Origin of the sequence: Streptomyces sp. NPDC052773, from assembly GCF_044547145.1 — a bacterium.
Classification (GTDB): domain Bacteria; phylum Actinomycetota; class Actinomycetes; order Streptomycetales; family Streptomycetaceae; genus Streptomyces.
In genome coordinates, this window is sequence record NZ_JBITZX010000015.1 from 57,672 (window position 1) to 115,342 (window position 57,671).

Genomic DNA, 57,671 nt, shown 5'->3' on the forward strand with positions numbered 1-57,671 from the left:
CGCGGCACGGTCGAGTCGGTGGAGATCGACGGCGAGCCCGCCCCGTACGCCACGGCCGGCGAGGACCTGGTGATCACGCCCGAGGACCCGCTGCCCGCCGGCCAGTGGCTGCGGATCGTCGTACGGCACACCAGCGAGCCCATGGCCCAGGCGGGCCGGGAGGGCGGCTGGGTGCGCACCGCGGACGGCCTCGTCATGGCGAACCAGGCCGACGCCGCGCACCTGGTGTTCCCGTGCAACGACCACCCGTCGGACAAGGCCCTGTTCACCTTCCGGGTGACCGCGCCCGAGGGCTACACGGCCGTCGCGAGCGGCCTCCCGGCCGACGTGGAGCGGGCCGACTCCGCGACCACCTGGACGTACCGCACCCACCACCCCATGGCCACCGAACTCGCCCAGGTCTCCATCGGCCGCTCCACGGTGCTGCACCGCACCGGCCCGCGCGGGCTGCCGGTACGGGACGTCGTCCCCACCGCGCACCGCGAGCAGCTCGAACCGTGGCTGGCGAAGACGCCCGACCAGATCGCCTGGATGGAGCGCAAGGTCGGGCCGTACCCGTTCGAGACGTACGGCGTGCTCATGGCCGACGCGTCCACCGGCTTCGCGCTGGAGACGCAGACGCTCTCCCTCTTCGAGAGGGAGCTGTTCACCAACCCCGCGTTCCCCGCGTGGTACGTCGAGGCGATCATGGTGCACGAGCTGGCCCACCAGTGGTTCGGCGACAGCGTCACCCCGCGCAACTGGTCCGACCTGTGGCTCAACGAGGGGCACGCGACCTGGTACGAGGCGGTGTACGCGGAGGAGAAGGCGAAGCGGCCCCTGGAGGACCGTATGAAGGCCGCCTACCGCGCCTCCGACCGCTGGCGTGCGGCCGGCGGGCCGCCCGCCGCGCCCAAGACGCCGCCGCCCGGCAGCCGCCTCGGCATCTTCCGCCCCAACGTCTACGACGGCGCCGCACTGATCCTCTACGCCCTGCGCCAGGAGATCGGCCGACCCGCCTTCGAGCGGCTGGAGCGGGCGTGGGTGAGCCGCCACAAGGACTCCACGGCCGGTACGGCCGACTTCGTCCGGCTCGCCTCGGAGATCTCCGGCCGCGACCTCACCGGCTTCTTCCAGGGCTGGCTCTACGGCGAGAAGACCCCGCCGATGCCGGGGCACGCGGACTGGACGTCGGATGCTCCGACGCAGGCGGGTGAGAAGCAGGGCCCCGGTGAGAAGCAGGGCGCGGGTGGGAAGTGAGGCGCGGGTGGGAAGTAAAGGCCGGCCGCGAAGGTAAGGGCTCGCCCGGGCGGGGAACAATCGTCTGAGCAGCCGGGAAATAACACGGTGACGAGACGGGGCGTTCCGTGCGACCATCTTCTGGCAGCCACGGCACGGGACACGGGAATCTCCCGGGGTACTCGTGCGTTGAAGGCGGTGACGGACCAGCTCCGCCCGCACCGGAAATCCCCAACGACGTAAGGACCCAATGACCTCCTCTTCATCCCCTTCCCAGGACACCCAGCGCAAGCGCCTCGCGCGCGACTACCCCGAGGGTCTTCGGGCCGATGCCCTGATGGAAGAGGACGTCGCCTGGAGCCACGAGATCGACGGAGAGCGGGACGGCGACCAGTTCGACCGCTCCGAGCGCGCGGCTCTGCGCCGCGTCGCGGGCCTCTCCACCGAGCTCGAGGACGTCACCGAGGTCGAGTACCGGCAGCTCCGCCTGGAGCGGGTCGTGCTCGTCGGCGTCTGGACCTCGGGGACCGTGCAGGACGCGGAGAACTCCCTCGCGGAGCTGGCCGCCCTCGCGGAGACCGCGGGCGCGCTCGTGCTCGACGGCGTCATCCAGCGCCGTGACAAGCCCGACGCGGCCACCTACATCGGCTCCGGCAAGGCCGAGGAACTGCGCGAGATCGTGCTCGAGACCGGCGCGGACACCGTGATCTGCGACGGTGAGCTGAGCCCGGGCCAGCTGATCCACCTCGAAGACGTCGTCAAGGTCAAGGTCATCGACCGTACGGCCCTGATCCTCGACATCTTCGCCCAGCACGCCAAGTCCCGAGAGGGCAAGGCGCAGGTCGCGCTCGCGCAGATGCAGTACATGCTGCCGCGGCTGCGAGGCTGGGGTCAGTCGCTGTCCCGGCAGATGGGCGGCGGCAAGGGCGGCGGCCTCGCCACCCGTGGTCCCGGTGAGACCAAGATCGAGACGGACCGGCGGCGGATCCGCGAGAAGATGGCGAAGATGCGCCGGGAGATCGCGGAGATGAAGACCGGGCGCGACGTCAAGCGTCAGGAGCGCCGTCGCCACAAGGTGCCCTCCGTCGCGATCGCGGGCTACACCAACGCGGGCAAGTCCTCGCTGCTCAACCGCCTCACCGGCGCCGGCGTCCTGGTCGAGAACGCGCTGTTCGCGACCCTGGACCCGACCGTGCGCCGGGCCGAGACCCCGAGCGGCCGGCTGTACACGCTGGCCGACACCGTCGGCTTCGTCCGGCACCTGCCGCACCACCTGGTCGAGGCGTTCCGCTCCACGATGGAGGAGGTCGGCGACTCCGACCTGATCCTGCACGTGGTGGACGGTTCGCACCCGAACCCGGAGGAGCAGCTGGCCGCCGTGCGCGAGGTGATCCGGGACGTCGGCGCCACCGACATCCCCGAGATCGTCGTGATCAACAAGGCCGACGCGGCGGACCCGCTGACGCTCCAGCGGCTGCTGCGCGTCGAGAAGCACTCCATCGCCGTCTCGGCCCGCACCGGCCAGGGCATCAAGGAGCTGCTGGCGCTGATCGACGCGGAGCTGCCGCGCCCCGCGGTCGAGATCGAGGCGCTGGTGCCGTACACGCACGGCAAGCTGGTCGCCCGCGCCCACGACGAGGGCGAGGTGATCTCCGAGGAGCACACCGCGGAGGGCACCCTGCTCAAGGTCCGGGTGCACGAGGAACTGGCGGCGGAACTGATGCCGTACGCTCCGGCTCCGGCGCTCTGAGGCACCACCCGCGCCGCCCGACCGGCGCACCGTGACGGCCCGAAGGCCCGCCCCCGCGTACAGCGGGGAGCGGGCCTTCGGTATGTATGCGGTTGTCGCCGGCCGGTGTCAGCGGCCGCCGTAGGTCTCGCTCATGTTCTCGTACAGCGCGCGGGCGTCCTCGCCGAGCTGCGGACCCGCCAGCCAGGTGTTGTCGGCCGGGCCGATCGAGGTGTTGGAGACCAGCCGGGTCTCGCCGTCCACCACCCGGAACCAGCCGCCGCCGGACGAGCCGCCGGTCATGGTGCAGCCGATGCGGTACATCGTCGGCAGCGACGGGCTCAGCGAGAGCCGGCCCGGCTGGTCGACGCACTTGAACATCTTCAGCCCGTTGTACGGCGGCGCCGCCGGGTAGCCCCAGGCGCCCATGCTCCCGGCCTCGGCCGCGGCCGGCGCGGAGAAGTCCACGTCCAGCGCCGCGCCGACGGTCTCCTCCAGCGACTTCGAGCCCTGCTCCGGCTTCACGTGCAGCACGGCGTAGTCGTACGCGGCACCCGCGCCACCCGTCTCCGAGCCGCCCTCGATCCAGCCGTTCGAGGTGGACGCCCAGTCCGCCCACCAGTTGCCGTACGGCGCGATCTCGACGGGGTCGGCGTTGTTCAGCTGCGCCTCGGACTTGCCGAGGTCGTTGAAGGCAGGGACGAAGACGATGTTCCGGTACCAGCCGCCGTTCTGGCCCGCGTGCACGCAGTGGCCGGCCGTCCAGACCAGGTTGGACTTGCCCGGGTGGTTCACGTCCTTGATCACCGTGCCGGAGCAGACCATCGAGCCCTCGGGGGAGTCGAAGAAGATCTTGCCGACCGGGGCGGCGTTCTTGTGGTACGGCGTCTTCTCGGCCGAGGCCTGGACCGGCGCGGGCTCAGGGTCGCTGACGCCCTGCCCGGCGGACGTGTCCTTCGTCGTGACCGTCTTGTCCGCCTCCTTCGCCGACCGCATCCGCTCCGGCTTCCAGAGCCCCTCGATCACGGGGTTGACGAAGTCCTTGGCCTCACTGAGCCACTTGTCCTTGTCCCAGTTCTTCCAGCCGCCGTTCTTCCAGTCGTCGACGTCGATGCCGTGCTTCTTGAGCCGGTCGGTGATGTCGGACGGGATGCCGGCCTTGCCGTCACCGCCGTCACCGGCGCCGTCCGCGGCACTGTCGGCGGCCTGCGAGGTGGTGGCGCCCGGCCGGCCGGCCGCCTCGTCCTCGCCCGAGCCGTCGCAGGCGGTCGCGGTGAGCGCCAGGGCGGCGACGAGGCCGGTGGCGGCGAGCGCGGTGCGCCGGTGTCGGTGCGTGGTGGCGGGCGTGCGTATGGAACGCATGGTGCGATGACCCCCGTAGAAACGCGTGATATCAGGTGCTTGTTATGTCATGTGCTCGTCATGCGCGCGCATCGAGAGGTCCGGGACGGAAACGATCTCGGATGCGACACCCCACTATGCCCGTGGGGTTGAGGGCGAACGGCGGCGGGACGGTGAAGGTTTCCCCATGACCACCCCCGCCGCCGCGTCCGGTTGCCCGGCCGTCACCGGCCGGTGGATTGCCCGGCCGTCACCGGTCGGTGAAGTGCCAGGTGGAGTGCCCGGCCGTCAGCGGCCGGGCAGCTGCCAGGCGAAGTGGCCGGCCGTCACTGGCCGGCGAACTTGCCGCTCACCTCGTCGAAGACGGCCTTGGCCTCCTTGCCGAGCCGCGGGCCCGCCAGCCAGCCCGCCGTGATCGGACCGATCGAGGTGTTGGACACCAGCGCCGGCTTGCCGTCCGAGCCCGTCGCCACCCAGCCACCGCCGGACGAACCGCCGGTCATGGTGCAGCCGATGCGGTACATCGTCGGGTCCGTGGTGTTCAGCGACAGCCGGCCCGGCTTGTCCTGGCACTGGTACATCTTCTGGCCGTCGTACGGCGGCGCCGCCGGGTACCCGGTCGCCGTCATGCTGTCGATCTCCGGTACGGCCGGGGCGTTGAAGTCCACCGGCAGCGCCGAACCGACCATCTCCTCCAGCGACTTGCCGCCGCTGCCCTCCTCCGGCGTCACATGAATGACGGCGAAGTCGTACGGGGCGCCGTCACCGCCGGTCGCGCCGCCCTGCTCGATCCACTGGTCCGAGGTCTGCACCCAGTCGCCCCACCAGACGCCGTACGGAGCGACCTCCTCCTGCGTGGCGTCCTGGAGCTCCGCGGCCGACTTGCCCGCGTCGTTGTACGACGGCACGAAGGCGATGTTGCGGTACCAGCCGCCGTTCTTGCCGGCGTGCACACAGTGGCCCGCCGTCCACACCAGGTTGGACTTGCCGGGGTGCGCCGGGTCCTTCACGACCGTCGCCGAGCAGACCATCGTGCCCTCGGGGGCGTCGAAGAACACCTTGCCCGCCTCGGGGGTGTTGGCGTGGTACGAGGCCGGCACGGGCTCCGCCTCCACCGGAGCGGGCTCCGGGTCGGTCACGCCCTGGTCACCGGAGATGTCGCTGTCGTCGACCTCCTGGTCCGGCTCCTCGGCCTCGCGCATCCGGTCCGGGTCCCACAGGTCCTCGATGATCGGGTTGACGAAGTCCTCGGCCTCGCGCAGCCAGTCGTCCTTGTCCCAGTTCTTCCAGGCGCCGTCCCGCCACTTGTCGAGATCGATCCCGTGCTCCTTGAGCCGGTCCTTGATGTCGTCTGGGATCGTGATCTTGCCGTCCCCCGCCGCGGCGGAGGCCGTCGCCCCACCGCCCGCCTCGGCGTCGCCCGACTCACAGGCGGTGGCGGTGAGCGCGAGCACCGAGGCCAGGGCCACGGCGGTCAGTACGGGGGAGGTTCTGCGGCGCCCGCTCCTCTCCCGGCGAGCGGTGAACGACGGACGTGTGGATCGCATGGTGTTACTCCCCCTGGGACGGACTCATACGGAACTCAGGTCGCTCTCACGGCCTTCTGGGAATGGCACCCCACACTAAGGGCTCGCGGCGGGCGACTTCCGACGGAACGGCAACGGTTCCGCTACAGGCTGATCGAGCGGGCAACCTGGCAATTCGTGCTGAAGCGGGTCTGGTTGCCGGGGGTGTGCCACCCGGGTCCGGGCCCGTCCAGGCGGCCGGCCGGGTGGGTGGTCGGGGGGTGGTCGGGTGGGTGACCGCGTGGGCGGCCGGGCCTGCGGTCGGGTCGGTGGCTGTGCCGGCGGTTGGGGCAGCGGTCGGGGCGGCGGTTGGGCGGCGACCGTGTCGTAAACGGTCATTCGCGGCTGATAAACGATCGTTGAGCGAAGCCGTGGCGGCCCGTAGAGTGCGACTGCGCAAGAGACCGTCAACCTTCGGAAGCCCAGGGAGCGCATCGGTGGCGGTGTCTCGTCAACTGGCGGAGACCCTGAGGCGATTGGACGCGCTCATCCGGGAGCAGGGCCTGGACCGGGCCGTACTCCTCGATGCGCGCGAACTCGCGGCCGGCACCGCCCTGCCCGAGCCCGTCGTCCGCGCGCTGCTCGCGGGAGAGCCGCCGCCCGACGACACCGTGCCCGAGCGGTTTTCGGCGCGCATCCGGGTGCTGGCCCAAGCCGACCTGCGGCGTACCGGCAGGAAGATGGCGGCACTCGCGGCCGAGGTGGGCGCGTCCCTGAACGTCTCCGACGTCTGGGCCCGCCTGATTCTCGAGGGCAAGAAGACGCCCAACATCGAGCACCTGCACAAACTCGCGGAGTTCTTCGGCCTGGAGGCCGGCGAGGCGTTCTTCACCGCCCCCGCCGACAAGGCGCTCAACCGCGCCCTGACGCCGGTCCTGGCCCGGCTGGAGAACCCGGAGACGGACCCCGTCGAGGCGCTGCTCAGAAAGTACGGAGTACGGACGGCGGACCTGCGCCGGCACGGCTCCATGACGCCCGAGGCGCTGGACCGGCTCCTCGAGGGAGTGATCCGTTCGGTGCTGCCCGGGAAGGAGGACACCGACCAGTGAGCACGAGAGCGATGAAATCGCTCCTTGCCGACCTCGGCAGGGAAGCGTCCAGGATCATCCAGCGCCCTGCCGACCCCTCGACCGTCATGCACGGCTTCTGCCAGGCGATGAGCGTCCGCCGCGGCCGGCCCATCCAACTGGCGCTCCGTGCCTTCCCCGACGACATCCCGGTCTCGGGGATGCGCCTGGACTGCGGTGACCGCTCCATCATCGTCGTCGAGGAACGCGCCGTCCCCGAGGCCCAGCTCGTCATCCTCGGCCACGAGTTATGGCACGAGGAGCAGGGGGAGTGCGGCAGCCACATCCCCGGCCTGCCCGCCGCCGCCCGCGCACTCGCCTCCGACCAGCCGCCCGAGGTCCTGCGGCGAGCGGCCGAGGAGATCCTCGCCGCCCAGCAGGTCCCGCGTCAGGCACTGCTCACCATCGCCGGCCGCGCCGTGTCCGAGGACGACCACGAGGCGGACGCCGAGACCTTCGGACTGCTCTTCGGCCGTGAGGTCCGCGCCTGGATGACCGGTCCGCACGCCAGGGGCCCGGTCAGCCCCGCGACGGTGGAGGGCCGTATCGACCTCTCCCTCAGCCACCGCGGCGGGCAGATACTCGGATGAACCTCGCCGATCTCCACCTGCCCTACGCCCTCCCCACCGTGCTGCTGCTGGCCGGGCTGGCCGCCAAGTTCCCGACGTTCCTGCGGTCCTGGCGGGATCCCGACGCGCGAGGGACGTGGGTGGTACTGCTGTGGGCCCTGTGCGTCTTCGTCTCCGTGACGCCCGCGACCATCCACAGGATCAACACGGTGACGGGCGTACCGAACATCGCCGCTCCGTGGAGCTACTCGCTGCTCACCGGCTTCTCGGGCGCCTGCCTCGCCATGATCATCACCTGGCGGGAGGAGCCGTCCCCCCGGCGCCGCCGCCGCGTCCGCGCCGTCTGGCTGATCCACGCCGGCACCATCACCGCCCTGTGGGTCACCTTCCTCCTGGCCGACGTGCCCGAGGAACGCATCTACGACCTGGACACCTACTACGCCACCACACCCTGGATGCGCGAGCACATCCTGCTCTACCTCCTCGAGTTCCTCATCTCCACGCTCGTCGCCGCCTCCATGATCCGGTCCTGGATCCCCCAGGTCAGCGCCCGCTGGCTGAAGACGGGCCTGCGCTTCCTCCAGACCGGATACGCCTTCGGAGTCCTCTACGCCCTGGCGAAGCTGACCGCGATGGGAGCGCGCTGGGCGGGAACCGACTGGGACGGCCTGAGCACCCACGCCGCCCCGCCCTGCGCCATCCTCGGCGCCACCCTGATGGCCATCGGCTTCCTCCTCCCCGTCATCGGGCCCTTCCTGCAGAAATGGCCACGGGAACAGCTCGCCCACTGGCGGCTGCGGCCCCTCGCCCGGGTCATCGACGACGTGGTCCCGGCGACCGCCCGGGCCCGCGTCAGCAGGTTCGCCCCGCTCGACCTGCGCCTGCTCCAGCGGAGGCAGCACATCCACGACGGACTGCTGCGCCTGGCTCCGCACTTCGACCACGACCTCCACCGGCGGGCCTACCGGGTGGCCTCCGCCACGCACGACGACGCGAACGCCCGCGGCCTCGCCGGTGCCGTCGCGATCCAGGCGGCGCTCGACTCGTACAGCAGCGGCACCCGGCGCGAGACGAGCGGACAGCCCGCCCACATCGGCAGCGGCGTCACAGACCACCTCGAGGCCATCTCCCGGAGCCTCACCCGGCCCCGCGTCCTGGCGGACATCCGCGTGCGGGCACTGACGACCGAGCCTGCGGCGACTGAACCTTCGGCGACCGAGCCTGCGGCGACTGGGCCGCTGGCGACGGGGCCTTCGGCGCCTGAACCTCCGGCAACTGGGCCGCTGGTGACCGGGCCTTCGGTGCCCGAGCCTCCGGCGACTGGGCCGCTGGTGACCGGGCCTTCGGCGACTGGGCCGCTGGGGACCGGGCCTTCGGGGGCCCAGCTTCCGGGGACCGGGTCTCCGGGGGGCCAGCCTCTGCCGACCGGGTCTCCTGGGGGCCAGTCCCTCGGGGCCGTTGGCCGCCGCGCCCCAGGCCCGCACAGTAGTCACCATCCGCCTGCGGGTGGCCGTACAGAAAGCATGAACACAGATGACTGACAGATCCGCCACCCGCCGCCCCACCGCGGTCGTCATAGGGGCGAGCGCCGCGGGACTCTTCGCCGCGGCGGCCCTCGCCGACTCCGCCGACGTCACCGTCGTCGAGCGCGACGCCCTGCCGACCTCCCCCGAGCCCCGCCGTGGCGTCCCTCAGTCCCGCCACGCCCACCTGATCTGGAGCGGGGGCGTCCAGGCCTTCGAGGACCTGCTCCCCGGCGTCGTCGACGAGGCCGTGGCCGACGGCGCACGCCTCGTGCACATCATGGGCGACATGGTCTCGCGCGCCCCCAACGAGGTCTGGTTCCGGCGCTTCACCGCCACCCACCACCGCAATCTGGTCTGCTCCCGTCCTCTCCTCGACGCACGGCTCGGCACCCGCGTCCTCAGCGACGAGCGGATCAGCCTCCTGCCCGAGGCCACCGCTCTCGAACTGCTCGGCGACGCCTCCCGCGTGACCGGCGTCCGCGTTCGCGTCGACGGCGAGGAGCGCGCCCTGTCCGCCGACCTCGTCGTGGACGCCACCGGCCGAGGCTCCCGCGCGCCCGGCTGGCTGACCGCGCTCGGACTCCCGCCGGTCACCGAACGCGAGGTCAACGCCGGCGTCGCCTACGCCAGCCGCCTCTACCACGCCCCCGGCTCCACCGCGGACTCCGCCTTCCCGCTCGTCAACGTGCAGGCCAACCCGGCCAAGGCGCCCGGCCGGGGCGGCATCATCCTGCCCATCGAGAACGGCCGGTGGATCGTCACCCTCTCCGGCAGCCGCGGCGGCGAACCCACCGGCGACCCGGACGCGTTCGTCGACTTCGCCCTCGGACTGGGCGACCCCGTCATCGGCGAACTCCTCAAGAACGCCGAACCGGTCGGCGGCGTCGCCACCACCCGCAGCACCGCCAACCACCGCCGCTACTACGAGAAGATGGCCCGCTGGCCCGACGGCTTCACCGTCCTGGGCGACGCCATCGCCAGTTACAACCCCGTCTACGGCCATGGCCTCACCGTCGCCGCGCAGTGCGCCCTCGCCGTGCGCGACGTCCTGCGCACCACCGACATCACGGCCCCCGGAACGGCCCGCCGGCTCCAGCGCGCCGCCGCTCGCCCCGTGGCCGCGGCCTGGGACCTCGCCGTCGGCCAGGACGCCTTCTACCCCGGCGCCACGGACACCGCGCCCACCCTCGTCGAACGGTTCCTCGCCCGCTACGTCGACCGCTGCGTCGCAACCGGCGCGAGCAACCCCCGGGCCATGGGCGCCCTCCTGGACGTGATGAGCCTGGAGAAGCCCGCCACCCGCCTGTTCTCGCCCGACATGCTGGTTCCCATGTTCCTTGGCCCGCGGAAACCCCTCCTCCAGGGCCCGCCTCTGACCGAACGGGAACGCGACGCGGCTCTCGGGTGACGGGACGTGGCTCCCGGCCGACAGGACGCGGCTCTCGACTGACAGGACGCCGCTCCCGATCGACAGGACGCGGCTCCCGGCCGGCAGGACGCGGCTCCGGATCGACCGGGGCGGCACCCAGCACGTGGATCGAGCCGCACCGATCTCGCGGCAACCCGTAACCCGCTGCTTGCTGCGCGGTTGGTAGCGGTGGGGTCTGCCCGGTCGGGCCCGGGATGAGGAAGTCCGGGCTCCGGACCGGGTGGACGGGTCGATGTGAGCCGGTGTCGAGGAAGCGGCGGCGCGGCGGGCGAGGGGCGGACGAGCCGGCGCGAGCGGCCGACTCCTCGGCGAACAGCGGAAGGACGAGGGGCCGTGGCCGTGACAGAGGAGATCCTGCGACGCCCGCCGGCACGCGAGCCGGCGGCCCGCACTTATCCGCAAGCGCTGCCCATCGTTCCGGTACGGGCCCGCGGACTGACCATCGAAGGCGCCGACGGCCGCCGCTACCTGGACTGCCTCTCCGGCGCGGGCACCCTCGCCCTCGGCCACAACCACCCGGTCGTTCTCGAAGCGATCCACAAGGTCCTCGACTCCGGCGCCCCACTGACCGTGCCCGACCTCACCACCCCCGTCGAGGAAGCCTTCGTCACGGAACTCCTGCGCACCCTGCCGGCCGGACTGCGCGACCGTGCCCGCGTACGGTTCTGCGGACCCGCTCCCACCGACGCGGTGGCCGCCGCCCACACGCTGGTACGAGCCGCGACCGGCGGCACCGAGATTCTCGGCTTCGCGGGCAGCGGGTGTGTCATCGGCGCCGATGTCACCGAGGCCCCGGATCCCCAGGAGGCCTGCGGCACCGACCGTCTCACCGGTCTCCCCGACCTCACAGACCGCCCCCTGCTCTACCCGCAGGACTACCGCTGCCCCTTCGGCGTGGGCGGCCCCCACGGTGCCGAACTCGCGGCCCGCTGGGCGGAAGCGGCACTGGACGGTGGCGGCGCGGACGCGCCATCGCCGGCCGGGATGATCCTCGAACCCGTCCACGACGCGGGAGGAGTGATTCCGGCGCCCGACACGTGGATGCGCCGGATGCGGCAGATCACGGCTGCCCGATCCATCCCGCTGATCGTCGACGAGTCGCAGACCGGCGTGGGCAGAACCGGCGCCTTCTGGGCCGTCGAACACAGCGGGGTCACGCCCGACGTCATGATCCTGTCCAAGGCCATCGGCGGCAGCCTCCCCCTGGCCGTCGTCGTCCACCGTGACGACCTGCTCGATCCGGACGAACCCGCCTCCGCCACCGGCCTGTTCCGCGGCAACCAACTGGCCATGGCCGCCGGCGCGGCCACCCTCGCCCACGTACGCCAACACCGCCTCGCCGAACGGGCGGCCACCCTCGGCTACCGGCTCCTCGGCCAACTGCGCGAGCTGGCGGGCGAGTTCCCGTGTGTCGGGGAGGTTCGCGGCCGGGGACTGATGATCGGCGTCGAACTCGTCGACCCGGCGGCGGATTCCGACCGGCTCCCGGACGAGCCCGGGTCCGGGCCGGCCCAGGGGAGTGGCGCGGCCGGCCTTCTCCTGCCGCACGGCCCCGGCCGAGACGTCACGCGAACGACGACCGGGCCGTACACCGCCCGGCCACCCCGCCCGCCCGCACCCCGACTCGCCACAGCGGTTCAGCGTGAATGCCTGCGACGGGGCCTGATCGTCGGAGCCGGCGGCGGCCACCCGAGCGTCGTACGGCTGCTGCCCCCGCTGACGATCAGCGACGAGCAGGCCGACGCGGTACTGGACCGACTCGCCGACGCGCTCACGGCGGTGGCCCGCGACCACTGCGGCCCGCACATCCCGCGCCCTCCGCACCCTCCGCGCCCACGACGACATCGCCCGGACCACCCCGACGATCCGGCGCGGTAACGAGCCGACCGTCGCGTACACGCCCTCCCCGCCCGGTGGACGTGCCGATCCCCGGCCCGCCCAGCCGTCCGGCCTCTCAGCCTCCCTGGAGCCCACCCATGCCCCTGACCTCATACCGATTACCTCCCGCCGATCCGCTCATCGCCCACACTCGTCCCCTCCGCGCCTGCCCCTGTCCCTGCGGCAGCGTTGCCCGGCTCGTCGCCCAAGAGCCGCATGACCCTCCAAGGAACCGCCTTGACCATCACCCCCACCGCCAACAGCCACCCCCACCCACCAGAGCCGGCCCTGCCGGGACCGCCCCTCCCACCCGAGCCGCAGCTCTCACCCGAGCCGCAGCTCCCACCCGGACCGGACGCCGCCCAGGACCTCCTCCAGCACCCCGACCCCCGCGTCGCCGCCGAGTCCGCCGCGGTCGAGAACCTGCTGCGCTGCTGGGTCCGCGAGACCGGCATCCCCGTCCCCGCCCACGGCACACTCCGCATCCCCCTCCCCGCCAGCGGCACCGCCCTCCTCGCCCCGGTGCACTACAGGTCCGCCACCGGCTGGCACCGCTTCGGACTCCCGTATCTGGCCGACGCCCCACACCCATCCCGACCGGCCGACGCGGTCACCGTCGCTGCCCTGCTCGCCCGAGAGGCGACCGGCCAACGCCGTACCGCCGAGGGACCGACCGCCGTACCTCGCGCCAGGACCCCCGAGCCGAACGACCCACCCTTCACCGCCACCCCCTGCCACCGCCCGGACCTGCCAGCCCACGCCGCGGACCCGATCGCCCCCGCCCCCAACTTCGTGGCCTCCACCCCCGACCTCGTCGCCCGCGTCGCCGACTCGGTCCGCAGGGTCGCCACCTTCCTCCGTGAGCGTCGGAACGCCCCCGGTGACGCCACCGACCTCTTCCTCGCCGCCGAACAGACGCTCGTGCACGGCCACCCCCTGCATCCGACCCCCAAGAGCCGCGAGGGCATCACCGAGGCCGAAGCACGGCACTACTCACCCGAACTGCGTGGCTCCTTCCCCCTGCACTGGCTGGCTGTCGCACCCTCCCTCCTCGCCACCGACTCCGCCTGGACCGAACGCGGCCGTCCGGTCCCGGCGACCCACCTCACCCACCGCCTCGCCGGACCCGGACTGCCCCTCCCGGAGGGCCATGCCGCACTGCCTCTGCATCCCTGGCAGTTCCGCGAGATCCGGCACAGTCCCGAGGTCGCGGCTCTCCTGGACGCGGGGCTGCTGCGCGACCTCGGTGCGCACGGCTCGCCCTGGCATCCCACCTCCTCCGTGCGCACCGTCTACCGGTCCGGAGCCCCGGCCATGCTCAAGCTCTCCCTGGGCCTGTGCATCACCAACTCCCGTCGGGAGAACCTCCGCAAGGAACTGCACCGGGGCGTGGAGGTCCACCGTCTGCTGCGCACCGGGCTGACCCGGCAGTGGCTGGCCGCGCACCCGGCTTTCGACATCGTCCGCGACCCGGCCTGGCTCGCCGTCGACGGGCTCGACGGCAGTCCCGTCACCGGGCTGGACGTGATGATCCGGCACAACCCGTTCGCCCCGTCCGACGACGTGTTCTGCGTCGCGGGACTCGTGGCCCCCCGGGCAGCGGTACAGGCGGACCGGCCGGCGGCGTCCCGGCTGGACGAGCTGGTGACGGGTCTGGCCGCCCGGACCGGCCGACCGCGCGAAACCGTCGCCGCCGAGTGGTTCCTGCGCTACCTCGAACACGTCGTACGGCCCGTGCTGTGGCTGGACGGCGAGGCGGGCGTCGCCCTGGAGGCCCACCAGCAGAACACCCTGCTCCTGCTGGACTCCCACGGATGGCCCGCGGGCGGCCGCTACCGTGACAACCAGGGCTACTACTTCCGCGAATCCCGGCGCGCGGAACTCGACGCCCGGCTTCCCGGCATCGGCGAGCACAGCGACACCTTCGTCTCCGACGAGGTCACGGACGAGCGCTTCGCCTACTACCTGGCGATCAACAACGTGTGCGGCCTCATCGGAGCCTTCGGATCCCAACGCCTCGCCGACGAGCGGCTGCTGCTCGCCGCCTTCCGCCGCTTCCTCACCCGCGCCGCCGCCGGTCCGCACCGGCTGCGCAGCGCCCTGCCCTCCCGCCTGCTCGACTCACCCGCCCTGCGCTGCAAGGCCAACCTCCTGACCCGGCTGCACGGCCTCGATGAACTCGTCGGACCCGTCGACACCCAGTCCGTCTACGTCACCATCGCCAACCCCCTCCATGCCTGACATCCGCCCAGTCCCACCGCCTCCAGGACCTAGGCCCATCCCGCACCCCGAGAGGAGCCCCGTCGTGTCTCCCACCGGCGCGAGCCCCGGCACCGGCGCCGCCACGACCACCGACACCGACGACTTGCTCGACCGCGTCGGCGAGTGGGGCCCCACGGCCACCCGCGCCGGCACCTTCCAGCTCGTCCCCGTACAGGTCGAGCGGGACCTCACCCTGATCAGCCGCTGGATGAACGACGCCGCCGTGGCCGCGTACTGGCACCTCGCGGGCCCTCCGGACGTCACCGAGCGGCACCTGCGCGCCCAGCTCGCCGACGGCGGACGCAGCGTTCCGTGCCTCGGCGTACTCGGCGGCACGCCGATCGGTTACTGGGAGATCTACCGGGCCGACCTCGACCCGCTGGCCCGCCACTATCCCGCCCGGCCTCACGACACCGGAATCCACCTCCTCATCGGCGATGCCGCCGACCGCGGGCGAGGTCTCGGCCGCACCCTGCTGAGAGCCGTCGCCGACCTCGTCCTCGACAAGCGGCCCGCCTGCACCCGCGTCATCGCTGAACCCGACCTTCGCAACACACCCTCCCTGTCCGCCTTCCTACGCGCCGGATTCCACCTCTCCGCCGAGGTCGAGCTGCCCGACAAGCGGGCCGCCCTCCTGGTCCGAGAACGGTCCGGCGCGACCGGCCTTAGCGTCACGTGACGATGTCGTCACTCTTTGTAACGCCCTTGCTCGCGATCCAGTTCCCACCGCCCGAGAACAAATCCGGCCCCCGCTCAAGAACCAGACCGAGGACGAAACCGTCTTGATCCAATCCGTCTCCCCGGCCGCGACCCGCCGTTTGTCAGTGCTGGGTCGTAGGGTGGTCGCGCTATGACGAAGCCCTCACTCCCCGAACTCCTGCATGCCGCCGTCACCGCTGTCGGCGGCACGGAGCGCCCCGGCCAGGTGGCCATGGCCGAAGCCGTCGCCGAGGCGATCGACGACGGCTCGCATCTGCTCGTCCAGGCCGGCACCGGCACCGGAAAGTCGCTCGGCTATCTCGTGCCCGCACTCGCCCACGGGGAGCGAGTGGTCGTGGCGACCGCGACGCTGGCCCTCCAGCGCCAGCTGGTGGAGCGGGACCTTCCGCGCACGGTCGACGCGCTGCACCCGCTGCTGCGCCGCCGCCCGGAGTTCGCGATGCTGAAGGGCCGGTCGAACTACCTCTGCCTGCACCGTCTCCACGAGGGCGTCCCGCAGGACGAGGAGGAGGGCCTGTTCGACCAGTTCGAGGCGGCCGCCCCCACCAGCAAGCTGGGCCAGGACCTGCTGCGCGTCCGCGACTGGGCGGACGAGACGGAGACCGGCGACCGTGACGACCTCACGCCCGGCGTCTCCGACCGCGCCTGGGCCCAGGTCTCGGTGTCCTCCCGGGAGTGCCTGGGCGCGACGAAGTGCGCGTACGGCGCGGAGTGCTTCGCCGAGATGGCCCGTGAGCGGGCCAAGCTCTCCGAGGTCATCGTCACCAACCACGCCCTGCTCGCGATCGACGCCATCGAGGGCGCCCCGGTCCTGCCGCAGCACGAGGTGCTGATCGTCGACGAGGCCCACGAGCTGGTGTCCCGGGTCACCGGTGTCGCCACCGGCGAGCTGACCCCCGGCCAGGTCAACCGCGCGGTGCGCCGAGCGGCGAAACTCGTCAACGAGAAGGCCGCCGACCAGCTCCAGACCGCCGCGGAGGGCTTCGAGCGGCTGATGGAGCTGGCACTCCCCGGCCGCCTGGAGGAGATTCCGGAAGACCTCGACTACGCCCTGATGGCGCTGCGGGACGCGTGCCGCACGGTGATCTCCGCGATCGGCGCGACCCGCGACAAGTCCGTCCAGGACGAGGACGCGGTCCGCAAGCAGGCACTGGCCTCCGTGGAGACGATCCACGACGTGGCGGAGCGAATCACCAACGGCTCCGAATGGGACGTCGTCTGGTACGAGCGGCACGACCGCTTCGGCGCCTCCCTGCGCGTCGCCCCCATGTCCGTCTCGGGCCTGCTGCGCGAAAAGCTGTTCGCGGACCGGTCCGTGATCCTCACCTCAGCGACGCTGAAGCTGGGCGGCGACTTCAACGGCGTCGGCGCGTCCCTGGGGCTCGGCCCGGAGGGCATGGAGGGCGACGACCTTCCGCAGTGGAAGGGCGTCGACGTCGGCTCGCCGTTCGACTACCGCAAGCAGGGCATCCTCTACGTCGCCAAGCACCTGTCGCGCCCCGCGCGGGACGGCGACCGCGCGGACATGCTGGACGAGCTGACGGAGCTGATCCAGGCGGCCGGCGGCCGCACCCTGGGCCTGTTCTCCTCCATGCGGGCCGCCCAGCTCGCCGCGGAGGAGCTGCGCTCCCGCATCCCCGAGTTCCCGATCCTGCTCCAGGGCGAGGAGACCCTGGGCGAGCTGATCAAGAACTTCGCGGCCGACCCCGAGACCTGCCTGTTCGGCACGCTCTCGCTCTGGCAGGGCGTCGACGTGCCCGGCCCCAGCTGCCAGCTGGTCGTCATGGACAAGATCCCGTTCCCGCGTCCCGACGATCCGCTGATGAGCGCCCGCCAGAAGGCGGTGGAGGAGGCCGGGGGCAACGGCTTCATGGCCGTCGCCGCGACCCACGCGGCGCTGCTGATGGCTCAGGGTGCCGGTCGCCTGGTCCGCGCGACCGGAGACCGCGGCGTGGTCGCCGTACTCGACCCGCGGCTGGCGACCGCCCGCTACGGTGGCTTCCTGAAGGCGTCACTGCCGGACTTCTGGTACACCACGGACCGTAACCAGGTCCGGAAGTCGCTCGCGGCGATCAACGCCATGGCGAAGCAGGCGGAAACGCAGTGACCGTGGGGCCTGTCCGGAAGCGGACAGGCCCCACGACGTGCTCACCCGTGAAGAAGACCGGCACAGCACAGGGCCCCGGAACCGGCGCAGGGGTTCCGGGGCCCGGTCAGAGGGGCGGCTGCGAACAGCCCGCCCGGGGCGGGCGTCATACGCGCCGCAGTACGGCCACCACCTTGCCCAGGATGGTCGCGTCGTCACCCGGAATGGGCTCGTACGCCGAGTTGTGCGGGAGGAGCCAGACGTGGCCGTCCTCGCGCTTGAAGCGCTTGACGGTGGCCTCGCCGTCGAGCATCGCGGCCACGATGTCACCGTTCTCGGCTACCGGCTGGCGGCGGACCGTGACCCAGTCGCCGTCGCAGATGGCGGCCTCGATCATGGAGTCGCCGACGACCTTGAGGACGAACAGCTCACCGTCACCGACCAGCTGCCGGGGCAGCGGGAAGACGTCCTCGACGGACTCCTCGGCGAGGATCGGGCCACCGGCGGCGATCCGGCCGACCAGCGGGACGTACGACGCGGCGGGCTTGCCGGCGGTGTCGGTGGGCGTCACCGAGGCGGCCTGGTCGGAGCCGCGGACCTCGTAGGCGCGCGGGCGGTGCGGGTCGCGGCGCAGGAAGCCCTTGCGCTCCAGTGCCATCAGCTGGTGCGCCACCGAGGACGTGCTGGACAGGCCGACCGCCTGGCCGATCTCCCGCATCGACGGCGGGTAGCCGCGCCGCTGGACGGAGTCCCTGATGACCTCGATCACACGGCGTTGGCGGTCCGTGAGCCCCGAGCTGTCCGCCCGGATGCCTGGAGGTCGGCCCGGCAGGGAGCGCTTGTGCCCCTCGGGATTCGTGGCTTCGTTCATCGCATGCACCGGCTCGAGTCGGCCCTGGGAGCGGTCCTGGGCAGTGATGGTGGCACTGTCTGCGGTGGTGGTCACGTCGGCCCCTCTCGATGGTCTCCCTGCTGCACAACGGTAGTTGCTTTCGAAAGGTTGCGCCAAACACACGTTCGAGTGAAAATCCGCGTTTCACCTGTCGTGATCACGGATCTGGGTGTATGGCTAACGCGGTGCCGCGCGGACAAAAGCGCCCATTGTTGTACTCTTCACCGCCGGGGAATCGCCCTTGTGGGGTGAGCCCACAGTCTGCCATCCAGGGGCCCGTCAACCGGGCACCGGCCCCCGTTCGCGCACGAGTCCTCCGTCTTCCCCGACGCCTTCTCCGCGCGGCGGCCACGCCGTCTCCTCATGCGCCGTCGCTTCCCTGGCCGCGCCCCCGCGCTCCGTACGGCCGACACGCGGCTTGTGCTGGATGTACAAGCCGATCCCCACATCTAGTGGTTGGATTGCGACAGTGGCCCAGAAGTTGTGGTCCCCCGGGTCAACGAGCCCGCTGCGATCGCCTATGCTTGTGGCTGCTTCGAGGGGCCCGTGAGGCCTGACGAGGCTATTGAGTCTGCTGTGAGGAGGGTTGGAGTCCATGCACTGCCCCTTCTGCAGGCACCCCGACAGCCGGGTCGTCGACAGTCGTACGACCGACGACGGCACGTCGATCCGCAGGCGCCGCCAGTGCCCCGACTGCTCCCGTCGTTTCACGACGGTGGAGACGTGCTCGCTCATGGTGGTGAAGCGGTCCGGAGTCACCGAGCCATTCAGCCGTACCAAGGTCATCAACGGCGTGCGCAAGGCATGCCAGGGACGGCCTGTCACCGAGGACGCGCTCGCCCAGCTCGGCCAGCGGGTCGAGGAGGCGGTGCGGGCCACCGGCAGCGCCGAGCTGACCACCCACGACGTGGGTCTGGCCATACTCGGCCCGTTGCAGGAGCTGGACCTCGTCGCCTATCTGCGCTTCGCGTCCGTCTACCGGGCGTTCGAGTCGCTCGAGGACTTCGAGGCGGCGATCGCCGAACTCAGGGAGCAGACGGGACGGCACGCGGCGGGCGACCAGGACGCCGGCGCGGGGAGCCGGGAAGACGACTGCGGGTCGGGAGAGACCGTGGAGGTCCCCGAGCCCGCGGGTGCCGCCGACTGACCGAGGGGCCGGGCCGGACATCGCGTCCGGACCGGCAGGTCGGCGGCGAATCGAAGACCTGTTGCGGGCGGCAGTGAGAGGTGCCCGCAACATCAGACAGAACACCGTGCTCCGGGAACATCGGGGCACTTCAGGGCGTTTTCGCCCGTACCAGGGAGGCGGCATGACAGAGACGGCGAGCGGTCCGGCACGAGGTTCCCGAGCAAAGGGTGCCAAGAGCGGCAAGGGGCTGCGTATCGAGCGCATCCACACCACCCCCGGCGTGCACCCGTACGACGAGGTGACCTGGGAGCGCCGTGACGTCGTCATGACCAACTGGCGCGACGGCTCGGTCAACTTCGAGCAGCGTGGCGTCGAGTTCCCCGACTTCTGGTCGGTGAACGCGGTCAACATCGTCACCAGCAAGTACTTCCGCGGTGCCGTCGGCACCCCGCAGCGCGAGACCAGCCTCAAGCAGCTGATCGACCGCATCGTGAAGACGTACCGGAAGGCCGGTGAGGACTACAAGTACTTCGCCTCGCCCGCCGACGCCGAGATCTTCGAGCACGAGCTGGCGTACGCCCTCCTGCACCAGATCTTCAGCTTCAACAGCCCCGTCTGGTTCAACGTCGGCACCCCGCAGCCCCAGCAGGTCTCCGCCTGCTTCATCCTGTCCGTCGACGACTCCATGGAGTCGATCCTCGACTGGTACAAGGAAGAGGGCATGATCTTCAAGGGCGGCTCCGGCGCCGGCCTGAACCTCTCCCGCATCCGCTCCTCCAAGGAGCTGCTGTCCTCCGGCGGCAACGCCTCCGGCCCCGTCTCCTTCATGCGCGGCGCCGACGCCTCCGCCGGAACGATCAAGTCCGGTGGCGCCACCCGCCGCGCGGCCAAGATGGTCATCCTCGACGTCGACCACCCCGACATCGAGGACTTCATCGAGACCAAGGTCAAGGAAGAGGAGAAGATCCGCGCCCTGCGCGACGCGGGCTTCGACATGGACCTGGGCGGCGACGACATCACGTCCGTCCAGTACCAGAACGCCAACAACTCGGTCCGCGTGAACGACGAGTTCATGAAGGCCGTCGAGAACGGCGAGAAGTTCGGCCTGCGCGCCCGCCTGACCGGCGAGGTCATCGAGGAGGTCGACGCCAAGGCCCTGTTCCGCAAGATGGCCGAGGCCGCCTGGGCCTGCGCCGACCCGGGCATCCAGTACGACGACACGATCAACCACTGGCACACCTGCCCGGAGTCCGGCCGGATCAACGGCTCGAACCCCTGCAGCGAGTACATGCACCTGGACAACACGTCCTGCAACCTGGCCTCGCTGAACCTGATGAAGTTCCTGAAGGACGACGGCAAGGGCAACCAGTCCTTCGAGGCCGAGCGGTTCCAGAAGGTCGTCGAGCTGGTCATCACCGCGATGGACATCTCGATCTGCTTCGCGGACTTCCCGACCCAGAAGATCGGCGAGAACACCCGCGCCTTCCGCCAGCTCGGCATCGGCTACGCCAACCTCGGCGCCCTGCTGATGGCCACCGGTCACGCGTACGACTCCGACGGCGGCCGCGCCCTCGCCGGTGCCGTCACCTCCCTGATGACCGGTACCGCCTACCGCCGCTCCGCGGAGCTCGCCGCGGTCGTCGGCCCGTACGACGGCTACGCCCGCAACGCCGACGCCCACAACCGCGTCATGAAGCAGCACGCCGACGCCAATGCCAAGGCCGTCCGCATGGACGACCTGGACACCCCGGTCTGGGCCGCCGCCACGGAGGCCTGGCAGGACGTCCTCCGCCTCGGCGAGAAGAACGGTTTCCGTAACTCCCAGGCGTCCGTCATCGCCCCGACCGGCACCATCGGTCTGGCGATGTCCTGCGACACCACCGGCCTCGAGCCCGACCTCGCCCTGGTCAAGTTCAAGAAGCTGGTCGGCGGCGGTTCGATGCAGATCGTCAACGGCACCGTCCCGCAGGCCCTGCGCCGCCTGGGCTACCAGGAGGAGCAGATCGAGGCGATCGTCGCCCACATCGCCGAGCACGGCAACGTGATCGACGCCCCCGGCCTCAAGCACGAGCACTACGAGGTGTTCGACTGCGCCATGGGCGAGCGCGCCATCTCCCCGATGGGCCACGTCCGCATGATGGCCGCCATCCAGCCGTGGATCTCCGGCGCCCTGTCCAAGACGGTCAACATGCCGGAGACGGCGACCGTCGAGGAGGTCGAGGAGATCTACTTCGAGGCCTGGAAGATGGGCATCAAGGCCCTCGCCATCTACCGCGACAACTGCAAGGTCGGCCAGCCGCTGTCGGCCAAGAAGAAGGACGACGACAAGAAGCCCGAGGCCAAGGCCGAGGAGGCCCCCGCCAAGGTCGAGAAGGTCGTCGAGTACCGCCCGGTCCGCAAGCGCCTCCCGAAGGGACGTCCCGGCATCACCACGTCCTTCACCGTCGGCGGCGCCGAGGGCTACATGACCGCCAACTCCTACCCGGACGACGGTCTCGGCGAGGTCTTCCTGAAGATGTCCAAGCAGGGCTCGACCCTCGCGGGCATGATGGACGCCTTCTCCATCGCGGTCTCCGTCGGCCTCCAGTACGGCGTGCCGCTGGAGACGTACGTCTCGAAGTTCACGAACATGCGCTTCGAGCCGGCCGGTATGACGGACGACCCGGACGTGCGGATGGCACAGTCGATCGTCGACTACATCTTCCGCCGCCTGGCGCTGGACTTCCTGCCGTTCGAGACCCGCTCCGCGCTCGGCATCCACTCCGCCGAGGAGCGTCAGCGTCACCTGGAGACCGGCTCCTACGAGCCGCTGGACGACGAGGACGTCGACGTCGAGGGCCTGGCCCAGTCGGCGCCGCGCGCCCAGGAGCTCAAGGCCGTCGCCACCCCGAAAGCCGACGTCGAGGCGGCCAAGCCCGCCCCGCGGCAGGCCCACACCAGCGCCGAGCTGGTGGAGATGCAGCTGGGCATCCAGGCCGACGCCCCGCTGTGCTTCTCCTGCGGCACCAAGATGCAGCGGGCCGGTTCCTGCTACATCTGCGAGGGCTGCGGCTCGACCAGCGGCTGCAGCTGACCGCTGAGATGTGAGTGAGGGGCGCCGGCATCCCGCCGGCGCCCCTCTTCGCGTATGCGAACCGGATGCGGAGATCAGGGTCGGCGCAGTGTGCCCATGACCTGCGCGAAGTCCGTGGGGTCGTCCTCATAGCCGGTCACCCCGGGGTGGAACTCCCACACGCCCGACTCGTCGCGCCGGAACTCCGCGACGGCCGCCGCGGTGGCGCCGAGGACACCGCCGAAGTCGTCCAGGGCGAGATCGGTGTACTCCTCGCGGATGCGCAGCGCCGGGTTGACCACGCTGACGAACGTGCGCCGCGCGGGACGTTGCTGCAGGGCGACACCGACCACCACGCGCGCGTAGCGGGGATCGAGCCGGTACAGCTCCACGGTCAGCACCTCGTCCCAGCCGAAGCCCTTGCCGTCCTTGCTGTCCCGGTTGAGGTAGATGGTGCCGTCGGGGGAGCGGCTGTCGAAGTGCACGACGTACGCGGGATCGCCGTGCGGCTCGCTCGCCAGGTAGGTCGCGGCCACTATGTCGAGATCGGTCGGTGGCTGCCCCGCCGGGCTCGGGTCCCACTTCAGCGCGATCTCCACCTTGCGGATGCCCTTGCTGATGCCGTTCACGAACGTCCCCCTTCCCCGATGGCCCGCAGCCCGAACTGCCGGGCGGTCACAGCAGGTTGCCCATCCTGCCACGCACGCCGGGGCGCTCGCGCCCGTCCGGTCCGCCCGAGGACGACCGCCGCCACACTCCGTGGCCTTACCATGGCGCGGTGCTGGTCAAGTGGACTCGCTGCACCGTGGTGGACCGCCGGGGGTTCGAACGGGGACAGCGAAAGTGGGCGGGGCTGCTGGGTGAGCCGGGTTTCCGGGGGCAGGGCGGGGGCTGGAGCCGTAGCCGGCCCTCGGTGGCCCATGTCTTCGCCTTCTGGGAAAGCCGGGCCTTCTACGACTCCTTCATGGCCCGCTCCCACGACCGGCTGGCGGCGACCCAGTCGGGCACCTTCAAGGACGCGCATGCCAGGCTGTTCGACCACCGGTTCGACGTGAAGACCGGCTTCGAGCCCCGCTTCACGGACGCCGACCTCCTCAGGGTGGCGCTCTGCCGGGTCCACGAGGACCGGGTCGAGAACTTCACCCTCATGCAGGAGAAGGTCTGGAACCCGGCGATGGCCGGTTCACCGGGCATGATCCGCGGCCTGTTCGCCGAGGCGCCCGGCAACGAGTTCATGATCCTCTCCATGTGGCGCTCGGCCGCCGAGCACGGCAAGTACCGCACCGAGCGTGTGGAACGGCTCGCCCTGCGCGCCCAGACCGAAGCGGACGTCGCCGCGCTCACGGGTGACATCGTCGACCTGGAGCCGGCCTGGACGGTCTGACGACCGGCCCCGGGGACCGGTGAACCGTGGCTCCTGTGTGGTGCCCCGTTCCGGAAATGTGTGACCTACGCCGTATGGGGCTCGTACGAGTGCTCGATCGGCCGTCACCCGATCTAGGGTTTTGGCATGGCACGACCACGGCGCATCGTCCTTGTCCGGCACGGCGAGTCAACGGGCAATGTTGATGACTCCGTGTACGAACGCGAACCCGATCACGCCCTGGCCCTGACCGAGCGGGGCTGGCGCCAGGCCGAGGAGACCGGCAAACGGCTGCGGGAGCTGTTCGGGCGGGAACGGGTCAGCGTCTACGTCTCCCCCTACCGCCGTACGCACGAGACCCTGCGCGCCTTCCAGCTCGACCCCGAGCTCATACGAGTGCGCGAGGAACCCCGGCTGCGCGAGCAGGACTGGGGAAACTGGCAGGACCGCGACGACGTACGGCTGCAGAAGGCCTACCGCGACGCGTACGGCCACTTCTTCTACCGCTTCGCCCAGGGGGAGAGCGGCGCCGACGTGTACGACCGGGTGGGCAACTTCCTGGAGAGCCTCTTCCGCAGCTTCGAGGACCCCGACCATCCGCCGAACGTCCTCCTGGTGACCCACGGCCTGGCCATGCGGCTGTTCTGCATGCGCTGGTTCCACTGGACGGTCGCCGAGTTCGAGTCGCTGGCGAACCCGGGGAACGGCGATATGCGCATGCTCGTTCTGGGTGAGAACGGCAAGTACAGGCTGGACCGGCCGTTTGAACGCTGGCGAGATCCGGAGCCCTACGGGATCACCGGATAGAGTGGCAGGGCGATGACCGCTGACTCCTCTTCTCACGGGCGCCTGGAGCGTGCCCTGGCCAGCCTGCGCGGACTGGCGGTGGGAGACGCGCTGGGCTCGCAGTTCTTCGTTCCGGTGAACTATCCCCTGCTGAAACGACGCGAGCTGCCGCCCGGCCCCTGGCAGTGGACCGACGACACGGAGATGGCCTGCTCCATCGTCGCCGTCCTTGCCGCCCACCACCGCATCGACCAGGACGCCCTGGCCCACTCCTTCGCCCACCACCACGACTTCGACCGCGGCTACGGCCCCGCCGTGAACCGCCTGCTCCGCCTCGTCCGCGAGGGCGGCGACTGGCGCGAGCTGGCCGCCGGGCTCTTCAACGGACAGGGCTCCTGGGGCAACGGCGCCGCGATGCGCATTGCGCCCCTGGGCGCGTGGTACGCGGACGACCCCGAGCAGGCGACCCACCAGGCGGAGATCTCCGCCTATCCCACGCACCAGCACCGCGAGGCCGTCGTCGGCGCCATGGCCGTGGCCGCGGCCGCCTCGCTGGCCGCCGACCCCGCCGGGCCGCCGACCGCGGAGGTGCTCCTCGACGGCGTCATCGCCCTCGTCCCGAAGAGCGCCGTCGGAGCCGGCCTGCGCCGCGCCCGCGACATGCTCGACTACGGCGACGCGGCCACGGTCGCGGCGGTACTGGGCTGCGGACGGCGTACGACGGCCCATGACACCGTGCCCTTCGCCCTCTGGTCCGCCGCGCGCTCGCTCGGCGATTACGAGCAGGCGTTCTGGACGACAGCGCAGGCCGGAGGTGATGTCGACACCACCTGCGCCATCGTGGGCGGGGTGATCGCCTCCACTGCGGCGGGGGCGCCGCCCGCGGAGTGGGTGGCGCGGACGGAGGCGCTGCCGGAGTGGGTTTCGGCGGGGGTCTGACTGCTCGGGCGGGGCTGGGGGCCGACCGTCCGTAGGTTCGGCGTCCGGTGGTGCGAGGCTCGCCTCCGAAGCAGGTGACGAAAACTCTCTGTGCATGCCGGGAACTCTCCGTGACCGGCCGTGCGTTGGCGTGGTGTCGGCGGTGCGCAGGCCCTGTCCTGCGGGACCGTCGAGGCATCGTGCCGGGGCATCGCAGGGGGTGAGTGGTCATGGGAGGGGTCGGGGTGCTGTCAGCGCTGCTCGCCGTGGCCCTGGCCGTGGCTGTGACGCTGGAGGTGGCCGCGGTGGCCGCGATGGTCGCGGCGGTCGGGGCGGTCGCGGCGGTCGGGGCGGTCGTGGCCTGGGAAGTGCGGATGGGCGGACGCGTGTCCTGGTCGCCGGTTTCCCGTTCGCGGACCCGCCCTCTGGAGCCGTTCGCGGACCGGGCGGCGGCCGGCCGCGGGCATACCCCCGTCATGCCCTTCGGCCGGCCGCCGCGTCCGGTCCGCGAAGCCCCTCGGTCAGCCGACCATCGGCCCCGCGCCGCCGGACAGAGCGTCCAGATCGCTCTTGCGGACGCGGATCACCAGCCAGGCCGTGACCAGCGCGAGCAGGGCCATCGCGGCGGCCGGGACGAACGCCGTCGAGATGCCCTCGGCGAGCACTTCATGGCCCCACGGCGCGGGCAGCTGATGGGTCTGGGCGAACTCGGCCTTCTGCTCGGGCGAGCTCTCGGCCATGAAGCTCGGCAGCTGCTTCTCCGCCTCGTCCTTGCTGGCCGTGCCGAACACGGTGGTGAGGATGGAGAGCCCCAGCGAACCGCCGACCTGCTGGGTGGCGTTGAGAAGCCCGGAGGCCGCGCCGGCCTCGTGCGAGGCGACACCGGAGACGGCGGTGACCGTGGCCGTCACGAAGTTCAGGCCCATACCGAAGCCGAAGACCAGCATAGGGCCGAGGACGCCGCCGGCGTACGAGCTGTCGGGGCTGATGAAGGTCTGCCAGATCAGTCCGACGACCACGAGCGCCGAGCCGGCCAGCATGAACGGCTTGGGGCCGAGCACCGGCAGGAACCGCTGGGACAGACCCGCGCCGATCACGATCGCGACCGTGACGGGCAGGAAGGCCAGCCCCGCCTTGATCGGGCTGTAGCCCAGCACGTTCTGCACGAACAGCACGATGTAGAAGAACATGCCGAACATCGCCGCGGCCAGGCTCAGCATGATCACGTAGGTGCCCGCGCGGTTGCGGTCGGTGAACATCTTCAGCGGGGTGATCGGCTCCTTGGCCCGCATCTCGGTGAGCACGAAGGCGACCAGCAGGACCACGGCGACACCGAAGGACGTGAGCGTCAGGCTGTCCCGCCAGCCCTCCTCCGCCGCGCGGATGAAGCCGTACACCAGGGAGGCCATGCCGACCGTCGAGGTCAGTGCGCCCGCGACGTCGAAGCGGCCCGGGTGCCGTTCGGACTCGTTGATGTAGAGCGGCGTGAGAACGGCGATCAGCACACCGATCGGGACGTTGACGAAGAGCACCCAGCGCCAGTCCAGCCACTCGGTGAGCATGCCGCCCGCGAGCAGACCGATGGCGCCCCCGCCCGCGGAGACCGCGGCGAAGACACCGAACGCGCGGTTGCGCTCCGGGCCCTCGGCGAACGTGGTGGTGATGAGGGCCAGCGAGGTCGGCGACGCGATCGCGCCACCCACGCCCTGCAGGGCGCGCGCGGCCAGCAACTGCCAGGGTTCCTGGGCGAGTCCGCCCAGCAGCGACGCGAAGGTGAACAGCAGGATGCCGGCCATGAAGACCCGGCGGCGGCCGAGAATGTCGCCGGTCCGGGCGCCGAGGAGCAGGAGACCGCCGAAGGTCAGGGTGTACGCGCTGACCACCCAGGTGAGATCGGTGGTGCTGAACTCGAGCGCTTCTTGAATGTGCGGGAGCGCGATATTCACAATCGTCGCGTCGAGGACCACCATGAGCTGGCAGGCCGCGATGACGGTGAGCGCGATGCCGGGGCGTCCCTGCCGACGGGCGGCACCCGCTTTCTGATTCGGTATCAACTGAGAGGTCGTCACGATGGGTCCCCCACAAGAGCTTTAGTGAACGCTCGCGTTCACTGTCGCGTCCACGGTAGTAAGTCCCCGCTAGTGAACGCAAGCGTTCACTTATGTCGTCGCCGTGTGCTGCGCGCTCGGCCGCTGCCGGGCGGAACGTCCCCTTTTCCCCCGGATCCCGATTCTGTTGTTCGCTGGAGACACTCGGATGGTTACTTCGCGCTGGTCGGCCGCCCCCGCTCAGGCGGCCTCTCCCCGTCGGCGCGGCGCCGTGCTCGAACGTGCGATTCTCGATGCCGCGCTGGAACAGCTCAGTACGGTCGGCTGGAGCGGTCTCACCATGGAAGGCGTCGCCGCCGGCGCCCAGACCGGCAAGGCGGCGGTCTACCGCCGCTGGCCGTCCAAGGAGGACCTGGTCGCGGACGCGCTGCAGGCCGGTCTGCCGCGGCTGGACGCGGCGGCCGATCTCGGGAGCGTGCGCGAGGATCTGCTGGCGCTGGTCCGGCAGGCCCGCGACGCGATGTACTCACGGCCCGGTTTCGCCCTGCGTTCCGTCATTCACGAATGCGACACCGTGCAGGCGGAACGCTTTCACTCCGTGATCGTCGAGGGGGTCGTGGAGCCGACCATAAGGCTGCTGCGGGAGGTCATCGACCGCGGAATCCAGCGCGGTGAGGTCCGGGCGGACGCCGCCAACGCGTACGTCTTCGATGCCGTCCCGGCGATGATGATGTACCGGTCGAAAATGTGCGGGTGCGAATGGACCGACCGCGAGATCGAGGAGATGATCGACCAGCTGATGATGCCGCTGCTCCGGCCCGCCGGGGTCTGAGTGCGGGCGGCGGAGGCTGTGATGCGGTCGGTGCAAACCGGGGTGTCGCGGCGGGATCGTGGCGGCGTACGCTAAGGGCGCCATGCCGTACGAACCACCTACTCACACCGTCGAGCGCTCACTCCGCGCCACGACCGGAGCGAAGATCATTGCCGGTGTCGACGAGGTGGGGCGCGGCGCCTGGGCCGGCCCCGTCACCGTCTGCGCGGCGATCACCGGACTGCGCCGGCCTCCCGAGGGTCTGACCGACTCCAAGCTGCTCACCGTCAAGCGGCGCACCGCGCTCGCCGAGGAACTCCAGAAGTGGGTGACGTCGTACGCCCTGGGGCACGCGTCCCCGGAGGAGATCGACGACCTCGGCATGACGGCGGCCCTGCGGCTCGCGGCGGTGCGCGCCCTGGAAGGCCTGCCGGTCCGTCCCGACGCCGTGATCCTCGACGGCAAGCACGACTATCTCGGTGCGCCCTGGAAGGTCCGGACCGTGATCAAGGGTGACCGGTCGTGCGTGGCGGTGGCGGCGGCGTCGGTGATCGCCAAGGTTCAGCGCGACAAAATGATGGCCGAACTGGGTGTCGAACATGCAGACTTCGGTTTTGCGGACAATGCCGGGTATCCGTCGCCCGTGCACAAGGCCGCACTGGAGGTGCGGGGCCCCACTCCGTACCACCGGTTGTCGTGGGCGTATCTTGATGCGCTGCCCCAGTGGCGGCACCTCAAGAAGGTCCGCAGTTGGGCGGACGGAGGCGTTCCGGAAATCGCGGGTCAGCTCGGCTTCGATTTCTGACGCCTTTCATCGCACGTATGTGCAACCCACCCATGCGTGCCGCACCAACGTTTGATAAACATCAGGTCATGCCTCTCATCCCCGAGGAGCCTCAGATTCACGAGAGTGCCCAGGGTCCCCGCGCCACTCCGGCCAGCGGCCGCACCGCGCCGACCCCCCGCCCCGTACCCGGCCCCCGCCCCGCGGCTCCGCCGCGTCCTGGTCGTCCCGGCCCTCTCCGGCCCGCGCCTCCGGTGCAGCGGACGCCGCGTGACGTGGCTGCGCCCAAGCCCGGGCCGGCTGCCCCCGCCGCCCCCGCCCCGGCTCCGGCGACCCCGCAGATCCAGCTGATCCCGGCCTCGGCCGAGGGAGCCCTCGACGCCGCCGAGGAGGCCGTGGACCTCCTGCTGGAGTCGGGCCGGACCCCCGGTGACGTGCTGGTGATCACCACCGGCGAGCCGCACCCGTGGGCCGCCCACGAGCTGTCGTTCGGCGAGGCCGCCTACTGGGCCCAGCACGACGCGCGCGACGACGTGTTCTACGCCGACGCCGCCGTCGCCGGACGTGCCGCCTCCCGCCCGGTGGTCGTCGTCGCCGTCAACGGCGGCTCCGACTCCGTCGTCGCCACCGCACTGCCGCTGGCCCTCAGCCGCGCCGGTGCCCTGCTGATCGTCTGCGGTGACCCGCAGCAGATCAACTCGGTGCTGGGCGTCGGCGTCTGATCCGGACCGATCAGGTCTGAGCAGGCTCGGGGGCCCGGGTCCCAGGGCGGGCGAGGGTGCGTGGGCGGACCGGCTGCGCGGGCGGTCCGTGAGGACGCCGTCGTGATGGCACTCGTACGACGCGACGGCTTCGACGCGCCCGGACGGCCGGGATGTACGGCTGCCCGGCTGCCCGCCGACGTGGGCTCGGGCGTGGTGAGGAGCGCTGAGGCGCGGTGCCGCGCCGGGAGGCGAACGCCGGTCAAGGGTGCTGTCGTTACCGGCCGCTGCGTCAGCGTGCCGCCGCGCGGCGCAGTACCTCCGAGGCGGCGCCGCCGGTGCGCGGCGGTGGGGGCGGTGCCTCGGATATGGCGAAGGGTTCGGGGGCGGAACCCGCGCTCGGGCGGCGTCCGCCGCGTCCCTCGCCGAGGACCCGCCAGCCGTCCCGGGTCAGGGTGATGTACGCCCCGCAGCGCAGGCCGTGCAGGGTGCAGGCGTCGCGCAGGCCCCACATCCAGGCTCCGTCCTCCTCAGTCCAACGCGCGTCGCCCTCACGGCAGTAGAGCAGCACGGCCGTGCGCACGGGTGTGCGGCGGCGCAGGTCGTGCGGGATCACCCGGCGCAGCTGGGCGAGGAGCGCGTTGCGGAACATCCAGCCGTCGGCCGGGGCTGGACGGCGGGTGAACGAGGCGCTGGCGCGCAGCCGTTCGTCCGGGTCGAGCACGGCCACGATCGCGGTGGCCGGCTGGGGACGGTGCCGCGCGTGCAGCCCGCTGACCACCTCGCGCGGGTTGCGCAGAAGGGGGATGCCCGCGGCGGCCCACTCCGCGGGTTCGAGCATGCGGGCCACGGGGCTGGCGGATGCGGCGGACAGGTCGGCGGACGTCGACGTGGATGCCGCGGACGGAGCGAATCCGAAGGTCACGATCCTCCCTTCGGCTACGCGCCCACACTGCGGGCGGGGTTGGATTCGGGGGAGCGCACACCGCAGCGGAGCCCTGCCTGATCACGGATGAGCCGTGCGGGGAGCGGACTTCAATTCTTCCTGTCGAACCTGGAAGCGGCAACGAGCAATTGGGGCCACCAACCCTTATCGGGCGGTGCGTGGCTTATATCCCTACCCACCGGTGTACCGGGTGACGCCAGAGGCCGTCGGTGCCCCGCTCCCAGGCGCATCCACAGCCGCTCCGACCAGGTCACACGGGTGGTCCGGCGGGGCGGACAATCCGCGGCCCGGTGCAGCCGAGGCGGGGCCGGCGTCGCCTCCGCCCCCCGCGGGGCCGTGCCCGGCGTCAGCCCTGGACCGCCAGGACCAAGGGCAACACCCCCTGCGCACCCGCCTGTCGGAGCATGCGTGCCACGACCGCGAGGGTCCAGCCCGTCTCCGTGAAGTCGTCCACGAGCAGCACGGGCCCGCGGGACTCGGCCAGCGCGGCGGCGAGCGCGGGCGGCACCGTCAGCGCTCCGTCGAGCACCTTGAGCCGCTGCGCGCTGTTGCTCCGGGGGACCGGGCCGCTGTCCGCGGTGTACTCGACCGAGCCCAGCAGCGGCAGCCGGCCGACCCGCGCGATGTGCTCGCCCAGGGAACCGATCAGCCGCGGCCGGGTACGGGAGGCGACGGTGACGACCCCGACCGGGCGCGGCTGCGCGTCCGGTACTCCCGGCGCCCAGCCGCCGGGGCCCTTGGCCCAGTCCGCCAGCACGCTCACGACGGCCTTCGCCACGTCGTCCGGAACGGGACCGTCCGGCGCCTGGGGCGCGAACATCGGCCGCAGCCGGTTGCCCCAGCCGATGTCCGACAGCCTTCCCAACGCCCGCCCGGGCAAGGCCTGTTCACCGGCCGGGATACGGCCCTTGAGGTCGACGCCGATCGCCGGCAGGCCGGTCGGCCACATACGGCGCGGCTCCACCTCGACTCCCGCCCGCCCGAGGTCCACGCGCGCGGCGTCCACCGCGGTCGCGGACGTGTCCGCGCTGAACCGCGGACCGGCGCAGTTGTCGCAGCGGCCGCAGGGCTTGGCACCCTCGTCGTCCAGCTGCCGCTGCAGGAACTCCATACGGCAGCCGCTGGTCGAGGCGTACTCGCGCATCGCCTGCTGTTCGGCCTTCCGCTGCCGGGCCACCCAGTCGTACCGCTCGGTGTCGTACGTCCAGGGCCGGCCCGTCGCGATCCAGCCGCCCTTGACCCGTCGTACCGCGCCGTCCACGTCCAGCACCTTGAGCATCGTCTCCAGACGGGAGCGGCGCAGCTCCACCAAGGGCTCGAGGGCGGGAAGGGACACGGGGCCGTCCGCGCGCGTGAGGACGTCGAGAGTGCGGCGCACCAGGTCCTCCGGCGGGAAGGCGAGGGAGGCGAAGTACTCCCAGATCGCCTCGTCCTCCTGGCCCGGCAGGAGCAGGACCTCGGCGTGCTCGACGCCGCGTCCTGCGCGGCCGACCTGCTGGTAGTAGGCGATGGGGGAGGAGGGGGAGCCGAGGTGCACCACGAATCCGAGATCCGGCTTGTCGAACCCCATGCCGAGGGCGGAGGTGGCGACCAGGGCCTTCACCTTGTTGGCGAGCAGATCCTCCTCCGCCTGCTGCCGCTCGGCGTTCTCCGTCTTGCCCGTGTACGAGGCGACCGTGTGCCCCCGGTGCCGGAGGAAGGCGGTGACCTCCTCGGCGGCGGCCACGGTCAGCGTGTACACGATCCCCGAGCCCGGCAGCTCGTCGAGGTGGTCGGCGAGCCAGGCCATCCGGTGGGCGGCGTCCGACAGCCGCAGCACGCTCAGACTCAGGCTCTCGCGGTCCAGGGGGCCGCGCAGCACCAGGGCGTCCGAGGAGCCGCCGGTGCCCAGCTGGTCGGCGACGTCCGCGGTAACGCGCGCGTTGGCCGTGGCGGTGGTCGCGAGGACCGGTACGCCCGGGGGAAGGTCGGCGAGCATGGTCCGCAGGCGCCGGTAGTCCGGGCGGAAGTCGTGGCCCCAGTCGGAGATGCAGTGCGCCTCGTCGACGACGAGCAGCCCCGTCGCCGCTGCCAGCCGGGGCAGCACCTGGTCGCGGAAGTCGGGGTTGTTCAGCCGCTCGGGGCTGACCAGCAGGACGTCGACCGCGCCGGTGGTGATCTCCTGCTGGATGGCGTCCCACTCCTCCGTGTTCGAGGAGTTGATCGTGCGGGCGTGAATGCCCGCCCGCGCCGCGGACTCGACCTGGTTGCGCATGAGCGCGAGCAGCGGGGAGACGATGACGGTGGGGCCGCTGCCGCGGGCGCGCAGCAGCGAGGTCGCCACGAAGTACACGGCGGACTTGCCCCATCCCGTGCGCTGCACGACCAGGGCCCGGCGCCGCTCGGCGACCAGTGCCTCGATCGCCCGCCATTGGTCCTCGCGCAGCCGTGCCGCGCCCGTGGCGTCACCGACGAGGCGGGCGAGGACCGTGTCGGCCTCCGCTCGCAGATCCGCGTTGCTCGTGTGCTCCATGCCTTCCATCCAACAGGACGGCACTGACAAACGGACTTCGGCGAGTGGGGAGCGGCCGGTCCGTGGGGCTGGCGGCTCGCAGGAAAGCGCTGGTGACGTGTCCCTGATCGGAGTTATCCACAGGCCAAAGCGGAGGCTCGCAATCCGCGAGATCGTCTCCGCATGACGCATCACGGCGAAAACACCGGTTCCTTCGACAACGACGACATCACGGGACGGGAGGGACGGCGCGGCCCCGACACCGGCCGCACCCCCGACGCGATTCCGCAGCTCACGGCGGCGTCCAGCGACGCCGACGTCCTCACAGGACAGCTCGACACCCACCAGGTCACCCTGCGCACCCCGGCCGAACTGGCGGACGCCCTGCCGTATCTGCTCGGCTACCGCCCCGAGGACAGCGTCGTGCTCGTCGCCCTGCACGACTGGGGCGGGCGTGGCAGGTTCGGCGGCCGGGCCCGGCTCGGCATCCCGGCGAACCCCGACGACTGGAAATCGGTCGCGAGGGAGCTGACGCGCGGGCTGGTGACCGGAAGCGCCCGGCGCCGCGGCCGGCCGGAGCGGACGGTGGCCTACCTCTGCCAGGAACCGGGCGACGGCGAGACGGGCCGGCAGGTGATGGAACGGCTCAAGCCACTGGCTGACGAGCTGCAGAAGCAGTGCAGCTCCGCCGGCGCGCCGGTCGTCGAGGCACTGTGCATCTCCGGCGGACGCTTCTGGTCGTACTGCTGCGACAAGGGATGCTGCCCGCCCGAGGGAGAGCCGATGGGGCTGCCCGGCACCTCGGTCCTGGCGGCAGCCGCCACCTACGCCGGGATCCAGGTGCGCGGCAGCCTTCGGGAACTGCGCGCTCGCCTCCTGCCCTGGGAGACCGCCGCCGCACTCGCACAGGAGGTCGCGCTGGACACCGCCAGCATGGCCCTCGTCCCCAGGATCCTCGACGACACCGGTCGCGCCGAAGTGGCGGAGGAGACGCTCGCGCTGGCCGAGCGGCTCATCGCGCGCCTGGCCACGGCCCGTCCGGTGACCGGACCCCTCATGGCGGACCTCCGCGACGACGAGCTGATCGACCACGACGAAGCCGCCACGCTGATCCTCGGCCTGCAGGACCGCACCACCCGTGACCGCGCGGCGGAATGGATGGAAGGGGACGAGGCCGGGCAGGCCCTGCGGCTGTGGCGGTCACTGGCCCGTCGCTGCGTCGGACCCTACGGCGAACACGCCGCTGCACCCCTCACCCTCGCCGGCTGGGTCGCCTGGTCGACCGGCGACGAACTGGAGGCCCGCGAGGCCCTGGCCATGGCCCTGGGCGCGGACCCCGACTATCTCTTCGCCCGCCTGCTCCACCAAGCCATCAACGAGGGACTGGACCCCGAGTCGGTCCGCCGCTGCCTGCGGGCGGAGCGGGACAGCCGTACGACCCGCGCGGATGACGACCAACAGGTGATGGAAGCGCTCGACGCCACCCGGGACGACAGCGATGACATGGCGTCCCCCGACGCCGGCGAGCCCCCGCTCGCACCGACGCCGGGAACGCCCTCTCGCCGCCGAGGAGCGTTCCGCGAACTCCCGTCGGGGACGAAGACGACGCGCGACACGGCCAAGAGGGTGCCGAGGCCGCGGCGGGCGGCAGCCGGCACACACCCGGGCGCGGGACGGATTGGCGGCACCCGACCCCGCCCCGCGAAAGGCCCTGCCAAAGGCCCCGGGCGGCGGCGCGGCGCCTGCGCGGGAGACCCGCAGCCCGGCACGGGCACCGGCACGAACACCGGAAGCGGCACCGACGGTACGAAGGAGGACAAGTGAGCGCACAGCGGTGGCGCTGGTGCCGACGGCTTGCGCGGGCCGTCCGCGGACGGCCGACACGTCCACCACGGGTGACCAAGGCAGCGGCCCGCCCATCTCACCGCCACTCGGTGGTGTCGGCCGATCACGGCCGTGACCCCGACGAGCCCCGCTCCGTTCACCTGAGTGGCGGAACGCCTGGACGGGCTGTGCCGCCGCACCGCCCCTGTCCTGCCGGAAACCCTCAACCGGCGCCGGCCTCACCCGAGGCGTACAGCGCGCAGAGGAAGTCGCTCGCGATGCACCAGCCGACTCCGCCCCGGCCCGACGTTCCGCGTGAGCCTTCGGCACGGGGCGACGCTCACCGCGACCGCGCGGCGCGCAGGGACGCCCATCGGATCGCTTCGCCTGGTGAATCCCCTGGTGGATGGAGGGAACGGATGGTGCCGACATCGACGCAAGGTCGGGTGCGAAGTGGTGCCGTGAAACCACGCGGGCCGTCCGAGTTGGAGCGGACGGACCGGGGGACGGGTTCGCGCGGTACCGCCGGGATGGACGAGGCGGGTTCTCCCCGTACCGACAGGACAGGTACGGCGGCCGTCCCTGTCGGGCAGACCCGCCGGACCGCTACCGCCACCGGCGCCCCCCCAACACCGCCGCAGCCACGTCGCACCGGGGAGCTGCCCCCCACCCACACCGCCCTGATCTGCGTCGCCCTGCCGGGCCTCGCCGTCTCCACGGAACAGGGGCAGCTCACCGGCCGCGGCCTGGAAGGGATCTACCGCGCGGGTCGGCGCCTGCTCTCCCGCTGCCAGGTCCGGGTGGCCGGACGGGAGCCCCATGCAGTGCAGGCCCGGATGACGGGGGCCGACCAGGTCCGGTTCGTGGGCACCCTGCGCGTGTCCCCGCACGCCGGGCCGGACCCGGACGTCGTCGTCGAGCGCATCCGCCACGCGGACGGCACAGAGCGGATCACCCTCCGCAGCGCGGCTCCCCGGCCCCTGCGCCTGCCCGTCGAGGTGGCACTGGGCACCGACCTGGCCGCGCTCGGCGCGATCGCCTCGGGACACACCGGTCCGGAGGTGCCCGCCAGCGTCCACGACTCCGGTCTGCGCTGGGTCGGCCCCAACGGGTCGTCGTCGGTCTCGGCCGATCCGCCGCCCGCCGACGCGCTGGCCTCCGCCGGGCTTCTGCGCTGGGAGTTCGAGCTGCCGCCCGGAGGCAGCGCCGGCGTGGAACTACGGGTACGCCTGGACGGCGCGGCGCCCGTACGGGCGGTGGGCCGTCCGGCCACCAGCCCCCTCTCTCTCGCCACCGCGACAGGCGACGACCCGCGGGTCACGGCCCTGCTGCGGACCAGCGTGGAAGACCTCCAGGCCCTGCTGCTGCGCGACCCCGACCACCCCGCCGACACCTACGCCGCCGCCGGGGCGCCCTGGCGCTGCGGACCGGCCCCCGCCGAAGCCCTCGCGGCGGCCCGGATGGCGCTCCCTCTCGGCGCCCGGCTCGCGGCCGGCACGCTGCGCATCCTGGCCCGCACCCAGCTCGGCGGCCCCGCTCCGCAGGCCGGGCTGATCCCCGGGCCGCGCCGGGACGCCGGAGCCCATCTGCCGCCGGGCTGCACCGCCACGGAGGCCACGCTGCTCTTCCCGGTGCTCCTCGCGGAAGCCCGCCGCTGGGGCCTGCCGGACTCCGAGACGGAGGAACTGCTGCCGGCCGCCGAACGCTGTCTGACCTGGCTGCGGACCGCCGTGGGCGACGGCGTCTACCTGCGCGACCCGCAGCCCGGCGGGCCCGTCCGCTGCGAGACACAGGCCCACGCCCACCGGGCCGCCCTGCTCGGCGCCGATCTGCTCGACGCCTGCGGCAGACCGGGCGGCGCCGGGCTACGGGAGTGGGCGCGTGCCCTTCGCACAGCGTTCAGGGACGACTTCTGGATCGACGACCTCGGTGGCGGTCGCCCAGCCGCCGCCCGGGCACCGGACGGCCGCCCCGTCCCGCTCCTCGCGGCGACCGCGGCGCACCTCCTGGACACCGGACTGCTCGGCGGCGGCGAACACGCTCCCGGACTGCTCGACCGCGTCCAGACGGAACAGCTGGCCCGGCTGTTCGGCAGCCCGGCGATGGACTCCGGCTGGGGACTGCGCGGACTCGGCACGAAGGAGCCGGGCTTCAACCCGTTCGGCCACCGCAGCGGCGCCGTACGCGTCCACGAGACGGCGGTCGCGGTCGCGGGACTGGCCACCGCCGGCTACGAGAAGGAGGCGACCTCCCTGCTGCGCGGCGTCCTGGCGGCGGCGGGGGCCTTCGGCCACCGGCTGCCCGAGATGTACGCGGGGGAGCAGCGCACCGCGGGCGGCGCGCCACTGCCCCACCCCGCCGCCTGCCGACCCGCGGCCACCGCCGCGGCCGCCGGGATCCTGCTGCTGACCACCCTCGCCGGCCTCCGCCCTGACGCCCCGGCCCGGACGGTGACCCTGCGCCCCGTACGCACCGCCCCCCTCGGCGAACTCTGCCTGACCGGGCTGCGTGTCGCCGGTGCCCCCTTCTCCGTACGGGTGAGCCGCCTCGGGCTCGCCATGGTCGAGGAGGCCGCCGACGGGCTGCAGCTGGGGGTGTGACACGGCGGCCGACGTCCCGCCGCACCACGAAGCAGCAGCCGACGTCCCGCCGCGCTCACGAAGCCGCCGCCGATGCCGGAGGGAGCGGCAGGTGAGGACCCATCCGAGGGGACACGCACGGTCCGGTGAAGCGACCGACGAAGGGAGTGTTTATCGTCAGGCAGACGACTATGATCGCGGCATGCCCTACGACCCGTCAGCCTTTCCGCCCTTCGCCGTCACCGTGGACCTGGTCGTGCTGACCGTGCGCCGCCATGCTCTGTGTGCGCTGGCGGTACGCAGGGGTGAGCCGCCGTTCCAGGGGCGCTGGGCGCTGCCCGGCGGCTTCGTGCGGGCCGACGAGGACCTGGCACAGGCGGCGGCGCGCGAGCTGGCCGAGGAGACCGGACTGCGCGTCCACGACCCCGCGGCCCCGGCCCAGGACAACGGCGCCCACCTGGAACAACTGGCGACCTACGGCGACCCCAAGCGCGACCCGCGCATGCGGGTGGTCAGCGTCGCCCACCTCGCTCTCGCCCCCGACCTGCCCGCACCCCGGGCAGGCGGCGACGCCAGCAACGCCCGCTGGGCGCCGGTCGAGGAACTGCTCCAGCAGGGCGGGTACGGACGCGACGGCGAACCCCTGGCACCGCTCGCCTTCGACCACGCGCAGATCCTCGCGGACGGCGTGGAACGAGCCCGCTCCAAGATCGAGTACTCCTCGCTGGCCACGGCGTTCTGCCCGCCCGAGTTCACCGTCGGAGAGCTGCGCCGGGTCTACGAGGCGGTATGGGGCGTGGCGCTCGACCCGCGCAACTTCCACCGCAAGGTCACGGGCACTCCGGGCTTCCTCGTCCCCACCGGCGGTACGACCACCCGCCAGGGCGGGCGCCCCGCGCAGCTCTTCCGTGCGGGCGGGGCAACCCTCCTCAACCCCCCGATGCTGCGCCCCGAGGTCTGAGCGGGCACGCGCGACCGGGGGTCAACGGGCTCGGACGACAGACGGACAGGGATCCGAGACGGGAAGTCCTGAGCCGCGAACGGGCCGTTCGATGCCCGAAAAACCGTATATAGGGCGCTAAATTGCTGAAGGTGATCCAGGCCTTCGGACTGACCAGCAACCCCCGCAAGGGCCTTCCGCCCGCCGTCGACGACGTCTCCTTCGAAGCGCGCGCGGGACACGTCACCGCGCTGCTCGGCGCCGCCGGCACGGGCAAGACGACCGTGCTCAGGCTCATGCTCGAGCTCCAACAGGGCCGTGGCCTCACGCACTTCCGAGGGCGCCCACTGCACCGCATCGCCCACCCGTCGCGCGAAGTGGGCGTCGTGCTGGGCGATGTGCCAGGCCACCCGAAGCGCACCGTCCGCGGGCACCTGCGCATGCTGTGCGCCGCCGCGGGAGTTCCCGTCCGGCGGGCCGACGAAGTCCTCGAAGCGGTCGGCCTCGTCAGCCTGCGCGACGAACGCCTCGGCACCCTCTCCCGCGGCATGGACCGCCGTCTCGGGCTGGCCTGCGCCCTGCTCGCCGACCCGCACACCCTCGTCCTCGACGACCCCGCCGACGGACTCACCGCACGGGAGAGCCGCTGGCTGCACGGCATGCTGCGCGCCCACGCCACGCAAGGTGGCACAGTCCTGATCACGACGGCCGATCCCAAGGAGGCCGCCCGCGTCGCCGACCGGGTCGTCACCCTGGAGACGGGCAGGGTCGTCGCCGACCAGGAGGCGGCGGACTTCGCCCGCACCCGGCTGCGCCCACGCGTCGCCGTCCGCACCCCGCACGCCGCCCGCCTCGCCGCCGCCCTCACCAAGGAGGCCCGCACCGGGCGACGCTCCGTGGAGGTCGTACGGGAAGGGGGCAACCGGCTCTTCGTGTACGGCAGTACCTGTGCCGACGTGGGCGACACGGCCTTCCGCCACGGCATCCTCGTGCACCAACTCGCGGACGAGGTGGGCGACATGGGGCCGGGCGCCCAGGAGCCGGTCCCGCCTGCCCAGGAGCAGGCCTCGCAGCCTACGCCCGAATCATCCCAGCTCGCCCTCGAAGCGGCCCCGCCCGCGCCCGAGTCCTCTCCGCTCGGCCCCGAGTCCTCTCCGCTCGGCCCCGAGTCCTCTCCGCTCGGCCCCGAGGCGGCCCCGCTCGGCCCCGAGGCGGCCCCGCCCGCGCCCGAGACGGCCCCGCGCGTGCCCGAGACGGCCCCGCGCGTGCCCGAGCCGGCAGCACCCGCTCCCGAGACGATCACGTCCGATACGGCACCACCCACGCCCGAGGCCGCCTCAGGCCGTCTCCCCGCTCAGACCGGTCCCGAGGACGCGGACAGAGCGGCTGAGCCACCCTCCGAACAGTCTTCGACGCCCCCCGCCTCCCCCCTCCCCTCCCCGGCCCACCCCACCCCACCTGCCTCCCTCCCCGCCTCCACCCCCACCCACCCCTCCACCCCACCCCTCCCCGACCTCCCACCCCCCATCTCCGTCCGCCCCGCCCCCAGCCCCCTGCGCCCGTTGCGCTACGAGTTGCGGCGGGCCACCGGGGTCGGTGTCGGGTTTCTCACCGGGGCCGTCGTGCTGGTGACCTCGGTGATCACCGCCGTGGTGGCGGCGCGTATCGGGCACACCCCGCAGGCGCGGCTGCTCGCCGCCTGGCCCCGGGAGCTGCCACTGCCGCCCGCGGCGCTCGGGGCGGGGCTGCTGGGGGCGCTGGCCTTCGGGGACGAGTTCCGCCACCCCGCGCTGGCGGCGGACCGCGGGACCGTGCCCCGCCGGCTGGGGCTGCTGGCCGCGAAGCTCCTCGTCTCCGCGGTCACGGGGCTGGTGCTGGCCGCCCTGACCGTGGGGTGCGATGCGGAGGTGCTGTATCTGTTCTACGGGCGGGAGGTCGCGAGGGTTCCCGCGGAGTGGCCGGCGCTCGGCGCGAGTTGGGTGGGACTGGTGATCGGCTGCGCGTGGGCCGGGGTTCTGGCGGCCGGGGTGTTCCGGTCCACGTCGGGCGGGCTCGCCGCGGTGCTCGCGGTGCCGGTCGTCGTCGTACCGCTCGTGGAGAAGGTCCTGGAGGGGCCGTCCGTGCGGAGTGCGGCGGGGTTTCCGCTGAGGTTGCGGGAGGTGCTGCTGGCGCAGTGGCCTTTCGGGGGAGAAAGGTATCTGGCTGCGGTGGCCCGCGTGATCGGTCAACCTGTGGGCAGTGCGCTGACGTTGTCGCTGGCCACGCTGGTGTGCGCGTACCTGCTGACGACCTTGCGCCGCGGCGCCAGATGACAAATGTCCGCGCTCTTCCGGTCACGCTCGTGCACAACTCCCTCGAAAAAAGCCCATTTCTTTCCGATAAGGCGTCAATTCCGGCGGGGTGAGCGATCACCCTTTCGTGTGCTTTTCACCAAAGACCTCAAGGGAGTTGAGGACGGCGCCGACAAAGGATCCGTGAGTACCCTTGCGCACACCATGATGACCCCCGCCCGCGCCGCAGACTCCGGCCTCGCCGGCCCGGGCGAACTCGACCGCTACCCCTACGCGGAGCCCGCCGTCGCGGACCGCGTCGGGGCCCCCGCCTGGGAGGGCGCGGACCCCGAGCTGGGCCGGGTGGGCCGGCGCACCGCGGGCAGCCGCGGGCGCGGCCTGCACGGCCAACTCGTCCAGCAGCTCGGCCAGATGATCGTCTCGGGCGATCTGGGGGCCGACCGTCCGCTGGTGCCGGAGGAGATCGGCCAGCGGTTCGAGGTGTCCCGCACCGTCGTCCGTGAGTCGCTGCGCGTCCTGGAGGCCAAAGGCCTGGTCAGCGCCCGCCCGAACGTCGGCACGCGGGTCCGGCCCGTCAGCGACTGGAACCTCCTCGACCCGGACATCATCGAGTGGCGGGCCTTCGGGCCGCAGCGGGACGACCAGCGCCGGGAGCTCAGCGAGCTGCGCTGGACGATCGAGCCGCTCGCCGCGCGGCTGGCCGCCGGGCACGGCCGCGAGGACGTCCAGCAGCGCCTCTCCGACATGGTCGAGATCATGGGCCACGCCATGGGGCAGGGTGACGCGCTCACCTTCTCCCGCGCGGACACCGAGTTCCACTCGCTGCTCATCCAGGTCGCCGGCAACCGGATGCTGGAGCACCTGTCCGGCATCGTCTCGGCGGCCCTCCAGGTCTCCGGCGGCCCGGTCACGGGCTGTGACCGGCCGAACGAGGCGACCCTGGCCCACCACGGCCGGATCGTCGACGCCCTCGCCACGGGCGACGGCGCGGCGGCCGAGGCGGCCATGCGCCAACTGCTCACCGTCCATCCAGAGGTGGAGCGCGTGGTTCCCGCGCCGCGCGAGCACTGAGCCGCACCGCGGACGTCGCGGCCGGAGGGCTTCCCCCTATCCCCCTCTCCGGCGTCGCCCGGTCCGGCGAGCCGTCTGTCGTCGGACCCCGCAGGATCCTCCGGGATCTGCGGGGTCCGACGGCGCGACGGGCGCCGGCCGGACCGCGAGACGGCGCGACGGGTGTCGGCCGGACCACGAGTGACCTGGTCTGCCCACTTCTGATCGCTTTTGAGTGCTTACGGGGTGTGACTCGGGCCACGCAGATTGGGCGTAACGCTCGTGGAAACAACGCGATGACCTAAGAGGTGACAGCCGCGGAGGGAATACGGACGCCGTTCAAGGCGCTGTGCATCTTCCCGGCCCCCGCCCGCGCCGTCGGCCCATCCCCAAGCCGGCGGTCGGCTCCTGTCCGTCGTGGACGGGGCCGGAAGTCGTTTTCCAACGTTCCGAGAGGTTGTTCGTGTCGGCCAGCACATCCCGTACGCTCCCGCCGGAGATCGCCGAGTCCGTCTCTGTCATGGCGCTCATTGAGCGGGGAAAGGCTGAGGGGCAGATCGCCGGCGATGACGTGCGTCGGGCCTTCGAAGCTGACCAGATTCCGGCCACTCAGTGGAAGAACGTACTGCGCAGCCTCAATCAGATCCTCGAGGAAGAGGGTGTGACGCTGATGGTCAGTGCCGCAGAACCCAAGCGCACCCGAAAGAGCGTCGCAGCGAAGAGCCCGGCCAAGCGCACCGCCACCAAGGCGGTCGCGGCGAAGACGGTGACCACCCGGAAGGCCACCGCCGCGCCCGCCGCACCGGCCGCGCCCGCCGACCCTGCCGTCGATCCCGCCGAGGAAGCCGCGCCCGCGAAGAAGGCAGCTGCCAAGAAGACGACCGCCAAGAAGGCGGCCGCGAAGAAGACCACCACCACCAAGAAGACGGCGGCCAAGAAGACCACCGCCAAGAAGGACGACGTCGAGCTGCTCGACGAGGAAGTCCTCGAGGACACCAAGGTCGCCGACGAGCCCGAGGGCGCCGAGAGCGCCGGCTTCGTGCTCTCCGACGAGGACGAGGACGACGCCCCCGCGCAGCAGGTCGCCGCGGCCGGCGCCACCGCCGACCCGGTCAAGGACTACCTCAAGCAGATCGGCAAGGTCCCCCTGCTCAACGCCGAGCAGGAGGTCGAGCTGGCCAAGCGCATCGAGGCGGGCCTGTTCGCCGAGGACAAGCTGGCCAACGCCGACAAGCTGGCCCCGAAGCTCAAGCGCGAGCTGGAGATCATCGCCGAGGACGGCCGCCGCGCCAAGAACCACCTGCTGGAGGCCAACCTCCGCCTCGTGGTCTCCCTGGCCAAGCGCTACACCGGCCGCGGCATGCTCTTCCTGGACCTCATCCAGGAGGGCAACCTCGGTCTGATCCGCGCGGTCGAGAAGTTCGACTACACCAAGGGCTACAAGTTCTCCACGTACGCCACCTGGTGGATCCGTCAGGCGATCACCCGCGCGATGGCCGACCAGGCCCGCACCATCCGTATCCCGGTGCACATGGTCGAGGTCATCAACAAGCTCGCGCGCGTGCAGCGCCAGATGCTCCAGGACCTGGGCCGCGAGCCCACCCCGGAGGAGCTGGCCAAGGAGCTCGACATGACCCCCGAGAAGGTCATCGAGGTCCAGAAGTACGGCCGCGAGCCGATCTCCCTGCACACCCCGCTCGGCGAGGACGGCGACAGCGAGTTCGGTGACCTCATCGAGGACTCCGAGGCCGTCGTCCCGGCCGACGCGGTCAGCTTCACGCTCCTCCAGGAGCAGCTGCACTCCGTGCTCGACACCCTGTCCGAGCGTGAGGCGGGCGTCGTCTCCATGCGCTTCGGTCTCACCGACGGTCAGCCGAAGACCCTCGACGAGATCGGCAAGGTGTACGGCGTGACGCGTGAGCGCATCCGCCAGATCGAGTCCAAGACCATGTCGAAGCTGCGCCACCCGTCGCGTTCGCAGGTGCTGCGCGACTACCTCGACTAGGTCGCGGCCGTACGACATCGAAGGCCCGGTTGCCGCTTCGGCGGTGCCGGGCCTTGGTGCTGAGCGGGTGCGGGCCGCGCCGCTCTGGATCACTCTGGGTGTCCCGATGACGTCACGGAGTGAGGAGTTCGCATGCGTCGCCCCCTTGTCCGGGCGCTGGCCCGGCCGTTGGCCCTGGTGGTCGCCGCAGCAGCGATACCGCTGGCACCGCTCGCCTGCGCCACGCCCGCGGCGGCCGACGGCATAGTCGTGGGCGGCTTCCCGGTCGACGTCTCCGCGGCCCCCTGGACGGTGGCGCTCTCCAGCCGTGACCGGTTCGGGCGTACGCGATCCGGGCAGTTCTGCGGCGGGGTGGCGATCGCCCCGACCGCCGTGCTCACGGCGGCCCACTGCCTGGACAAGGACGTCCTCGGGGCGCCGCCGGACCAGGTGTCCGATCTGAAGGTCATCGCCGGCCGCACGGACCTGCGCTCCGACCAGGGGCAGGAGATCGCGGTGCGCGAGAGCTGGGTGAACCCGCACTACGACGACGTCAGCAACGCCGGGGACTTCGCGGTGCTCACCCTCGCCGAGCCGCTGCCGCGGAACGCCGTCATCGCGATGGCGGGCGCGGGTGATCCGGCGTACGCCGTCGGCACGGGCGCCCTGGTCTACGGCTGGGGCGATGTCTCGGGTACCGGTGACTACGCGGACGAGCTGCGCGCCGCGCGGGTGCAGGTGCTGCCCGACGTCATGTGTGAGCGGGCGTATCCGGAGGGTGGCGACGGTGTGTATGTCGCCTCGGCGATGGTGTGCGCCGGGGAGTGGCAGGGCGGCCGCGATGCCTGTCAGGGGGACAGCGGGGGGCCGCTGGTGGCGCAGGGGCGGCTCATCGGGCTGGTGTCCTGGGGGAACGGCTGCGCGCGGCCCGGCAACCCGGGCGTCTACACGCGGATCTCCGACATGCTCCGGAAGCTGGGCTGGGAGCGCCCGCGCGGAGGCGCCGCGTGACGGCCTCCGGCGGTGGCCGAGCTGCGGGGCCCAGGGAAGCCGCGGATCCACGCGGAGCCGCGGGCCTACTGGGAGCCACAGGGGCGCGGGGGGCCTCCGGCAGAGCCTGAGCGCCCGGCCGGGTAGGACGACGGGCGGCCGATCCTGGGTGCAGGATCGGCCGCCCGTTCACCGGCCTGTGCCGGGGCTGGCTCGTCGTGAACGCGAGATGTCAGCGATCTTCTTCGGAGGCGGTGGCGGGAGCGGACGTCAGCCGCTCCGTCTCGTCCTGTATCTCAGCGGCGATCTTCTTGAGTTCCGGCTCGAACTTGCGACCGTGGTGGGCGCAGAAGAGCAGTTCTCCGCCGCTCAGCAGGACGACGCGCAGGTATGCCTGGGCGCCGCAGCGGTCGCAGCGATCAGCGGCCGTCAGCGGGCTCGCGGGGGTCAGAACAGTAGTCACGTCGCCTCTTCTCTAGCTCGACGAGCTGTCGTACCAGGGTCAACATCCAACCAGCCCCAAAACGTTCCCGCTCGCGGCTTTTCCTCGAAACATTTTTTTCGAGGCGGCTGGCTGCTGCCGGTTGGCGGCGAATGTGCCGTAGTGCGTGTCTGTGTGTCGTACGGTTTCGCGCTGTCGTATCGGTCTGGATCCTCCCGGCCGGGTTGCCGGTTGTTCATGAGGACGTGCCCGGAGCCTAAATGGTTCATGCCTCCAAGGGAACGTGATATGTACTTCACCCCATCGAGGTATCGAACACCCATGCGACTGTGGACTAGTCTGCGTTCCAGACGAGGGTGGCGTTACAACGGCTCTACCAGGCCTCGGTACCCTCTGAGCGGCAACCGAAGCCATGGCCTTACCCCGATGGGCCCCCAATGAAATTCAGCGAGGAGCGAACCGCGTGACCGCCGACACGTCCGTGCCGTCCACAGCGCTGCTGGCAGGAGCAGACCGGGACGGTTCCAACTACACCGCGCGGCACCTGCTCGTCCTCGAGGGGCTGGAGGCCGTCCGCAAGCGCCCGGGCATGTATATCGGCTCGACCGACAGCCGCGGCCTGATGCACTGCCTCTGGGAGATCATCGACAACTCCGTCGACGAGGCCCTGGGCGGCTACTGCGACCACATCGAGGTGATCCTCCACGACGACGGCTCGGTCGAGGTCCGCGACAACGGCCGCGGCATCCCGGTCGACGTCGAGCCCAAGACCGGCCTGTCCGGCGTCGAGGTCGTGATGACCAAGCTGCACGCCGGCGGCAAGTTCGGCGGCGGCTCCTACGCCGCGTCCGGTGGTCTGCACGGCGTCGGCGCCTCCGTGGTGAACGCGCTGTCCGCGCGGCTGGACGTCGAGGTCGACCGCGGCGGCCACACCCACGCGATCAGCTTCCGGCGCGGCGTCCCCGGCGTCTTCGCCGCGAACGGCCCGGACGCGAAGTTCGAGTCCAAGAGCGGCCTGCGCAAGGCCAAGAAGATCCCCAAGACCCGCACCGGCACCCGCGTGCGGTACTGGGCCGACCGCCAGATCTTCCTCAAGGACGCCAAGCTCTCCCTGGAAAACCTGCACCAGCGCGCCCGCCAGACCGCCTTCCTGGTGCCCGGCCTCACCATCGTCGTCCGCGACGAGTACGGCCTCGGCGAGGGCGGCAGCAAGGGCGAGGAGTCCTTCCGCTTCGACGGCGGCATCAGCGAGTTCTGCGAGTTCCTCGCCTCCGACAAGCCGATCTGCGACGTGCTCCGCTTCACCGGCCAGGGCACCTTCAAGGAGACCGTCCCGGTCCTCGACGAGCACGGCCAGATGACGCCCACCGAGGTCACCCGGGAACTCGGCGTCGATGTCGCCCTGCGCTGGGGCACCGGCTACGAGACGACGGTGAAGTCGTTCGTCAACATCATCGCCACCCCCAAGGGGGGCACTCATGTCGCCGGCTTCGAGCAGGCGATCGCCAAGACGATGAACGAGGTCCTGCGCGCCAAGAAGCTGCTGCGCGTCGCCGAGGACGACATCGTCAAGGACGACGCTCTGGAGGGCCTGACCGCGGTCGTCACCGTACGGCTCGCCGAGCCGCAGTTCGAGGGGCAGACCAAGGAGGTGCTCGGCACCTCGGCGGCCCGCCGGATCGTGAACAACGTGGTCTCCAAGGAGCTGAAGGCGTTCCTCACGGCCACGAAGCGTGACGCCGCGCAGCAGGCCCGCGTGGTCATGGAGAAGGTCGTCGCCGCCGCGCGGACCCGTATCGCCGCCCGCCAGCACAAGGACGCGCAGCGCCGCAAGACGGCCCTGGAGTCCTCCTCGCTCCCCGCCAAGCTCGCCGACTGCCGCAGTGACGACGTGGACCGCAGCGAGCTGTTCATCGTCGAGGGAGACTCCGCGCTCGGCACCGCCAAGCTCGCCCGCAACTCCGAGTTCCAGGCGCTGCTGCCGATCCGCGGCAAGATCCTCAACGTCCAGAAGTCGTCCGTGACCGACATGCTCAAGAACGCCGAGTGCGGCGCGATCATCCAGGTCATAGGAGCGGGCTCGGGCCGGACCTTCGACATCGACGCGGCCCGCTACGGCAAGATCATCATGATGACCGACGCCGACGTCGACGGCTCGCACATCCGGACGCTGCTGCTCACGCTGTTCCACCGCTACATGCGGCCGATGGTCGAGGCCGGCCGGGTCTTCGCCGCGGTCCCGCCCCTGCACCGCATCGAGCTGATCCAGCCCAAGAAGGGCCAGGACAAGTACGTCTACACGTACTCGGACCGGGAACTGCGCGACAAGCTCATGGAGTTCCAGAGCAAGGGCATCCGCTACAAGGACTCGATCCAGCGCTACAAGGGCCTCGGCGAGATGGACGCCGACCAGCTGGCCGAGACCACCATGGACCCGCGCCACCGCACCCTGCGCCGGATCAACCTCTCCGACCTGGACGCCGCCGAGCAGGTCTTCGACCTGCTGATGGGCAACGACGTGGCGCCCCGCAAGGAGTTCATCTCCAGCTCGGCGGCGACGCTGGACCGGTCGCGTATCGACGCGTAGGCGCTGCGCACGCCGGGGCCGATGTCGGCCTGGGCTTCGCCTTCGGTGCGGGTGGGGACTCCCACCCGCACCGCGGTCACCTGATGGGGTGAAGGGCGCCGCGAACGGGAGCCGGGGATCTTTCCGTTCTGTCCATGCTTGGGCATGCACTCAAGTGACGGTCGTCCCTGTGACGCCACAAGTGTGCGGCACGACGATCCCTGGTACACCGCCCTCGCCTCCGGCTGGGGCGAAGCGGACCACGCCCCCGCGCGTGTGCCCGCCACGGGCACCGAGTGGCCGGGGCGGGCCGAGCGAACGGAGCCCCGGGACGGAGCCGTGAGCGCCGCGGACGTCTACCTCCAGGTGCAGAGCAGCGCCGCCTTCCAGGAGGTGCGCAGCCGCTACCGCCGCTTCGTCGTCCCGGCGTTCGCCGCCTTCTTCGCCTGGTACGTCGCCTACGTCGTCGCCGCCACCACCGCGCCCGGGCTCATGGCCCGGCCCGTGGCGGGCGCGGTGAACGTGGCGATGCTGGCCGGGCTCGGGCAGTTCCTCTCCACGTTCCTGCTCACCTGGGCGTACGCCCGGCACGCCCGGCTGCGCAGGGACCGGGCGGCGCTCGAACTGCGCTGGGACACCCAGGAACTGACACGCCGCGTCCCCGGGGGCGGTGCCCGGTGACCGGAGAGCATCAGACGCTGGCCCTGGCGCTGTTCAGCGGGTTCGTCGCCGTGACCCTCGCGATCACCACCTGGGTGAGCCGCGACCGGCACGGCTCGGCGGAGGAGTTCTACGCGGGCGGGCGCCTGTTCTCACCGATGGAGAATGGTTTTGCCATCGCCGGCGACTACATGTCCGCCGCCTCCTTCCTCGGCATCTCCGGCCTCATCGCGCTCTACGGCTACGACGGACTGCTGTACTCCGTGGGCTTCCTGGTGGCCTGGCTGGTGGTCCTCTTCCTGGTCGCCGAACTGGTGCGCAACTGCGGCCGGTTCACCCTCGCCGACGTGGTCGCCGCGCGGATGCGGGAGCGGCCGGTGCGGATCGCGGCGGGAACTTCCTCGGTCACCGTGTCCGTTCTGTATCTGGTGGCGCAGATGGTCGGGGCGGGCAGCCTGGTCGCGCTGCTGCTGGGCGGGACGAGCGAGGCGGCGCAGGCGTGGACGGTGATCGGCGTCGGCGCGCTGATGGTCATCTATGTGACGTGGGGAGGGATGCGGGCCACCACCTGGATCCAGATCGTGAAGGCGGTCCTGCTCATGGGCGGGGCGATCACCCTGACCGTGCTCGTGCTGATCCGCTTCCACGGCGACTTCGACCGACTGCTGCGCACCGCGGCGGACCGCAGCGGCCACGGCGCGTCCTTCCTGGCGCCCGGTCTGAAGTACGGCGGGGACTGGACCGCGCGCCTCGACTTCATCAGCCTCGGACTCGCGCTCGTGCTGGGCACCGCCGGGCTGCCGCACATCCTGTCCCGCTTCTACACCGTGCCCACGGCCCGCGCGGCCCGGCGCTCGGTGGTCTGGTCGATCGGGCTCATCGGCGGCTTCTACCTGATGACGATCGTCCTCGGCTTCGGCGCCGCCGCCATTGTGGGGCCGGACGCCGTACGTGGCTCGAACGCGGCCGGTAACACGGCCGTTCCGCTGCTGGCGCTCGACCTGGGCGGCGGCGCCGACTCCACTGGCGGAACGGTTCTCTTCGCGATCGTCGCCGCCGTCGCCTTCGCCACGATCCTCGCCGTCGTCGCCGGGATCACGCTCGCCTCCTCGGCGTCCGTCGCCCACGACCTGTACGCCTCGCTGCGCCGCAAGCGGCCGGAGCCGCGCAGTGAGGTGGCGGGGCCGCGCAGTGAGGTGCCCGAGCCACGCAGCGAAGTGGCCGAGCCGCGCAGTGAGATGGCCGATCCGCGCAGCGAGGTGGCCGTCGCGCGGGTCGCGGCGGTCGGCATCGGCGCGGTCGCGATCACCCTCGGGCTGCTCGCCCGCGACCTCAACGTCGCCTTCCTGGTCGGCCTCGCCTTCGCCGTCGCCGCGTCCGCGAACCTTCCGGTGCTGCTCTACACGCTGTTCTGGCGGGGCTTCACCACCCGGGGCGCCGTCTGGGCCGTCTACGGCGGGCTGATCCCAGCCGTGGCGCTGGTGCTGCTGTCACCCGTGGCGTCCGGCAGCCCCGACGCGCTCTTCCCGCACCTCGACTTCCAGTACTTCCCGCTGCAGAACCCGGGCCTCGTCTCCATCCCGCTGGGCTTCCTCGCCGGCTGGCTCGGCACCGTCACCTCGGCCGAGGAACCGGACCGGGCCAGGCACGCGGAGACGGAGGTGCGGTCGCTGACGGGGGCGGGAGCGGCGTAGCACCACTTGCGGCGGCCGTCGAGAAGACCACGGACCGTATCCGTACCCAAGGCAGGGGCACGGCCCTTCCCCCGCCCCAGGGGCCGGGCCTCAGGCGCGGGTCGCCCACACGTAACGGTGTTCCGGGCGGCCCGCGTCGCCGTACTTCAGGGTCAGCGTGGCCCGTCCCGTGCGCTCCAGGAGCTTCAGATAGCGCTGGGCGGTCTGCCGGCTCACCCCCGTGCGCTCGGCGATCTCCTGGGCCGACAGCGGCCCGTCGGCGTTCATCAGGCACTGCCGCACCAGCTCGGCCGTGGTGGGGGAGTGCCCCTTCGGCAGGTCCGGCTCCGAAGGCGCGGACAGCGCGCCGAAGATACGGTCCACCTCGGACTGCTCCGCCTCACCGCCGCCGTCGAGGGTGCGGCGCAGCTGCGCGTACGCCTCCAGCTTGGCGCGCAGGCCCGCGAAGGCGAACGGCTTGACCAGGTACTGCAGCGCGCCGTGCCGCATCGCCGCCTGCACCGTCGACACGTCCCGGGCGGCCGTCACCATGATCACGTCGGTCTGGTGGCCGCGCCGGCGCATCTCCTGCACCACCGCCAGGCCCGTCCCGTCGGGCAGATAGTGGTCCATGAGGACGAGGTCCACGTGCGGCAGCGTCTCCAGCAGCCGCAGCGCCTCCGCCGCCTGGTGCGCCTCGCCGGCGACGTGGAAGCCCGGCACCTTCTCGACGTAGGCGGCGTTCACCCGGGCGACCCTGGTGTCGTCGTCCACGACCAGGACCTCGATCATCGCGTCTCCTCCTCGGCGGACCGCGCGGCGGACGGCGCGGCAGGCTGCACGGCGGACCGCACGGTAGTGGCGGTCGGGGCGGTGTCCGAGCCCGGCAGGCCCCGGGCGGGCCCGGCCTCCGGCCCGGACTCGGGATCGGGATCGGACTCGAGCTCGGGCTCGGCCAGCGCCTCGGGCAGGACGACGGTGAACTCCGCGCCCCCGCCGGGCGCCTCGCCCACCGTCACGGTGCCGCCCTGCCGCTCGGCCAGCCGGCGCACCAGGGACAGCCCGATACCGCGCTTGCGGTGGGCGGGGGGCTCCTTCGTGGACCAGCCCTCGGTGAAGACCAGCTCGCGCTGCTCCTCGGGAATGCCCGGCCCCGTGTCGCGTACCGCGAGCACGGCGGTGCGGCCCTCGGCCTGCAACTCGACCTCCACGCGCGCGTGCGGGGTGGCCGCCACGGCGTCCAGCGCGTTGTCGACCAGGTTCCCGACGATCGTGACCAGCCCCCGGGCGTCGACCAGCCGGTCCGGCAGCCGGGTGCGGCCGGAGAGCCGCAGCGCGACCCCGCGCTCGGCCGCGACGGTCGCCTTGCCGACCAGCAGGGCGGAGAGCAGCGGGTCCTCGATCTTCTCGGTGATCTGCTCGGCCGTGGCCCGGTGATCGCCGACCACCTCGCCGACGAACTCCACCGCGTCGTCGTACATCTCCAGTTCGAGCAGGCCGAGGAGGGTGTGCATCCGGTTGGCGTGTTCGTGGTCCTGGGCGCGCAGGGCGTCGATCAGACCGCGCGTGGAGTCCAGTTCGCGCCCCAGCTGCTCCAGCTCGGTGCGGTCGCGCAGGGTGGCGACGGCACCCCCGTCACCGGTGGGCATCCGGTTCGCGACGAGCACCCGCTGCCCGCGCACGGTGAGCAGATCCGTGCCGGTCACCCGGCCGGCCAGTACATCGGCGGTACGGCCCACGCCCAGCGCCTCGTCGGGGGAGCGGCCCACGGCCTCGTCACCGATGCCGAGCAGGCGCTGCGCCTCGTCGTTGAGCAGCCGGACCCGCCCGGTGCGGTCCAGGGCGACGACCCCCTCCCGGATACCATGCAGCATGGCCTCCCGCTCCGCCAGCAGGGCCGCGATGTCGGAGAAGGCGAGGTCGCGGGTCTGGCGCTGCACCCGGCGGGAGATCAGCCAGGCGGCCAGCGCGCCCACGGCCAGGGCGCCGCCGGCGTACGCGAGCAGCTCCGGGATCGCGTGGATCAGCCGCGCCCGGACACTGTCGTAGGCGATACCGACCGACACCGCCCCGACGATCGTGCCGTCCTTGTCCCGCAGCGGCACCTTGCCCCGCGCGGAGCGGCCCAGGGTGCCCTCGTCGATCTCCATGACCTCCTCGCCCGCGAGCGCCTGGCTGGGGTCGGTCGAGACGTGCCGACCGATCTCCGCGGGCTCGGTGTGCGACCAGCGCACCCCGCGCGTGTCCATGATCACGACGTATTCGGCCCTGGTGGCCTCCCGGATCCGCTCCGCCTCCCGCTGCACGGGCCCGTCCGGGCTCGGCGGGGTGCCGACGACGTCCTCGGCGAGCTGCGGCCGGGCCGCGGTGGTCTGCGCGATCGCCAGCGCGCGCCGCATCGCCTGGTCGTCCAGCTGGTCGCCGAGCGGCGCGAGGAACAGCCCGGTCGCGAGCACCGCGACTCCCGCGGCGATCGCCACCTGCATCAGCAGCACCTGCGAGAACATCCGGCGCGGCAGGCCGAGACGCAGACGGCGGACGGGGGGCGTGGGGCTCATACCCATGACGGTACGTGGACGGCGGCGCTCCGCCGTAGGGGGAGTGGCGGGGATCTCCCCGGGTGCCGTGGCCGGGTTCGGCACGGTCCGCGCGGGCCGGCCGTAACGGGGGTCCGCGCGGAGCTAAAAAACTCAAGCGGGGTCCCGCGCGGGACGAGTGATCGCGGACGACGCCGCGCGGGCCTCAGCCCGCCAGGGCCGCCGGAGTCAGCTCGCGCACCGCCAGGACGTCCATCCGCGCGGGGGCACCCAGGACCGAGGTGCCGCAGCTCTCGGGGCGGGGCGGCTCGGACGCCCCCTGGGCGACGAGGACGCGCCAGCAGCGGCCGTCCACGTGGGCGACGGTCACCTCCCAGCGCGGGGCGGCGCCGTCGGTCCGTACGGCGTTCTCGGTCCGTACGACGCTCAACGCGTCCGCCGCGTACTCGCGCACGTGCGTCCGCACGGCCAGCTCGGCCGCCTGGCCGGGCCGCTCCCACGCGGAGCTGCCCCGGCACCCGTCGACGACGATCCGGCCCTCCCGGACGGCGTGCAGGACCGCTCTGACGCTGTGGGCCTCGGCCCGGCCGTAGGCGTAGCCGTACGGCAGGACGAGCAGCGTCGGCGAGAAGCGGTGACCGCCCAGATGGGTGACCTCCCAGACGCCCTCCACACCGGACGCGGCCAGCTCGGCGGCGAGGGGGCGGCCCAGCAGGGCGCAGCAGCGGTCGCGCTTGCCGTTGGTGCAGACGAGGGCGAGCGGGGCGCCGGTGTGGGGCCGTCCCTGGAGCACGGTGCCGAAGCTGTGGTGATCGCCCCGGCCGAGGGCCGCGAAGTCCAGGTCCAGGAGCTGCCGGGGGTCGGCGGTCGTGGCGGTGTGCAGCCAGGCGTTGCCGGGGGCGGTGTGGGCCGCGTACACCCGGCGTACGGCGGGTGTACGGGGGTCCGCGTGGCGGCCGGGGCGGCGGATGAGCGCGATGCGCACGCCGGTGTGCTTGGCGGCGGCTTCCAGGGCGCGGCCCAGCGCGGGGTCCAGATGGCTCGAAGTGAGCGCTCTGGCACCCCACGGGCCCGGCTGCTCGAGCAGCAGCCAGGTCCTGGCAGTGGCCGCGGTACCGGAAATCGGCTCGCCGAGGCTCCGGGAGACGGTCGCGCACGTACTCACAGAGGTGAGCCTAACCTGACTTGGCGCACGATGACTTCCGGCCGCACCGTTGTCCTGCTCTGCAGGGGTTTGCGACGCCCAGCTAGGGGGTTGACCGCGAGCGGATCGGATCGGCGGGCTCGGTGCGGCTCGTATTCTGAGGGCCGCGGTCCTTCCGAGGGCCGCAGTCCGTGCTCGTCTGCGCGCCGGGTCGCGAGCCGGCGCGCGCTTCGGTGTCAGAGAGGTCGCACGTTGGGGCAGAGCCCGAGGCCGCAGCATCAGATCCCGGTCGTCGTCCTCGCCGGATTCCTGGGCTCCGGCAAGACGACCCTGCTCAACCACCTGCTGCACCGCAGCGGAGGCAGCCGGATCGGCGCCATCGTGAACGACTTCGGCGCCATCGAGATCGACGCCATGGCGGTGGCCGGCGCGCTCGGCGACTCCACCGTCTCGCTCGGCAACGGATGCCTGTGCTGCGCGGTCGACGCGAGCGAACTGGACGTCTACCTCGACCGGCTCGCCCGCCCGGAGACCGGCATCGACGTCATCGTGATCGAGGCGAGCGGGCTCGCCGAGCCGCAGGAACTGGTCCGCATGGTGCTCGCGAGCGAGAACCGGCGCGTGGTCTACGGCGGTCTGGTCGAGGTCGTCGACGCGGCGGAGTTCGACGCGACCCGCGCCAGGCATCCCGAGATCGACCGGCACCTCGCCCTCGCCGACCTGGTCGTGGTCAACAAGCTCGACCGGACACCGGACGCCGAACGCGTCCTCGGCCTGGTCCGCGGCCTCACCGACCGGGCCGCCGTCGTCCCCGCCGCCTACGGGCGGATCGACCCGGAGTTCCTGTTCGACTGCCGGCCGAGCGAGGAGCGCATCGGGCAGCTGTCCTTCGACGACCTGCACGACGAGCTGCATGACGACCTGCACGGGGACGCGCGCGACGACGCGCACTCCGGTCCGGACGGCGACGCCCACGGCCACGCCGGACATCTCCACAGCGGCTACGACAGCCTGTCCTTCGTCTCCGACCGACCCGTCGACCCCCGGCGGCTGATGCGATTCCTCGACAGCCGGCCGGAGGGGCTCTACCGGATCAAGGGCTACGTCGACTTCGGCGCCCACGACCCCGGCAGCCGCTACGCCGTCCACGCCGTCGGACGCTTCCTGCGGTTCTACCCGGAGCCCTGGGAGCCCGGCGCCGAGCGGCTGACCCAGCTCGTCCTCATCGGCTCCGGCATCGACACCACGCTCCTCGGCAAGGAACTGGAGGCGTGCAGGAGCGACGCCCCGCACACCGCCGACGAGCACGGCATGTGGGGCGTCCTGCGCTACGTCCAGGACCCGGACGAGCCGGGACCCGAGGCAGGGTTCGAGCCGGCCGACGATCCGGAGCCCGAGCCGGTGTTCGATCCGGACCTGGAGCCGGGAGTCGACCCGGAGTCCGAGCCGGACCACGACCAGGAGCCCTAGCCCAGCCCCAGCACTGGGTCAGGAGCCCCCGGTCACTGCCCCAGCCGCCTACACCGGCCCGGCCACCGCCCCGATCGTCTTCGGCAGGGACACACCCGAGCCGTCGCGGCGCGGGTCGAGTTCGGGGAGCTCCGCCGGGGAGCCGTTCTTCTGGGCGGCGCGGGCCGGGGCGGGGCCCGCCCAGGCGAAGGACAGGCAGTCCTCGCCCTTCAGGAACCGCTGGCAGCGGACGCCGCCGGTGGCGCGGCCCTTGCGCGGGTACTGGTCGAAGGGGGTCAGCTTGGCGGTCGTCTGGACGGAGTCGTCCAGCGTGCCGCGGGAGCCGGCCACCGTGAAGACGAGCGCGTCCGACGCCGGGTCCACCGCCGTGAACGAGATGACCTTGGCGCCCTCGGCGAGCTTGATGCCGGTCATACCGCCCGCCGGCCGGCCCTGCGGGCGGACCTGGGACGCCTGGTAGCGCAGCAGCTGGGCGTCGTCCGTGATGAAGACCAGGTCCTCCTCACCGGTGCGCAGTTCCACCGCGCCGACGATCCGGTCACCCTCCTTGAGGGTGATCACCTCCAGCTCCTCCTTGTTGGCGGGGTAGTCCGGCACGACCCGCTTGACGACGCCCTGTTCCGTGCCGAGCGCGAGGCCGGGGGAGGACTCGTCGAGCGTGGTCAGGCAGACCACCGTCTCGTCGTCCTCCAGGGACACGAACTCCGCCAGCGGCGCGCCGCCCGAGAGGGTGGGCGCCGTCGCGGTGTCCGGCAGCTGGGGCAGGTCGACGACGTTGATCCGCAGCAGCCGGCCGTACGAGGTCACCGCGCCCACCTCGCCGCGGGCCGTGGCCGGCACCGCGGAGACGATCACGTCGTGCTTGGCGCGCTTGCCGTCGGCGTCCTCGGCGAACGGCTCCGCGTTCGCCGTCCGGGCCAGCAGACCGGTCGAGGACAGCAGCACCCGGCACGGGTCGTCCGCGACCTGCAGCGGCACGGTGGCGACCGAGGTGGCCGCGGACTCCAGCAGAACGGTCCGCCGCGGGGTGCCGAACTTCTTGGCGACGGCGGCCAGTTCCGAGGAGACCAGCTTGCGCAGCTCCGCGTCCGACTCCAGGATCCGGGTCAGCTCCTCGATCTCGGCGTTGAGCCGCTCCTTCTCCGCCTCCAGCTCGATCCGGTCGTACTTGGTGAGCCGGCGCAGCGGGGTGTCGAGGATGTACTGGGTCTGCGTCTCGCTCAGCGAGAAGCGCTCCATCAGGCGCTCCTTGGCCTGCGCCGAGTTCTCGCTGGAGCGGATCAGCCGGATGACCTCGTCGATGTCGACCAGCGCCGTCAGCAGGCCCTCGACCAGGTGGAGACGGTCGCGGCGCTTGCCGCGGCGGAACTCCGAGCGGCGGCGCACGACCTCGAAGCGGTGGTCGAGGTAGACCTCCAGCAGCTCCTTCAGGCCCAGCGTCAGCGGCTGGCCGTCCACCAGCGCGACGTTGTTGATGCCGAAGGACTCCTCCATCGGCGTCAGCTTGTACAGCTGCTCCAGGACCGCCTCGGGCACGAAGCCGTTCTTGATCTCGATGACCAGGCGCAGCCCGTGCTCACGGTCGGTGAGGTCCTTGACGTCGGCGATGCCCTGGAGCTTCTTCGAGCCGACCAGGTCCTTGATCTTGGCGATGACCTTCTCCGGGCCGACCGTGAAGGGCAGCTCGGTGACGACCAGGCCCTTGCGGCGGGCCGTGACGTTCTCGATGGAGACCGTCGCGCGCATCTTGAAGGTGCCGCGGCCCGTCTCGTACGCGTCGCGGATGCCGGACAGGCCGACGATCCGGCCGCCGGTGGGCAGGTCGGGGCCGGGGACGTGCTTCATCAGGGCGTCGAGATCGGCGTTCGGGTGCCGGATCAGGTGGCGGGCCGCCGCGATGACCTCGCTCAGGTTGTGCGGCGGCATGTTGGTGGCCATGCCGACCGCGATGCCGGAGGCGCCGTTCACCAGCAGGTTCGGGAAGGCGGCGGGCAGGGCGACCGGCTCCTGCTCCTGGCCGTCGTAGTTCGGGGCGAAGTCGACCGTGTCCTCGTCGATGGACTCGGTCATCAGGCCCGTGGCCGCGGCCATCCGGCACTCGGTGTACCGCATGGCGGCCGGCGGGTCGTCGTTGCCGAGCGAGCCGAAGTTGCCGTGGCCGTCCACCAGCGGCACGCGCATCGAGAAGGGCTGCGCCATGCGCACCAGCG

41 protein-coding genes (2 of these 41 cut by a window edge) are annotated in these 57,671 nt (G+C 71.9%); 29 read left to right on the forward strand and 12 right to left on the reverse strand.

Annotated elements, in window-relative coordinates; genetic code table 11:
• Positions 1 to 1,239, forward strand: the 3' portion of a protein-coding gene (locus tag ACIG0D_RS28120; RefSeq protein ID WP_399806183.1) for a M1 family metallopeptidase. Its footprint begins 276 nt before the window's first position; 1,239 of the gene's 1,515 nt are visible here — the last part of the coding sequence; its start codon lies beyond the left edge, outside the window; the stop codon is at positions 1,237 to 1,239.
• 229 nt (positions 1,240 to 1,468) lie between these two features.
• On the forward strand, positions 1,469 to 2,968 hold the full coding sequence (hflX, locus tag ACIG0D_RS28125; RefSeq protein ID WP_399806185.1) for a GTPase HflX: 1,500 nt from the start codon (positions 1,469 to 1,471) through the stop codon (positions 2,966 to 2,968).
• A 108-nt stretch (positions 2,969 to 3,076) separates the two neighbouring features.
• Here hflX and ACIG0D_RS28130 read toward each other — a convergent pair whose 3' ends face one another.
• Positions 3,077 to 4,309, reverse strand: a complete 1,233-nt coding sequence (locus tag ACIG0D_RS28130) for a trypsin-like serine peptidase (protein ID WP_399806187.1) — start codon at positions 4,307 to 4,309, stop codon at positions 3,077 to 3,079.
• Positions 4,310 to 4,614: 305 nt separating this feature from the next.
• Positions 4,615 to 5,835, reverse strand: coding sequence for a trypsin-like serine peptidase (locus ACIG0D_RS28135; RefSeq protein WP_399806189.1), 1,221 nt, complete (start codon positions 5,833 to 5,835; stop codon positions 4,615 to 4,617).
• Positions 5,836 to 6,329: 494 nt separating this feature from the next.
• On the opposite strand from ACIG0D_RS28135, the gene ACIG0D_RS28140 reads away from it, so the two are divergent.
• The 8 genes from ACIG0D_RS28140 to ACIG0D_RS28175 all read left to right on the forward strand — a co-directional run bounded on the left by ACIG0D_RS28140 (position 6,330) and on the right by ACIG0D_RS28175 (position 17,411).
• Entirely contained in the window at positions 6,330 to 6,902 is a 573-nt protein-coding gene (locus ACIG0D_RS28140; protein WP_399806191.1) for a hypothetical protein, read from the forward strand.
• Positions 6,899 to 7,510, forward strand: a complete 612-nt coding sequence (locus tag ACIG0D_RS28145) for a toxin (protein ID WP_399806193.1) — start codon at positions 6,899 to 6,901, stop codon at positions 7,508 to 7,510. Before ACIG0D_RS28140 ends, ACIG0D_RS28145 begins: the two co-directional genes overlap by 4 nt.
• Positions 7,507 to 9,030, forward strand: a complete 1,524-nt coding sequence (locus ACIG0D_RS28150) for an MAB_1171c family putative transporter (RefSeq protein WP_399806195.1) — start codon at positions 7,507 to 7,509, stop codon at positions 9,028 to 9,030. Before ACIG0D_RS28145 ends, ACIG0D_RS28150 begins: the two co-directional genes overlap by 4 nt.
• Positions 9,023 to 10,423, forward strand: a complete 1,401-nt coding sequence (locus tag ACIG0D_RS28155) for an NAD(P)/FAD-dependent oxidoreductase (RefSeq protein ID WP_399806197.1) — start codon at positions 9,023 to 9,025, stop codon at positions 10,421 to 10,423. The genes ACIG0D_RS28150 and ACIG0D_RS28155 overlap by 8 nt, the downstream gene beginning before the upstream one ends.
• Positions 10,424 to 10,777: 354 nt before the next feature.
• The gene (locus ACIG0D_RS28160; RefSeq protein WP_399806199.1) at positions 10,778 to 12,322 is read left to right on the forward strand and encodes an aminotransferase class III-fold pyridoxal phosphate-dependent enzyme; all 1,545 of its coding nucleotides are present in this window, start codon (positions 10,778 to 10,780) and stop codon (positions 12,320 to 12,322) included.
• Between the two features lie 237 nt (positions 12,323 to 12,559).
• Positions 12,560 to 14,563: an IucA/IucC family protein gene (locus ACIG0D_RS28165; protein ID WP_399806201.1), complete on the forward strand. Its 2,004-nt coding sequence runs from the start codon at positions 12,560 to 12,562 to the stop codon at positions 14,561 to 14,563.
• Entirely contained in the window at positions 14,496 to 15,263 is a 768-nt protein-coding gene (locus ACIG0D_RS28170) for a GNAT family N-acetyltransferase (RefSeq protein WP_399806203.1), read from the forward strand. Before ACIG0D_RS28165 ends, ACIG0D_RS28170 begins: the two co-directional genes overlap by 68 nt.
• A gap of 171 nt (positions 15,264 to 15,434) precedes the next feature.
• Entirely contained in the window at positions 15,435 to 17,411 is a 1,977-nt protein-coding gene (locus tag ACIG0D_RS28175; protein WP_399806205.1) for an ATP-dependent DNA helicase, read from the forward strand.
• A 145-nt stretch (positions 17,412 to 17,556) separates the two neighbouring features.
• On the opposite strand, the gene lexA is transcribed toward ACIG0D_RS28175, so the two are convergent.
• On the reverse strand, positions 17,557 to 18,336 hold the full coding sequence (lexA, locus tag ACIG0D_RS28180) for a transcriptional repressor LexA (protein ID WP_365763011.1): 780 nt from the start codon (positions 18,334 to 18,336) through the stop codon (positions 17,557 to 17,559).
• A gap of 541 nt (positions 18,337 to 18,877) precedes the next feature.
• Here lexA and nrdR point away from each other — a divergent pair.
• Both nrdR and ACIG0D_RS28190 read left to right on the forward strand, forming a co-directional pair.
• Positions 18,878 to 19,429: a transcriptional regulator NrdR gene (gene nrdR / locus ACIG0D_RS28185; protein ID WP_399806208.1), complete on the forward strand. Its 552-nt coding sequence runs from the start codon at positions 18,878 to 18,880 to the stop codon at positions 19,427 to 19,429.
• Positions 19,430 to 19,592: 163 nt separating this feature from the next.
• Positions 19,593 to 22,484, forward strand: a complete 2,892-nt coding sequence (locus ACIG0D_RS28190) for a vitamin B12-dependent ribonucleotide reductase (RefSeq protein WP_399806210.1) — start codon at positions 19,593 to 19,595, stop codon at positions 22,482 to 22,484.
• A 74-nt stretch (positions 22,485 to 22,558) separates the two neighbouring features.
• On the opposite strand, the gene ACIG0D_RS28195 is transcribed toward ACIG0D_RS28190, so the two are convergent.
• Positions 22,559 to 23,092 carry a TerD family protein gene (locus ACIG0D_RS28195; RefSeq protein ID WP_399806212.1) on the reverse strand — a complete coding sequence of 178 codons (534 nt, stop codon included), beginning with the start codon at positions 23,090 to 23,092 and terminating at the stop codon, positions 22,559 to 22,561.
• Between the two features lie 149 nt (positions 23,093 to 23,241).
• Here ACIG0D_RS28195 and ACIG0D_RS28200 point away from each other — a divergent pair, with 149 nt between their 5' ends.
• The 3 genes from ACIG0D_RS28200 (at position 23,242) to ACIG0D_RS28210 (ending at position 25,551) form a co-directional block, all read left to right on the forward strand.
• On the forward strand, positions 23,242 to 23,847 hold the full coding sequence (locus ACIG0D_RS28200; protein WP_399806214.1) for a YdbC family protein: 606 nt from the start codon (positions 23,242 to 23,244) through the stop codon (positions 23,845 to 23,847).
• Positions 23,848 to 23,973: 126 nt separating this feature from the next.
• Complete coding sequence (locus ACIG0D_RS28205) at positions 23,974 to 24,633, forward strand: histidine phosphatase family protein (RefSeq protein WP_399806216.1); 660 nt, start codon at positions 23,974 to 23,976, stop codon at positions 24,631 to 24,633.
• A 12-nt stretch (positions 24,634 to 24,645) separates the two neighbouring features.
• Positions 24,646 to 25,551, forward strand: a complete 906-nt coding sequence (locus ACIG0D_RS28210) for an ADP-ribosylglycohydrolase family protein (RefSeq protein WP_399806218.1) — start codon at positions 24,646 to 24,648, stop codon at positions 25,549 to 25,551.
• A 500-nt stretch (positions 25,552 to 26,051) separates the two neighbouring features.
• Here ACIG0D_RS28210 and ACIG0D_RS28215 read toward each other — a convergent pair whose 3' ends face one another.
• On the reverse strand, positions 26,052 to 27,599 hold the full coding sequence (locus ACIG0D_RS28215) for an MFS transporter (protein ID WP_399806220.1): 1,548 nt from the start codon (positions 27,597 to 27,599) through the stop codon (positions 26,052 to 26,054).
• A gap of 187 nt (positions 27,600 to 27,786) precedes the next feature.
• Here ACIG0D_RS28215 and ACIG0D_RS28220 point away from each other — a divergent pair, with 187 nt between their 5' ends.
• The 3 genes from ACIG0D_RS28220 to ACIG0D_RS28230 all read left to right on the forward strand — a co-directional run bounded on the left by ACIG0D_RS28220 (position 27,787) and on the right by ACIG0D_RS28230 (position 29,895).
• Entirely contained in the window at positions 27,787 to 28,410 is a 624-nt protein-coding gene (locus tag ACIG0D_RS28220) for a TetR/AcrR family transcriptional regulator (protein WP_399806222.1), read from the forward strand.
• An 82-nt stretch (positions 28,411 to 28,492) separates the two neighbouring features.
• The gene (locus tag ACIG0D_RS28225) at positions 28,493 to 29,194 is read left to right on the forward strand and encodes a ribonuclease HII (RefSeq protein WP_399806225.1); all 702 of its coding nucleotides are present in this window, start codon (positions 28,493 to 28,495) and stop codon (positions 29,192 to 29,194) included.
• Positions 29,195 to 29,262: 68 nt separating this feature from the next.
• Positions 29,263 to 29,895, forward strand: coding sequence for a hypothetical protein (locus ACIG0D_RS28230; protein WP_399806227.1), 633 nt, complete (start codon positions 29,263 to 29,265; stop codon positions 29,893 to 29,895).
• A 271-nt stretch (positions 29,896 to 30,166) separates the two neighbouring features.
• On the opposite strand, the gene ACIG0D_RS28235 is transcribed toward ACIG0D_RS28230, so the two are convergent.
• Positions 30,167 to 30,799, reverse strand: coding sequence for a hypothetical protein (locus ACIG0D_RS28235; RefSeq protein ID WP_399806229.1), 633 nt, complete (start codon positions 30,797 to 30,799; stop codon positions 30,167 to 30,169).
• A gap of 367 nt (positions 30,800 to 31,166) precedes the next feature.
• The gene (locus ACIG0D_RS28240; protein ID WP_399806231.1) at positions 31,167 to 33,332 is read right to left on the reverse strand and encodes a RecQ family ATP-dependent DNA helicase; all 2,166 of its coding nucleotides are present in this window, start codon (positions 33,330 to 33,332) and stop codon (positions 31,167 to 31,169) included.
• Between the two features lie 162 nt (positions 33,333 to 33,494).
• Here ACIG0D_RS28240 and ACIG0D_RS28245 point away from each other — a divergent pair, with 162 nt between their 5' ends.
• The 7 genes from ACIG0D_RS28245 (at position 33,495) to ACIG0D_RS28275 (ending at position 44,990) form a co-directional block, all read left to right on the forward strand.
• Positions 33,495 to 35,135, forward strand: coding sequence for a DUF4192 family protein (locus ACIG0D_RS28245; RefSeq protein WP_399806233.1), 1,641 nt, complete (start codon positions 33,495 to 33,497; stop codon positions 35,133 to 35,135).
• A 530-nt stretch (positions 35,136 to 35,665) separates the two neighbouring features.
• Complete coding sequence (locus ACIG0D_RS28250) at positions 35,666 to 37,735, forward strand: glycogen debranching N-terminal domain-containing protein (protein WP_399806235.1); 2,070 nt, start codon at positions 35,666 to 35,668, stop codon at positions 37,733 to 37,735.
• 181 nt (positions 37,736 to 37,916) lie between these two features.
• Complete coding sequence (locus ACIG0D_RS28255; protein WP_166002692.1) at positions 37,917 to 38,675, forward strand: NUDIX domain-containing protein; 759 nt, start codon at positions 37,917 to 37,919, stop codon at positions 38,673 to 38,675.
• A 131-nt stretch (positions 38,676 to 38,806) separates the two neighbouring features.
• Entirely contained in the window at positions 38,807 to 40,966 is a 2,160-nt protein-coding gene (locus ACIG0D_RS28260) for an ATP-binding cassette domain-containing protein (protein WP_399806238.1), read from the forward strand.
• Between the two features lie 162 nt (positions 40,967 to 41,128).
• Positions 41,129 to 42,016, forward strand: coding sequence for a FadR/GntR family transcriptional regulator (locus tag ACIG0D_RS28265; RefSeq protein WP_399806240.1), 888 nt, complete (start codon positions 41,129 to 41,131; stop codon positions 42,014 to 42,016).
• 442 nt (positions 42,017 to 42,458) lie between these two features.
• Positions 42,459 to 44,000: an RNA polymerase sigma factor gene (locus tag ACIG0D_RS28270; protein ID WP_399806242.1), complete on the forward strand. Its 1,542-nt coding sequence runs from the start codon at positions 42,459 to 42,461 to the stop codon at positions 43,998 to 44,000.
• Positions 44,001 to 44,132: 132 nt separating this feature from the next.
• Entirely contained in the window at positions 44,133 to 44,990 is an 858-nt protein-coding gene (locus tag ACIG0D_RS28275) for a S1 family peptidase (RefSeq protein WP_399806244.1), read from the forward strand.
• Between the two features lie 211 nt (positions 44,991 to 45,201).
• Here the strand turns inward: ACIG0D_RS28275 and ACIG0D_RS28280 are convergent, their stop codons facing one another.
• Positions 45,202 to 45,432 (reverse strand): hypothetical protein, encoded by a 231-nt coding sequence (locus tag ACIG0D_RS28280; protein ID WP_365763212.1) that lies wholly within the window; start codon positions 45,430 to 45,432, stop codon positions 45,202 to 45,204.
• A 442-nt stretch (positions 45,433 to 45,874) separates the two neighbouring features.
• On the opposite strand from ACIG0D_RS28280, the gene ACIG0D_RS28285 reads away from it, so the two are divergent.
• From ACIG0D_RS28285 to ACIG0D_RS28295, 3 genes are all read left to right on the forward strand, one after another.
• Positions 45,875 to 47,998: a type IIA DNA topoisomerase subunit B gene (locus tag ACIG0D_RS28285; protein ID WP_399806247.1), complete on the forward strand. Its 2,124-nt coding sequence runs from the start codon at positions 45,875 to 45,877 to the stop codon at positions 47,996 to 47,998.
• A gap of 144 nt (positions 47,999 to 48,142) precedes the next feature.
• Complete coding sequence (locus ACIG0D_RS28290; protein WP_399806249.1) at positions 48,143 to 48,658, forward strand: DUF485 domain-containing protein; 516 nt, start codon at positions 48,143 to 48,145, stop codon at positions 48,656 to 48,658.
• A gap of 137 nt (positions 48,659 to 48,795) precedes the next feature.
• Entirely contained in the window at positions 48,796 to 50,331 is a 1,536-nt protein-coding gene (locus tag ACIG0D_RS28295; protein WP_399806401.1) for a cation acetate symporter, read from the forward strand.
• A gap of 90 nt (positions 50,332 to 50,421) precedes the next feature.
• Here ACIG0D_RS28295 and ACIG0D_RS28300 read toward each other — a convergent pair whose 3' ends face one another.
• The 3 genes from ACIG0D_RS28300 to ACIG0D_RS28310 all read right to left on the reverse strand — a co-directional run bounded on the left by ACIG0D_RS28300 (position 50,422) and on the right by ACIG0D_RS28310 (position 54,012).
• Positions 50,422 to 51,102, reverse strand: coding sequence for a response regulator (locus ACIG0D_RS28300; protein WP_399806251.1), 681 nt, complete (start codon positions 51,100 to 51,102; stop codon positions 50,422 to 50,424).
• Positions 51,099 to 52,868: an ATP-binding protein gene (locus ACIG0D_RS28305; RefSeq protein WP_399806253.1), complete on the reverse strand. Its 1,770-nt coding sequence runs from the start codon at positions 52,866 to 52,868 to the stop codon at positions 51,099 to 51,101. The genes ACIG0D_RS28300 and ACIG0D_RS28305 overlap by 4 nt, the downstream gene beginning before the upstream one ends.
• 184 nt (positions 52,869 to 53,052) lie before the next feature.
• Complete coding sequence (locus tag ACIG0D_RS28310; RefSeq protein ID WP_399806255.1) at positions 53,053 to 54,012, reverse strand: sucrase ferredoxin; 960 nt, start codon at positions 54,010 to 54,012, stop codon at positions 53,053 to 53,055.
• Between the two features lie 231 nt (positions 54,013 to 54,243).
• Between ACIG0D_RS28310 and ACIG0D_RS28315 the strand changes: the two genes are divergently transcribed.
• Complete coding sequence (locus tag ACIG0D_RS28315; RefSeq protein ID WP_399806257.1) at positions 54,244 to 55,461, forward strand: GTP-binding protein; 1,218 nt, start codon at positions 54,244 to 54,246, stop codon at positions 55,459 to 55,461.
• A gap of 48 nt (positions 55,462 to 55,509) precedes the next feature.
• Here ACIG0D_RS28315 and ACIG0D_RS28320 read toward each other — a convergent pair whose 3' ends face one another.
• Positions 55,510 to 57,671, reverse strand: the 3' portion of a protein-coding gene (locus ACIG0D_RS28320; protein WP_399806259.1) for a DNA topoisomerase (ATP-hydrolyzing) subunit A. It continues 295 nt past the right edge of the window; only the last 2,162 of its 2,457 coding nucleotides appear in the window; the start codon falls outside the window, past its right edge; the stop codon is at positions 55,510 to 55,512.

What these genes read in the sequence shown, in the direction of transcription:
- ACIG0D_RS28170 (WP_399806203.1), top strand. Translation starts at nt 14,496, where the DNA reads ATGAACTCGTCGGACCCGTCGACACCCAGTCCGTCTACGTCACCATCG.
- ACIG0D_RS28225 (WP_399806225.1), top strand. Translation starts at nt 28,493, where the DNA reads ATGCCGTACGAACCACCTACTCACACCGTCGAGCGCTCACTCCGCGCC.
- ACIG0D_RS28250 (WP_399806235.1), top strand. Translation starts at nt 35,666, where the DNA reads ATGGACGAGGCGGGTTCTCCCCGTACCGACAGGACAGGTACGGCGGCC.
- ACIG0D_RS28135 (WP_399806189.1), bottom strand. Translation starts at nt 5,835, where the DNA reads ATGCGATCCACACGTCCGTCGTTCACCGCTCGCCGGGAGAGGAGCGGG.
- ACIG0D_RS28210 (WP_399806218.1), top strand. Translation starts at nt 24,646, where the DNA reads ATGACCGCTGACTCCTCTTCTCACGGGCGCCTGGAGCGTGCCCTGGCC.
- ACIG0D_RS28230 (WP_399806227.1), top strand. Translation starts at nt 29,263, where the DNA reads ATGCCTCTCATCCCCGAGGAGCCTCAGATTCACGAGAGTGCCCAGGGT.
- ACIG0D_RS28300 (WP_399806251.1), bottom strand. Translation starts at nt 51,102, where the DNA reads ATGATCGAGGTCCTGGTCGTGGACGACGACACCAGGGTCGCCCGGGTG.
- ACIG0D_RS28130 (WP_399806187.1), bottom strand. Translation starts at nt 4,309, where the DNA reads ATGCGTTCCATACGCACGCCCGCCACCACGCACCGACACCGGCGCACC.
- ACIG0D_RS28290 (WP_399806249.1), top strand. Translation starts at nt 48,143, where the DNA reads ATGCACTCAAGTGACGGTCGTCCCTGTGACGCCACAAGTGTGCGGCAC.
- ACIG0D_RS28175 (WP_399806205.1), top strand. Translation starts at nt 15,435, where the DNA reads ATGACGAAGCCCTCACTCCCCGAACTCCTGCATGCCGCCGTCACCGCT.
- ACIG0D_RS28205 (WP_399806216.1), top strand. Translation starts at nt 23,974, where the DNA reads ATGGCACGACCACGGCGCATCGTCCTTGTCCGGCACGGCGAGTCAACG.
- ACIG0D_RS28275 (WP_399806244.1), top strand. Translation starts at nt 44,133, where the DNA reads ATGCGTCGCCCCCTTGTCCGGGCGCTGGCCCGGCCGTTGGCCCTGGTG.
- ACIG0D_RS28305 (WP_399806253.1), bottom strand. Translation starts at nt 52,868, where the DNA reads ATGAGCCCCACGCCCCCCGTCCGCCGTCTGCGTCTCGGCCTGCCGCGC.
- ACIG0D_RS28245 (WP_399806233.1), top strand. Translation starts at nt 33,495, where the DNA reads ATGACGCATCACGGCGAAAACACCGGTTCCTTCGACAACGACGACATC.
- ACIG0D_RS28240 (WP_399806231.1), bottom strand. Translation starts at nt 33,332, where the DNA reads ATGGAGCACACGAGCAACGCGGATCTGCGAGCGGAGGCCGACACGGTC.
- ACIG0D_RS28220 (WP_399806222.1), top strand. Translation starts at nt 27,787, where the DNA reads ATGGTTACTTCGCGCTGGTCGGCCGCCCCCGCTCAGGCGGCCTCTCCC.
- ACIG0D_RS28295 (WP_399806401.1), top strand. Translation starts at nt 48,796, where the DNA reads ATGGAGAATGGTTTTGCCATCGCCGGCGACTACATGTCCGCCGCCTCC.
- ACIG0D_RS28155 (WP_399806197.1), top strand. Translation starts at nt 9,023, where the DNA reads ATGACTGACAGATCCGCCACCCGCCGCCCCACCGCGGTCGTCATAGGG.
- ACIG0D_RS28255 (WP_166002692.1), top strand. Translation starts at nt 37,917, where the DNA reads ATGCCCTACGACCCGTCAGCCTTTCCGCCCTTCGCCGTCACCGTGGAC.
- ACIG0D_RS28150 (WP_399806195.1), top strand. Translation starts at nt 7,507, where the DNA reads ATGAACCTCGCCGATCTCCACCTGCCCTACGCCCTCCCCACCGTGCTG.
- ACIG0D_RS28190 (WP_399806210.1), top strand. Translation starts at nt 19,593, where the DNA reads ATGACAGAGACGGCGAGCGGTCCGGCACGAGGTTCCCGAGCAAAGGGT.
- hflX (WP_399806185.1), top strand. Translation starts at nt 1,469, where the DNA reads ATGACCTCCTCTTCATCCCCTTCCCAGGACACCCAGCGCAAGCGCCTC.
- nrdR (WP_399806208.1), top strand. Translation starts at nt 18,878, where the DNA reads ATGCACTGCCCCTTCTGCAGGCACCCCGACAGCCGGGTCGTCGACAGT.